The following is a 55,127-nucleotide window of genomic DNA, read 5'->3' as shown; positions in this document are numbered from 1 at the left end:
GCCTCGCGGGCCGCCGCCATCAGTTCGTCCAGCACGTCGGCCAGGCGTTCCGCCTGCTCCAGCGCCGCCTGCGCCTCGCCCGCGATCTCCTCGTCGGGGACCACGGTCAGCTCCTCGATCCGCAGCTGCAGCGACGTCAGCCTGCTCCGCAGCTGGTGGGACACGTCCCCGACCAGCTCCCGTTCCCGCTGCACCAGCTGCGCCAGCGCCGTCGCGGACGCGTCCAGCGCCTCGGCGACGGAGTCCAGCTCGCTCACCCGGTACCGGGTCTTGTCGAGCCGGAAGTCGCCGGCGCCGAGCCGGGCGGCGCGGTCGGCGACGTGCCGCAGCGGGCGGGCCAGCCGGCGCGCGGTGACCGTCGCGACCGCCGCGCCGCCGCCGATCGCCGCGATCACGACCAGCACCACGAGCAGCGTGACCTGCGTCTGCGTGGTGCGCATCGGGCCGGCGTCGATCGACAGGATGACCTTGCCGTGCTGGACGATCGGCACCTCCTCCGACACCGTGTCGCCGGTCAGCTCGTCGCCGAACTCGCGCCGGAAGTTCGTGTCCGGCAGCTCCACCAGCAGGTGCCCGCGCGGCGGCACGAGGAGCTGCACGCCGTTCAGGTCCAGCTCGTTGCCGTTGGTGACCTGGTCGTCGAGGGCCGCCGCGATCTGGCGGGCGCGGCCGCCCAGCTCCTCCCGCGTGAGGCTCTCGACGACGGCCGACGCCGACCACCCGAGCGGGATGCCGAGCGCGACGGCCGTGACCGTGACGGCGAGCAGGATCGCCAGGAGGATGCGTCGGCGCATGGCTACCTAGTCCGTGTTGAACCGGAAGCCCACACCACGGACGGTCGCGATCCGCGCGCCGCCCCGGCCGCCGACCTTGCGGCGCAGCCACGACATGTGCATGTCGAGCGTCTTGCTCGTCCGCAGCTCGGGCCCGCCCCACACCTCGTCGAGGATCTCCTCGCGGGTGACGACCTGGCCCGCGCGCTGGATCAGCACGCGCAGCAGCTCGAACTCCTTGTTCGCGAGCGTGACCTCGTCGCCGTCGACGATCACCTGCCGCGCCGCGAGGTCCATCTTCACGCCGTTGACCTCGATCGTGCCCGGCGCCTGGCGGCGCAGCAGGGCCCGGATGCGGGCGAGGAGCTCGGCCAGCCGGAACGGCTTCGCCACGTAGTCGTCCGCGCCCGCGTCCAGCCCGACGACGAAGTCGACCTCGTCGGCCCGCGCGGTCAGCATGAGCACCGGGATCCCGCGCCCTGCCGCGCGCAGCCTGCGGCACACGTCCAGCCCGTCTATCCCGGGCAGCCCCAGGTCGAGGACGAGCAGGTCGACGCCGCCGCCGTTGGCGGTCTCGAACGCGCGGTGCCCGTCGCTGACGACCTGCACCTCGTAGCCTTCGCGGTTCAAGGCGCGGGACAGCGGGTCGGCGATCGCCGCGTCGTCCTCGGCCAGCAACACCACACTCACGGTGGTCAGCCTATGCCCGATCACCGCCGGGGCACTCATGACAGCATCAGCGCATGCACTCTGACGACCTCGCCGTCGCCCTGCGGCTCGCCGACGCCGCCGACGAGATCACCATGGCCCGGTTCCTGGCCGCCGACCTCGTGGTCGACCGCAAGCCGGACCGCACGCCGGTGACCGACGCCGACACGGCCGTCGAGGACACCGTGCGGGAGATCATCGCCGAGCTGCGGCCGGACGACGAGGTGCTGGGCGAGGAGCGCGGCGGGGCCGTCGGGGACGGGCGGACGTGGGTCGTCGACCCCATCGACGGCACCAAGAACTTCCTGCGGGGCAACCCCGTGTGGGCGACGTTGATCGCGCTGGTGGACGGCGGGACGCCGGTCGTGGGGGTGGTGTCCGCGCCGGCCTTCCCGCGGCGGTGGTGGGCGTCGGCCGGTGGCGGGGCGTGGTGCGGGGAGCGGCGGCTGCGGGTGTCGGCCGTCGCGGCGCTCGAGGACGCGTACCTGTCCACGACGGACGCCCGGCTGTGGGAGCCGCGGGAGTCGTACCAGGCGCTCATGGACGCGTGCTGGGAGACGCGGGCGTTCGGGGACTTCTGGCAGCACGTGCTGGTCGCCGAGGGTGCGCTGGACCTGGCGGCGGAACCGATCGCGAACCCGTGGGACCTGGCCGCGGTGCAGGTGATCGTCACCGAGGCGGGCGGCCGGTTCACCGACCTGCGCGGCGAGCCGCGGTTCGACGGCGGCGACGGGCTCGCGTCGAACGGGCTGCTGCACGACGCGGCGCTCGGGGTGCTTCAGGCGGGGGTCAGCGCACCGCGCACGACCTGAGCCCAGGTGAGGCGGCCGAAGAGGTAGTGGCAGGCCACCTGTTCGTTGGTGAAGCGGGCCCAGTCGTAGCGGTTCCCCTGTTCGCGCCAGAAGACTTCCCAGGAGTGGTTGCCCTCGTCGTCGGGGGTGTCGTCGCGGACGAGGCACCACGCGTTGTCGGCCTCGGCGCCCACGGACACGACCTCGGCGGGCACCCCGACGGCGGCCAGCCATTCGGTGATGGACTCGGCGTTCATGCGATCTCCTCGAGGTAACCCAGCGCGACGAGCTCGATGGCGGAGTGGGTGGTGCGGTAGCGGATCCCGCCGCCCGGCTGCCCGAACCAGGCCGCGGACACCGCCCGCCACACCGGCAGCGGCTTGCGCACCCGGTAGCGGCGGTACCCGGCGTCCTTGTAGGAGGGCGGCAACGACCGCTGCGCGAACGCGGTGCTGTCGGCGGCGAACACCCGCCCGTGCGCCGACCCAAACCGGTCGATGACGGTGTTCTCCGCGAGGGTCTCGGCTTCGCCGGGGGCGCTGCCGCCTTCGGGGTACTGCTCGCTGGTGGGCCAGTTGTACTCGAGCCCTTCGGGGCTGATGCCCTGCGGGGTGACGCTTCCCAGGCGGACGAGGTAGCGGCGGTCCCAGTCCCGCTCGTTGGCGCCGCCGAGCGGATCGTGGTCGTCGAGGAGCGCCTGGACGGCCGGGTGGTCGGCGGTGATGCCCGCGCTCGGGTTGACCGGCCGGAACCGGGGCAGGGTGGCGGCGTCCGGGGAGACGTCGGCGCCGGTCGCGGCTGCCTCGACGGGCTGCGGTGAGGGGCTGGGCGGGTTCGCCGGTGGCTGCGCCGACGAGCCTGCCTGGCCAGGCGCTTCGGCCGGATAGCCCGGCTGGACCGGGTCCGGCGGCGGGTAGCCCGGCTGGCCGAGCACCCCACCGGGCTGCACCGGGCCCGCCGGTGGCTGTGACGACGAGCCAGGCTGCCCCGGCACCTCAGGCGCATAGCCCGGCTGCCCAAGCACCCCACCAGGCTGCGCCGAGCCCGCCGGCGGCTGTGACGACGAGCCCGGCTGCCCCGGCACCTCAGGCGCATAGCCCGGCTGCCCAAGCACCCCACCAGGCTGCGCCGAGCCCGCCGGCGGCTGTGACGACGAGCCCGGCTGCCCCGGCACCTCAGGCGCATAGCCCGGCTGCCCAAGCACCCCACCAGGCTGCGCCGAGCCCGCCGGTGACTGTGACGACGAGCCCGGCTGCCCCGGCACCTCAGGCGGATAGCCCGGCTGGCCAAGCACTCCGCCATGCTGGGTCGGGTCCGGCGGCGGGTAGACGTGCCGGCCGAGGCCCGTGTACGACGACTGCGCCGGGTAGGCCTGAGGCGGGTAGCCGGTCGCCGGTGCCGGGTACTGGTAGGCCGACGGCGGGGCGTAGCTCTGGTAGCCCTGCGGCGTCGACGGCGGCGGCAACGGCGCCGGGGCGCCTTCCTCGGCGGCTTTCGTGGCGGCGCGGTGTGCGATGCCCTCGTGCAGCTCCGCCAGGCGGGGACGGTCGTCGACCAGGTGGTAGTCCGGGTGGTCGGCCGGTTCGAAGCGCAGGCCCGCCGCGTAGTCCAGCTCCGGCGGGGGTGCCGGGACCTGCCGCGCGGGCCGGTACGACGCGACCGGCAGGTGGCCGATCGGGAACATGTGGATCCAGAACGCCGCCAGCACCTCGTTCCGCTCCCCCTTCGCGGGGGGCGGGGCGCCGGGCGGGCCTGCCATGGGCTTGTTGGCACGCGGGGCCGGGTCCGCGGGCGGGGCGTACGCCGCCGGGGCCGACCGCACCGGCGCCGGGGCCACCGGGGCCGCGGGGGCGGGCGCCGCCGGGATCGGCGCTGCCGGACGGCCCGGGGCGGGCACCGGCGCCGCCGGGACACCTCCCACCGGTGCCGCGGGAGCGCCCGCGAGCGGGCCACCGCCGTATGCGGGGGGCGCCGCCGGGTTCGCCAGTGGCGGAGCCGCTGACGCCGCCGGGGGGAGGTTCGGCGGTGGTGCCGCCGCCGGTTCCAGGCCACCCGCGAACCCCGCCTGCACGGTCTGGCCCGTCGGCGGGGTCAGGGTGTCGTCGATGGTGCCGGACGGGACCGGGCCCGTGACGTCCGGATCCGCGGGCAGCACGTCCCCCGGGCGATCGGGCAATACACCCGACCCGTCTCCGGGCAGCACGTCCCCGGGGCGATCGGGCAGGACGTCCCCGGGCACCAGGTGGCCCGGCGTCGGCCGCAGTGCGTCGGCCGTGTCGCCGACGGCACCCGTGACCGGGCGGGCGACGTCCCCGGGAAGCTGGGTGGCGGTGTCCACCGTCTGGTCCACAGTGGAACCCACGGTGTCCGTCACCGTCGACGTCACGTCGGCCACCGTCGTCGTGACGCCCGGCAGCAGGTGGTGGCCGGGATTGGCGTTCACCGGGTTCTGCACGGCCGCCATGTCCACGCCCGAACCCGGCTGCACCGCGCTGACCAGCTGCGACTCGATGTGCGCCACGTTCGCCGCGGTGCCCCGGACCGCCGTGTCCAGCCCGGCGAGCGCGGTCGGGTGGCCTGCCGACGCGGCCGCGTGCGCGGCGTCCGCGTTCTGGGCCAGCGCCACGAGGTTCCGGACGATCTCGACCTTCGCCGTGCCGACCTGGTCGGCCGCGTGCTCCAGGCGGTCGGCCGCCGCGTTCGCGTCGCGGACGACGGAAGTCAGGTGACCTGAATCCGCGTCCACGAAGGTCTTCCACTCCCTGGCCGCGGCGTCACCGGCGTCGCCGGCCACCGCGGTCAGCGCGGCACGGGCCGTCGTGTCGGCGTCCGTGGCCAGCGTCGACATGCTGGTGGCCGTGTCCCGCCAGGCCTGCGCCTGCCTGGCCATGGCCTCCTCGTCGGCCTCCGGCCACACGACACCGGCCTGCGCGGCGACGTCCGCCAGCTCCGGTGGCAGCTCGATGCCCATCTACCGCTCCGCGGACTTGAGGTGGTCGAGCGCCGTGTCCTCGCCCGCGCCGTACGTGGTGGCGGTGTCCGACAGCCGCGTGCCGACCGAGCCGAGCCGCTCGGCCAGCGACGACAGGCGGGCCACGACGTCGTCGGCCGGCTGGGCGTGCACGGACGAGAAGCTCTGGCCCACCGCGTCGGTGCCCCAGCACGCGCCGTCGGCGGTCAGCGCCTCCGTGAGGGAGCGGTGGATGGCGGCGACCCTGGTGCTCAGCGGTTCGAACTGGCTCGCCTGCCCGGCCAGCCGCTCGGCATCGACGTCAAACCCGTCGTGCATGGCGCGTGCCCCCCGACTGCATCCAGGACTTGTCCTCGAACGTCTCGTCCGGCCCCTCCGGGTCGGGCTCCGGCTCCGGGGTCAGCTCCTCGTCCGACAGGTCGGCGGTGCCGCGCAGCAACGCGGCCGGGTCGGTGTCGGCGGGCAGCACGGGCGCGAGCACCTCGCCGGCCTGGCGGGTGGCGCGCGCGGTGGCCTCGGCGGTGGTGCGGACGATCAACGCGGCCAGGTCGGCGGGCCGCAGGGCGCGGTAGGCGTCGTCGTCGATGGCGAGGTCCACGAGCGTGCCGGAGGCGGACACGGTGACGGCCACGCGGCCGTCCTCGCTCGTCACCGTCTCCCGGACGGTCGCAAGCGACCGTTGCACGGCCCCCAGTTGCTCCCGGCTTCGCCGGTAGCCGGCCAGCAGGTCCTCGACCTGAGCTCTGTGGTCAGCCACCACGGCCACCTCCGCTGGGGGACGGCATTGGTCTCGGTCTCGCGTTGGACGCGTGGCGCGCGCCGAGGGTTCCCGTGAATTTTCACAGCCGCGCGCGGATCGCGCTGTGCACCGCGCGGGCGAGCGCGCCACCGACCACCGATCGTGGACCGCCGAACGGTTCGGCGGGTCCGTCGGGCGGGCAGAGCACGACGACGGAGTCGGTCGGGGTGCCGGTTCCCGGTACACCTGACTCGAAAAGCGCCTGTGCCTTGGCCTCCGCGACCGTGGCGACCGCGTTGACCAGCGCAGCCTCGGTGAGCCGGACGGGCAGCAGGCAGATCGCGTTGATCGTGCCGACCGGTTCCGGCACCGCGGCGGGACCGGCCGCCCACGTCGGGTGCGCGCCGATGCCGGTCGTGACCGCGACCCGGACACCACCGTCCTCGCGGTGTACGACCTCATGTACGTCAACGGCGGTCAGCAGCCCGATGCCGTCACCGGTCAGGTCGAGCGCGGCCGCGATCTCGGTGAGGTGGCGGTCGGGGTCGAGCCGCGCGTAGGTGTTGGCGACGGTCGCGTTGACCACCCAGTGCCGCACGCCGATCCCGCCACCGAGCACGGCGGAGGACACCGCGAGCCACGGCGACTCGGCCCGCCACACGTACACCGGCGCGCCGTCGACCTCGGTGATCACGTCAGGTCCTTGCGCACCAGCGCACGCCGGGTGCCCCGCCGTTCAACGAGTTCGAAGCCCGCCGCCAGGAACATGTCGAGCGTGCCGTGGTACAGGTCGCCGGAAGCCCTCTTCTGGCCTTCCGTGTCGACCGGGTGCCCCTCGACCACGCGGGCGCCGCGGTCGCGCGCGAAGTCGACGGCCGCGTCGACCAGCGTGCGGGCGAGACCGCGGCCACGGGCGGAACGGTGGACGAAGAAGCAGGTCACCGACCACGTGTCCGGGCCGGCGTCCGACGCGGTGATCGTCGAGCGGTCCAGCTTCGGGTAGGTGGACCGGGGCGCGACGGCCACCCAGCCGACGGGGCGGTCGTCGTCCAGCGCGAGCACGCCGAGCGGTGCACCGGCCCGCACCAAGCCATGCAGGAACCGCTTGTTGCCCTCGCCCCACTCCTCGCGGACCTCGCGGCGCATGAACCACGTGCAGTAGCAGCCGCCGACCGTCTTGTTGGCGCTGAACAGCTCCTCCAGCGACGGCCAGGTGTCCCGGGTGAGTTCGGCGAGCCGCATGCTCAGCCCCGCAGTGCCCGGACCACGCGCGACGGGCTCGGCCGCCCGAGCCTCGTGGCCATCCACGCGCTGGTGTCGGCGAGCTTGTCCAGGTCGACGCCGGTGTCCACACCGAGGCCGTCAAGGCACCACACGAGGTCCTCGGTGGCGAGGTTGCCGGTGGCGGACTCCGCGTACGGGCAGCCGCCGAGGCCGCCCGCCGAGGAGTCCACAGTGGTCACGCCGTGCCGCAGCGCCTCGACCGTGTTGGCGAGCGCCTGCCCGTAGGTGTCGTGGAAGTGCACGGCCAGCGCGTCGGCGGACGTGCCGGCCTCGGTGAACGCGGTGATCAGCGCGGCGACGTGACCGGCGGTGGCGACACCGATCGTGTCGCCCAGGGAGAGCTGTGAGCAGCCCATGCCGAGCAGCCGCTGACCGACCGAGACGACCGCTGCCGGATCGACCGCGCCCTCCCACGGGTCGCCCCAGCACATGGAGACGTAGCCGCGGACGTCCAGGCCCTCCGCGACGGCCCGGCTCACGACCGGCTCGAACATGTCCATCTGCGAGTCGAGCGTGCGGTTGAGGTTGCGGCTCGCGAACGTCTCCGTGGCGCTCGCGAAGATCGCGATGTGCCGGACGCCGGCGGCCAGCGCGCGGTCGAGCCCGCGCTCGTTCGGCACCAGCACCGGGTACCGCACACCGTCGCGTGGCGTGAACCCCGCCAGCAGCTGTTCGGCGTCCGCCAGCTGCGGCACCCACTTCGGGTGCACGAAGCTGGTGGCTTCGATCGTGGTCAGTCCCGCGTCGGCGAGCCGGTCGAGGAACTCGAGCTTCACCTCGACCGGGACGACCGCGTCCTCGTTCTGCAGCCCGTCCCGCGGCCCGACCTCCCAGATCGTGACGCGTGCCGGCAACCCGGGCGCGGGCACCCGGGTCGGCAGGCCGAGGTCGTGCGCGGTCGTAACCATGTTCGCTCCGCAAGCTCCGCTCAGCGGCGGTACTGGCCGCCCTGCGGCGGGTACTGCTGGGTCTGCCGCGGCTGCTGGATGAAGTCGTCGTGCGGGTTGTCGTTGATCTCGCGGTACAGGAGCGTGTGCACCTTCTCGACCGACGGGATGTCGTCGAACTCGAGCGGCTCCTGGGAGGCGGACTCGATGATCAGCGTGCCGCAGCCGAAGATCCGGTCGACGAGACCGTGCTCGAACCGGACGCTGTTGATGCTGTTCATCGGGATGGTGATGCCGGTCGTCTTGATGACGCCCTCCTTGGCCATCACCCGGTCGGTGGTCACCACGAAGTGCGTGGTGCGCCAGCGGACGAACGGGATGAAGAACAGCCACACCAGCAGGATCAGCGCGACCGCGCCGATCGCGATGTAACCGACCATGCTCCACGACGTGTCCGAGACGAGGATCGCGAGCCAGATGCCCACACCCAGCGTCACGATCAGCACCACATAGGGGAGCAGCAGCATCTTCCAGTGCGAGTGCTTGTGCAGGATGACGCTCTCGCCCTCGCTGAGCAGATCCTCTGGGTAAGCCACGGCGTCCTCCCGAAATAAACCGCGTGTCGCGGTAACCGTACCGAGGTGGACCGACAGTTCGGGGGCTGACCCGCAAAGATGTTCGCTACTCCGCCCGTAGGTGCACGATGTCGCCCGCGGAGATCGCTTTCGGCGTCCCGTCGTCCAGTTTGACCAGCAGCCTGCCGTCGGGATCGACGTCCACGGCCACGCCCGTGACGGTGCCGTCCGGCAGCTCGGCACGCACCCGCTGGCCGATGGTCGCGCAGGCCTCGCGGTAGCCGGTCAGCACGCCGGACCGCTCCAGGTCACCGTCGTTCAGCCGCCACACGGCCTCCATCTCCTGGAACGCGCGCAGGAAGCTCGCCGTGATCTCGGTCCGGTCGGTGACCTTCGCGCCGGCGTCCGCGAACGACCCCGGCCGCAACCCGCCCGGCCCGGGTTCCGCGCCCTCGGGCAGCGCGGTGACGTTGATGCCCACACCCACCACGGCGCCCGGGCCCGCGTCGTCCTGCACCGCCTCGGACAGGATGCCGGCGGCCTTCGCCCGCTCGGCGCCCACGAGGAGGTCGTTCGGCCACTTCAGCACGGCCTCGATCCCGGCGGTCTCCGTCGCCACGTGCATGAGCGCCAGCCCGGCGACCAGGTTCAGCGTGCCGAGCCGCGCCGGGGGCACGGCCGAGGGCCGCACCAGCACCGACAGGTACACCCCGGACCCCGGCGGGGACGCCCACGTGCGGTCCCGGCGGCCGCGGCCGGCCGTCTGCTCGTCCGCGACCAGCACCGTCCGGTCACGCGCGCCGCTCTCGGCGGCGGCCAGCAGGTCGGCGTTGGTCGAGCCGGTGGAATCCACCACGTCCAGGGCCGCGTACGGGCCGTTCGGCGCGACGAGCTGCTCGCGGAGGACCAGGACGTCCAGGTTGTTCTCGGTCACATCAGTGAACTTACCGGGAGTCAACCGCGACTACGCTCCCGAGACATGAGCAGCGCGACCGAACCACTGGGTCAGGTGCCGACCGGCGAGACGGACATCCACACCACGGCGGGCAAGCTGGCCGACCTGTACCGCCGCAGTGACGAGGCGGTGCACGCCGGGTCCGAGCGCGCGGTCGCGAAGCAGCACGCGAAGGGCAAGAAGACCGCCCGCGAGCGCATCGACGCCCTGCTCGACCCCGGTTCGTTCGTGGAGCTCGACGAGCTGGCGCGGCACCGGTCCACCAACTTCGGGCTGGAGAAGAACCGCCCCTACGGCGACGGCGTGGTGACCGGGCACGGCACCATCGACGGGCGTCCCGTGTGCGTGTTCAGCCAGGACGTGACCGTGTTCGGCGGCGCGCTCGGCGAGGTGTACGGCGAGAAGATCGTCAAGGTCATGGACCTGGCGCTCAAGACCGGCAGGCCGATCATCGGCATCAACGAGGGCGGCGGCGCGCGCATCCAGGAGGGCGTGGTCTCGCTCGGCCTCTACGGCGAGATCTTCGTCCGCAACACCCGCGCGTCCGGCGTGGTCCCGCAGATCTCGCTGATCATGGGCGCGAACGCGGGCGGCCACGTCTACTCGCCCGCGCTGACCGACTTCGTGGTGATGGTCGACCAGACCTCCCACATGTTCATCACCGGCCCGGACGTGATCAAGACGGTGACCGGCGAGGACGTCGGGTTCGAGGAGCTGGGCGGCGCGCGCACGCACAACACGAAGTCCGGCAACGCGCACTACATGGGCACCGACGAGGACGACGCGATCGCCTACGTCAAGGAGCTGCTGTCGTTCCTGCCGTCGAACAACATGTCCGACCCGCCCGTGTTCCCCGGGTTCGCCGAGGAGGGCTCGGTCGCGGCGAACGTGTCGGAGACCGACCTCGAGCTGGACACGCTGATCCCGGACTCGCCGAACCAGCCGTACGACATGCACTCGGTGATCGAGCGGGTGCTCGACGACGGCGAGTTCCTCGAGGTCCAGGACATGTTCGCGCCGAACATCCTCGTCGGGTTCGGCCGGGTCGAAGGGCACGCGGTCGGCATCGTCGCGAACCAGCCGACGCAGTTCGCCGGCTGCCTCGACATCGACGCGTCGGAGAAGGCGGCGCGGTTCGTGCGGACGTGCGACGCGTTCAACGTGCCGGTGCTGACGTTCGTCGACGTGCCGGGCTTCCTGCCGGGCACCGACCAGGAGTGGAACGGCATCATCCGCCGCGGCGCGAAGCTGATCTACGCGTACGCGGAGGCCACGGTCCCGCTGGTCACGGTGATCACCCGCAAGGCGTACGGCGGCGCGTACGACGTCATGGGGTCCAAGCACCTCGGCGCGGACGTCAACCTGGCGTGGCCGACCGCCCAGATCGCCGTCATGGGCGCCCAGGGCGCGGCGAACATCGTGCACCGCAAGACGCTGGCCTCGGCCGCGGACTCCGGCGAGGACGTGGACGCGCTGCGGGCACGGCTGCAGCAGGAGTACGAGGACACGCTGTGCAACCCGTACGTGGCGGCCGAGCGCGGGTACGTGGACGCGGTCATCCCGCCGTCGCACACCCGCGGTCACGTGGCCCGCGCGCTGCGCCTGCTGCGCGACAAGCGCGAAACCCTGCCCCCCAAGAAGCACGGGAACATCCCGCTATGAGCGAGCGCCCCCACCTGCGCGTGGTCCGCGGCAACCCGACCGACGAGGAGGTGGCCGCGCTGGTAGCGGTCATCGCCACCCTGAACACCACGCCCGAGGAACCCCCGCCACCCCCACGCTCAGCGTGGTCAGACCGCCGCACCCTGGTACGCCACCCCCTACCCCACGGCCCGAACGCCTGGCGCACGTCCGCCTACCCCCACTGACCCGGCTCTCGAACACCGCGAGTCGCGCTCGCAGGCATACCGAGTTGTCAGTTTCGTGCAGGTGGCGCGCCCGGGCATGTGCACGAAACCGACAACTCGGTGTGCGCGAGAACGCGACTCGCGGTGTTTGGGGGCGTGACTCGCGGTGTGTGGGGGCCGGGGTTAGTCGCGTTCGCGGGTGTTTGCCCAGATGACGCCGGGGAGGATCAGGGCGACGTAGGTCGCCGTGCCGTACAGGACCTCGCGGACGCGTTCCTGTTCGCCCGCCAGCCAGATGCCGCCGCAGATGAGGGCCAGCACCAGGATCGTGCCCACGACGACCTTCGCGAAGAACTTGTACGCGCACCAGCGGGTGCAGCCGCCCGGGATGCGGTGGCGGCACAGCCGGTTCCCGCTGGCGCTGGCGGGCAGCTGCACAGCGCGCTCCGAGTGCCGCCGCATACCCCACATCCTCACCGTCGGCGACGATCCCCGACAAGCCGTCGATCTCGAACTGACACACTGCACCGCATGAGAAGCCCGTGGATCCCGATGTGGGCGCTCTGCGCGTGCTTCTTCATGATCATGCTCGACTCGACGATCGTGACGGTCGCGATCCCCACGATGCTGACCGAACTGGACGCGAACCTGAACGAGGTCGTCTGGGTCAACAGCGTCTACCTCCTCGCGAACACGGTCCCCCTCCTCATCACGGGCCGGCTCGGCGATCGGTTCGGGCCGAAGAACGTCCTGGTGGCCGGGCTCGTCGCGTTCACGGCCGCGTCGGCGTGGAGCGGTCTCGCCACCACCGCGGGCGAGCTGATCGCCGCCCGCGCACTGCAGGGTCTCGGCGCCGCGCTCATGACCCCGCAGACGCTGTCGTTCATCACCCGCCTGTTCCCACCGGAGAAACGCGGTGTGCCGATCTCCGTGTGGGGTGCGGTGGCCGGCGTCGCGACGCTCGCGGGCCCGGTACTGGGCGGCCTGCTCGTCGAGCACGTCGGCTGGCAGTGGATCTTCCTGATCAACATCCCGATCGGCGTCGCGAGCCTGCTGATCGCGCTGGCCGCCCTGCCGAACTGGCAGCCGCGCAGGCGCCTGCGATTCGACCCGCTCGGCACGGCACTGTGCGCCGTCGGGCTCCTCTTCCTGGTCTTCGGCGTGCAGAACGGCCAGCACTACCACTGGAGCACGGTCGCGGGCCCGGTCACGATCGTCCACGTGCTCATCGCGGGCGTCGTGCTGCTCGCCGCGTTCGTGTACCGCCAGGTCACCGTGCGCACCCGCGAGCCGCTGGTGCCGAACGAGCTGTTCCGCGACCACACCTTCACCTACGCCAACCTGGCGCACGCGGCCATGGGCTTCGCGATGACCGGCATGTTCCTCCCGCTGGTCCTGTACCTGCAGACGGTCCTCGGCCTGACCGCGCTCGAGTCCAGCGCGCTGGCGCTGCCCATGGCCGTCACGGCGGCGGCAGCGGCCGGGGTGTCGGGCGCGCTGTGGCACCGCATCGGCGCGCGCAACCTGATCATCAGCGGGTTCGCGATGCTCGCGCTGGCCGTCGGCGCCCTCGTCTACCAGGCACAACCGGAGACGGACCCGGTCACGCTCATCCCCGGCCTCGCGTTCGCCGGGCTCGGCATCGGGTTCGTGTTCTCGCCGCTGACCACCGCCGCGACCGCGGGCATGCCGCCCGAGCTGGTCGGCGCGGCGTCCGGCGTGTACAACACGGCCCGCCAGGTCGGCGGGGTCCTGGGCAGCGCCGCGACCGGTCTCGTGCTGCAGCTGGGGGTGGCGTTCGCCGTGCCGGACGCGGCCGAGCGGTACGCGGAGCGCCTGCCGTTCCGGTACCGCGAGGAGTTCGTCGACCGGATCACCGAGGCCGCGAACACGGCGAGCCAGTTCGACTCGTCCCGCCCGCCCGTGCCGTCCAACCTGGACCCGGACGTCGCCGACATCGTGCGCAGGATCGTCACCGGCGTGTTCCACGAGGGCTTCACGGTGGCCGCGAAGGCGAGCCTCATGCTGCCGATCGCGGTGCTCCTCCTCGGCATCGTCGCGGCGACGGGCATCCGCGTGCGCACGAAGGCGGGCGATCTAGAGTCGCGGGTGTGGAGTTCGTCCTCGCATCACAGTCACCCGCCCGCCTGATGGTCCTGCGTGCCGCGGGCATCGAACCCGTCGTGCACGTGTCCGGCGTCGACGAGGACGCCATCACCGCCGCGCTGCCCGCGGACGCGGCGCACGAGCAGGTGGTCGTCACGCTCGCCGAGGCCAAGGCCCGCGCGGTCGCGTCCGCCCACGCGGACGCGGTGGTCGTCGGCTGCGACTCGATGCTGTCCCACGACGGCGAGCTGGTGGGCAAGCCGGGCACACCGGAACGCGCCCGTGAGCGGTGGAAGCGGATGGCGGGCGGCGTGGGCAGGCTGCTGACCGGCCACGCCGTGCTCCGCGTCCGCGACGGGGTCGTCGATGCGGTCGCCACCGGCACCGTGAGCACCACGATCCGGTTCGGCAACCCCGCCGAGGACGAGGTCGAGGCGTACATCGAGACCGGTGAGCCGCTGTCGGTCGCGGGCGGGTTCACGCTCGACGGGTTCGGCGGCTGGTTCGTCGACGGCGTCGACGGCGACCCGTCCAGCGTGATCGGGATCAGCCTGCCGCTGACCCGCGGGCTGCTCGGCGAGGTCGGCGTGCGGGTGGTCGACCTGTGGGCTAGTCGCAGGGGTTGATCGCGGCCTCGGTCAGGTCCGGGTCGGGCCAGCCGGGCATGGACTCGAGCCGCGCGTAGTCGCGGGTGCAGCCGAGCACCTCGCTGCCCATCGAGTAGATCTGCACGTGGATGTCGGTGTCCGAGCAGTCCGCGGTGGTCGTGCGGTCGCAGCGGTGCTGCGCGACGAGCACCTCCGGCCCGGACTGCTGCCCGGTGACGTCCTGCACCGCGACGAACCCGGCGTCGGACGCGAACGGCTTCTCCAGCGACGCCCACTTCCCGGACCGGCCGACGATGACCTGGCCGAGCACGCCGTCGGCGGCGCTGCCACGCACGACGCACGCCGACAGGGTGCCGCCGACACACTGCAGCGCGTCGGGCCCCAGCACGGCGCCGAGCTTGGTGATGGTCACCTCGATCACGTCGCTCGCGCCGCCCCCGCCGATCTGCAGGCGGCCGGACTTGCCGCCGGCGTCCACGACGAGCTGCACGGTGGTGCCACCGATGGGGATCGGCCCGAGCACGCGGCACGGGTCGGCCAGGCAGCCGTCGGCGCCGGGCCCCGAGGTGGTGGTCGACGGGGTCGTGGTCTCGCCCGGGCGGTTCGCGGCCGTCCGTTCGTGGCGCACGTAGGCAGCCGCGGCCAGGGCGCCGAGCGCGACGAGGGCGCACACGGCCGCGGTGACGACCACGGCCCACGGCCTACCCGATCGTGTCACCCGTCACCCCTCGCCCGTGACCTTGCTCTCGCCCCATGTCAGCACATGGTCCGTAAACTTCCCCACCAGTAACAAGTGTGCCGCCTCGTCGATGAGGGAGTAAGGGCGTGCCCCAGCTCAACAAGATCCTGATCGCCAACCGCGGTGAAATCGCCGTCCGCGTCATCCGTGCGTGCCGGGACGCAGGCCTCCCGAGCGTGGCTGTCTACGCCGACCCCGACCGGGACGCGATGTTCGTCCGGTTGGCGGACGAGGCGTTCGCCCTCGGCGGCTCGACCGCCGCCGAGAGTTACCTGAACATCGAGAAGCTCATCGACGCGGCCACCCGATCGGGGGCGGACGCGGTACACCCCGGTTACGGGTTCTTGTCGGAGAACGCGGAGTTCGCGCAGGCCGTGATCGACGCGGGCCTGACGTGGATCGGCCCGTCGCCGCAGGCCATCCGCGACCTGGGCGACAAGGTGACCGCCCGCCACATCGCGACCCGCGCGGGCGCGCCGCTGGTGCCGGGGACGAAGGAGCCGGTCGGCGGGCCGGAGGAGGTCGTGGCGTTCGCGGAGGAGCACGGCCTGCCGGTGGCGATCAAGGCCGCGTTCGGCGGCGGCGGCCGCGGGCTGAAGGTGGCGCGGACGATCGAGGAGATCCCGGAGCTGTTCGACTCGGCGGTGCGCGAGGCGGTGGCGGCGTTCGGGCGGGGCGAGTGCTTCGTGGAGCGCTACCTGGACAAGCCGCGGCACGTCGAGGCGCAGGTCCTGGCCGACAAGCACGGCAACGTGATCGTGGTCGGCACGCGGGACTGCTCGCTGCAGCGGCGGCACCAGAAGCTCGTGGAGGAGGCCCCGGCGCCGTTCCTGTCGGACGAGCAGCGCGCGGCCATCCACTCCTCGGCGAAGGCGATCTGCAAGGAGGCCGGCTACTCGGGCGCGGGCACGGTCGAGTACCTGGTGGGCCAGGACGGGACGATCTCGTTCCTGGAGGTCAACACGCGGCTGCAGGTGGAGCACCCGGTGTCGGAGGAGACGGCGGGCGTCGACCTGGTGCGCGAGCAGTTCCGCATCGCGGCGGGCGAGAAGCTGCGGTTCACCGAGGACCCCACGCCCCGGGGTCACTCGATCGAGTTCCGCATCAACGGCGAGGACGCGGGGCGCGGCTTCCTGCCCGCGCCGGGCGTGGTGACGAGGTTCGTGCCGCCGGACGGACCCGGCGTGCGCGTGGACACCGGCGTCGAGTCGGGCACGGAGATCGGCGGCCAGTTCGACTCGCTGCTCGCGAAGGTGATAGTCACGGGTGCCACCCGCGAGGAGGCCATCGAACGGTCGCGGCGCGCGCTGGACGAGATGGTCGTCGAGGGCATGGCGACGGTGTTGCCGTTCCACCGCGTGATCGTGCGCGACCCGGCGTTCGCGTCGGAGTTCACCGTGCACACGCGGTGGATCGAGACCGAGTTCGACAACAGGATCGAGCCGTTCACCGCACCCGCCGACGCGTCGCCGTCGCCGTCGTCGTCGGAGGACGAGCGGCAGACCGTCGTCGTGGAGGTCGGCGGACGCCGGCTCGAGGTGTCGCTGCCCGGGGGCCTGGCGACGGCGTCGGCCCCCAGGGCGGCCGCGGCCAAGCCCCGCAAGCGCTCGGGCGGCAAGGCGACGGCGGTCTCGGGCGACGCGGTGGCGGCGCCCATGCAGGGCACGATCGTGAAGATCGCCGTCGAGGACGGGCAGACCGTCGAGGCGGGTGACCTGATCGTGGTGCTGGAGGCCATGAAGATGGAGAACCCCGTCACCGCCCACAAGGCGGGCACGGTCACCGGCCTGAACGTCGGCCAGGGCGAGACGGTCACGCAGGGCACCGTGCTCTGCGAGCTGAAGGACTGAGCGCGGCCCTCGGCCCCCGAAATCCAGCGTACCGGCGACCACCGACAACCCGGCCTGGCAAAACCCGGGTTGTCCACAGCCCACCCGGTTGTCCACAGCCAAGATCGACAACCCCGGGTCTGTCGGTGGGTACCGGTAGACTGGCATGGCGGGTGGCCCCCGGGATCGGGTGGGGGTTGCCATCGCGCGCGCGAGCGGCTTGCCGCGGTTCCCCGGGCGCCGGGCTGAGAAGACCCTCAGGTCACGACAATCGTCACGGTTGATTACCGGATTACAGACGTACGATCGAAGGGTGAGCGAGTACCAGCCGTCGGACATCCGGGTGAGTGACGCCGAGCGGGAAGAGGCCCTCACCAAGCTCGGCGAGCACATGAGCGCGGGCCGGCTGGACATCGACGAGTACGGGGAGCGCTCCGCGCAGGTCGCCACCGCCAAGACGCGCGGTGATCTGCTCCGCCTGTTCGGCGACCTGCCCGAGCCGAAGCCTGCCTTCGGGCAGCCGAAGGGCGCGGTCGCGCCGCGGGAGCGCGGGTTCGTCGAGAAGGTCGCGCCCGTCGCGATCCCGGTCGCCGCGATCCTCGCCATCGGCACGGTCCTGGTCGTGCTCAAGATCGGGTTTTTCGTGCCCCTGCTGTTCTTCTTTCTTTTTGTGAACGGCCGGTGGCACGGCCAGCGCCGCGGTCCTGACCAGCGGCGCAGGTGGCGGCACGAGCGCGGCTACTGACACCCGCCGAAGGTCGCGAGCCGATCGGCGGATTGCCCGCCCTTCACCCGATTGCCAGACTCGGCGAAAAAGATCTCACGAAAACTGGGTGAACCATCGAATCCGATCATCCGTATTGGATATGGTTGATCGACCACAGGGGATCTGGTTGGGAGGGCAACCGAGTGCCAGGTAAGCACGGGGGTGGGGGTACCCAGAACGACATCGTCAGGGTCGATCCGGACGCGGTGCCAGGCCTGCGTTCGGCCTTCGCCGACGCGCTCGCCAGGGTGGACCGCCAACTCGAGCTGGCGGAGGCGGAGCTGCGGATCAACGCGTGGGCCAAGGACCCGGTCAGCCAGGGCGCGACCAAGCTCTTCAACGACCGTTCCGTCGAGGCGGACCGGTCCGCGGTGGACACCCTGCGCGCCTACCGCGCCGAGCTGGACGCCGCGGTCCAGAACCTGGACAAGACCGCGAAGCAGTACTCGAAGACGGACGGCGACAACGTCCACGGCGTCGGTAAGAACGGGGGCTGACCACCATGCCTGACACCCCCACGACGCCGCCCGCCGAGGAGACGCCTGCCGCCGGCGACCCGGCCGAGGGCACGCGCTGGCGCGGCTACACCCACAAAGAGCTGTACCTGATGCTGCACGACGGTCCCGGCGCGGCCGCGGCCGCGTCACCGTCGCGGCGCTGGGCCGAGATCTCCTCGACCCTCACCGAGATCGGCGAGGACCTCAAGAAGGCACTCGACCTGACCGGCTCCGGCTGGCAGGGCCGCGCCGCGGGCGCCGCGTACGACCGGCTGTCGACCACGGTCGCGTGGGCCACCAACGCCGGCGCCAACGCGGGGCTCATGCGCACCGCTGTCGAGGACCAGGCCGACCACATCGCCAAGGCGCGCGCCGACATGCCCGCCCCCGAAGGCGTGCCGCCGGTGCAGCCCGACCCGACGGTCGCGCCCGCCGTGCAGGTGCTCCAGACCCAGGTCGACGCCGAACCCGCCGAGGCGGGCGCGTCGTCCGCGGAGGAGCGGGCCGTCGAGGTGATGGCCGCCTACGAGAACAACACGAAGACGACCACGGCCTCGCTCGCGAACTTCGACATGCCGCAGAAGCTGCTGCCGAACACCGGCATGAGCAACGGCCACGGCGGCGGGCTGCTCGGCATCCTGCCGACCGTCGTGTCCGGGCTCGTCGGTCACGGCGGGCCGTCCCGGCACGACGACCACCCCCGCAACGACTGGCGCGGGCCGCGCAACGACTGGCACGGGCAGTCGACGGGTGGCTCGTCCGCGCAGTGGGAGGAGCGGCGGCCGCTGCCGCCCGCTCCGCAGGCGCCCGGCAAGACGATGGGTGTGTCCAGGGAACCGCTGCTCGCGCCGCGCATCATGATGAGCGGCGGCACGCAGGAGCGGACGGCGAACAACCGCGGCGGCTCCGGCGGCGGGTCCGGCGGTGGTGCCGGCGGCGGTGGCGGTGCCCCGGCCGCGGGTGGCTCGAGCAGCGGGCAGGGCCCGATGCCGCAGAAGACCCCGTCGACGAACGCGGCCCTGCCGCCGGCCGAGCAGTTCCAGCAGGCCGCGGCGGCGAGCCAGGCGGCCGCCACTGCCCACTCGGGTGCGGGCGCGCCGATCGCGCCGGCGACCGGAGCGGTCGGCGGTGGACAGGAGAAGATGGCGCTGCGCCGGTTCGGCATGGACGCCATCGGGTCCAGCCAGTGGTTCGGCGACACGGAGGAGCCCGCGGTCGGCGAAAGCCCGAAGCGGCGGTTCGACCTGCGGGAGTCCGCGGAGGTCACCGAGTCCGTCTCGATCCTGGACGAGGAACACAAGCTGCCGCCCACGGTGATCGGCGAAGGCGGCCGATAATCGCCGTATGACGATCGGCAGCACGATCGGCGGGGTCGGCACCGACCCCGTGGAGATCAGCACGCTCGAGTTCGACGTGCTGTGGGAGCACTACCACGGCGTCGCCCAGATGCCGCTGGTGCTGCGGGTCCCGTCCCCGGGCCACACGGACGAGGAGCGCAAGCGCATCGTCCGCGGCGTGTGGGACGGGCTCGCGGGCCGCGGTCTCGGCTCACCCGTGGACGCCGACCCGCGGCTCACGCACCTGCTGTCGTTGCTGCGCAAACCGGACCGGGAGATCGACGGCCGGTTGTGGCTGGGCCGCGAGGTGCGGCTGCTGACGGCGGCGACCGGTGACGAGGCCGTGCTGGCGGTACTGGCGGACGGCCGGCTGACGCTGCGGCCCGCGGACGCGACGGGCCTGCCGAGGTTCGCGCTGTCGGTGCTGCCGCCCGCGCCCGCGGGCCCCGGCCAGTCGATCACGCTGCCGACCGCCGACTTCGAGGCGGCCGCCAAGGAGGCACGCAAGCAGGAGGAGCTGGCGGTCGCGCTGCGCAACCGCGGCGTGCGCGCGCCGGACGCGCAGACGCTGGCGGAGATGATCGGTGACATCGTCAACCGCGGCCAGTACGGCAGCGCGCATCGCGACCGCTGGGGCCGCCGCGTCCGCACCCCCCGGGTGATCAGCTTCTTCGACACGGAAGCGGGCCGCTACCTGCAGGTCCGCCGCGAGTCCGACGACGCGGAACCCTGGACGACGATCTCCCCAGCCGACCACCGCCGCCTACTGCAACACCTGACAGAACTCCACGAAGAACACCCCTGACCCCGCGAGTCACGCCCAGGAACATCGCGAGTCTCGCTCGGAGGCATACCGAGTTGTCAGTTTCGTGCCGATCTTGTTCCGCGCAGGCCGCACCAAGATCTGCACGAAATCGACAACTCGGTGTGCGCGAGAGCGTGACTCGCGGTGTTTGAGAGCGTGACTCGCGTGGGGGTTAGTCCAGGTCGTCGTGGCGGATCAGGCGGCGGGCCGCTTCGGTGATCGAGCCGGAGAGGCTGGGATAGACCGAGAACGTGTGGGTCAGGTGTTCCACCGTCAGCTGGTTCTGGACGGCCAGTGCGATGGGGAGGATCAGTTCGCTCGCGGTGGGAGCCACCACCACGCCGCCTACCACCACGCCGGTCGCGGGGCGGCAGAAGAGCTTCACGAAGCCCCTGTGCAGGCCTTCCATCTTCGCGCGGGCGTTCGTCGCCAGCGGCAGCATGATCGTGCGCGCCGGGACCTCGCCCGAGTCGATCGACTGCTGCGAGATGCCGACCGTCGCGATCTCCGGGTGGGTGAACACGTTCGCCGCGACCGTCTTGAGCTTGATCGGGGCCACGCCCTCGCCCAGCGCGTGCCACATCGCGATCCGGCCCTGCATCGCCGCCACCGACGCGAGCATCAGCAGGCCCGTGCAGTCACCGGCCGCGTAGACGCCCGGCACCGACGTCCGCGACACCCGGTCCACCGACACGAACCCGCCGGGGCCCGTCGCCAGGCCGACCTTGTCGAGCCCGATGTCCTCGGTGTTCGGGATCGACCCGACGGTCATCAGCGCGTGCGACGCCTCGACCGTGCCGCCGGACTCCAGGTGCACGACGACGCCCTTGGCGGTCCGCTCCACCCGCGACGCACGCGCGTGCTTGACCACCTCGGTGCCCCGCGCCGCGAACACGTCCTCCAGCACGGCGGCCGCGTCGGCGTCCTCGTGGGGCAGCACGCGGTCGCGCGACGAGATCAGCGTGACCCGCACCCCCATCTCGGTGTACGCGGACACGAACTCGGCGCCGGTGACCCCCGACCCGACGACCACGAGGTGTTCCGGCAGTTCGGGCAGGTCGTAGATCTGCCGCCAGTCGAGGATCCGCTCGCCGTCCGGCACGGCGCCGGGCAACACGCGCGGGGTCGCACCGGTCGCGATGAGCACGACGTCGGCGTCCAGGACCTCGGACGTGCCGTCGTGGACCTCCGCCACGACGCGGTGCGCGGCCATGCCCGGCTTGTCGTCGCAGAACCGCGCGACGCCGTGGATGATCCGCACGCCCTCGCGCTGCACCCGGTTGCGCACGTCCGCCGACTGCGCCAGGGCGAGCCCGCGCACGCGGCTGTGCACCGCGGGCAGGTCGACCGGAGGCAGCTGGCTGTCGACACGAATGCCCAGCTCATCGGCGTTGTGGAAGGCGGCACGGGCGCCCGCCGATGCGATGAACGTCTTCGACGGCACGCAGTCGTACAGCACGCACGCGCCGCCGAGCCCGTCCCGTTCGACGATCGTGACGTCGGCGCCGTGCTGGGCGGCGACGAGCGCCGCCTCGTATCCCGCCGGGCCGCCACCCATGATCACGATCCGGGTCACCTGCAGCTCCCCTCTGCTCGTGTGAAGCGTTCCGGGACAAACGGTACGCGGCGTGACGCGGCGCGGTGACAGCGCATGATCCCAGGTATCGCTACGCTGTCGGGCGTGCCGCTCTACGCCGCGTACGGGTCCAACATGGATCCCGCCCAGATGATGGAGCGAGCGCCGCATTCCCCGATGGCGGGTACCGGCTGGCTCGTTGGTTGGCGCCTGACCTTCGGCGGGGAGGACCTCGGCTGGGAGGGCGCGCTCGCGACGATCGTCGAGGACCCCAAGTCGCAGGTGTTCGTGGTGCTCTACGACGTGACACCGGAGGACGAGACGCGTCTCGACCGCTGGGAGGGCTCCGAGCTGGGCCTGCACTCGAAGATCAGACTGCGGGTGCAGACGCTCGAGGGTTCGGTGCTCGCCTGGTTGTACGTCCTGGACGCCTACGAAGGTGGTCTGCCGTCGGCGCGCTACCTCGGCGTGGTGTCCGACGCGGCCGAGGCGGCGGGTGCGCCCGCCGACTACGTGGCCGACCTGCGCACGAGACCGTGCCAGGGCATCGGCCCGTAGCCGGCCCTCACATCTGATTCACAGCCTCGCCGAAGCGGCCGCACAGCCGCCGCCCCGAGGCTCTCCGACGACAGCCCAGGATGCCGTCGAGAGCCGAGGAGCAACGGGTGAGGAAGAGGCTGCTTGTGCTGGCCGGCGTGGTCGTGGTGGCCGCGGGCGGCGGCGCCGCGTGGTGGTTGCTGAGACCGGCTGAGGCCACGAGCTCGCCGGTGGTCGTGCCGGTCACGGTCGGCACGCAGCGGCAGACGGTGTCCGCGTCCGGCACCGTGCAGCCGGCGGCACGCGCGGACCTGAGCTTCGGCGTGACCGGCGAGGTCACCGAGGTGCTCGTCAAGGAAGGCGACACGGTCACCGCGGGCCAGGCGCTCGCGCGGGTCGACGACACGCTGCTCCAGGCCCAGCTGACGGCCGCGCAGGCCCAACTGGACGCGGCGGAGGACAAGGCCGCCGGCGCGGACGACGCGTCCGCGGACGCCGCGGTGGTGTCCGCGGAGAGCGACGTGGCAGCCGCCCAGGAGGCGGTGGCGCAGGCGACGCTGACATCGCCCATGGCGGGCACGGTGGCGGCGGTGGACCTGGCCGTCGGCGACCGCGTGGGAACGTCCCAGCAGAGCAGCGGCGGGGACGCGGAGAGCGCCCAGGTGACCGTGGTGTCCACGGGCACGTTCGTGGTCGAGGCGAACGTCAGCGCTGCCGACGCGGCCCGCGTCAAGCAGGGCCTCGCCGCCGAGATCACCCCGGTCGGCGCGGACGAGCCGGTCGAGGGCACGGTCCGCACGGTCGGCCTGGTCGCGGCGGCCGACAGCGCAGGCGCGGCGACCTTCCCGGTGACCGTGGACGTGACCGGCGCGCGCGACGACCTGTACGCGGGCTCGTCGGCGACGGTCGTGGTCGTGGTGGCGGAACGCGAGAACGTGCTGACCGTGCCCGCCATGGCCCTGCACACCGAGGACGGCACGACGTACGTGAACAAGGTCGTCGACGGCACGCCGGTGCGCACGGCCGTCGAGGTCGGCGAGTCGTACGGCCCACAGACGGAGATCACGGCCGGTCTTGTCGAGGGCGACCAGGTCGAGGTGCGGGCCGACGTCCAGAACCGCACCCCCAGCGGCGGTGGTGGTGGCGGGGACACGGTCTTCCCCGGCGGTGGCGGCGGCCCGATGATGGGCGGACCCATGATCGTGCAGGGCGGCGGCGGCCGGTGAACACCATCATCGAGATGACGGACGTGCGCAAGACGTACGCGACGGGCGCGGTCGAGGTGGAGGCCCTGCGCGGGGTGTCGCTGCGGATCGGGCAGGGCGAGTACGTGGCGGTCGCGGGCCCGTCCGGCTCGGGCAAGTCGACGCTCATGCACATCATCGGCTGCCTGGACGTGCCGACGTCCGGCGAGTACGTGCTGGCGGGCGGCAACGTGACCACGCTGCCGGAGTCGCACCTCGCCGACATCCGCAACCGCCGCATCGGGTTCGTGTTCCAGCAGTTCAACCTGCTGCCGAGCCTGTCGGCGTGCCGGAACGTGGAGCTGCCGCTTGCCTACGCAGGTGTCGCGCCCGCGGAGCGGCGGCGCAGGGCCGAGGAGGCGCTGACCCGCGTCGGCCTCGCGGACCGGCTCACGCACCGGCCGGGTGAGCTGTCCGGCGGGCAGCAGCAGCGGGTGGCGGTGGCGCGGGCGCTGGTCACCGACCCGGCGCTGATCCTCGCGGACGAGCCGACGGGCAACCTGGACTCGGCGGCGTCCGCCGACGTGCTGGCCCTGTTCGACGAGCTGCACGCGGTGGGCCGCACGATCGTGCTGATCACGCACGAGGCGGACGTGGCCCGGCGGGCGCAGCGGTCGGTGCTGATCCGGGACGGGCGGCTCGCGGCATGAACTGGCGGGACACCTTTGCCGGCGGTCTGGAGGCCATCCGGGCGCACCGGCTGCGGTCGGCGCTGACCATGCTGGGCATCGTCATCGGCATCTCGTCGGTGATCCTGACCGTCGGCCTCGGGCTGGGCGCGCAGGACCAGGTGCGGGCGCAGATCGACGCGCTGGGCAGCAACCTGCTGATCGTGTCGCCGGGCAGCAGCACGTCCTCGTCCGGGGTGCGCGGCGGTTTCGGCACGGCGTCGACACTGACCACGTCGGACGCGGCGGCACTCGCCGATCCCGCGGTGGCGCCGGACGTGGCGGCGGTGGCGCCGGTGACCACGTCGCAGGCGGCGCTGGTGGCGGGCACGACCAACTGGACGTCGAGCCTGGTCGGCACGACGGGTTCGTGGCTGTCCGTGCGCAACCGGACGTTGTCGGCGGGCCGGTTCCTGACCGAGGGCGACGCGGACGTGGTCGTGCTGGGCCCGGACACGGCGGGCGAGCTGTTCGGCGGCCGGCCGGCGGTCGGGCAGCGGGTCACGGTGTCGGGCAGGCCGATGACGGTGGTGGGCGTGCTGGCGTCGACGGGCGCGTCGTCGAGTTCGGCGAGCGACGACGACGTGGCCGTGGTCCCGGTGGCGACGGCGCGGGAGCTGGCGGGCACCCCGTCGTCGTCGGTGTCGACGATCTACGTGCAGGCCCGGTCGGAGGACGTGCTGTCGGCCGCGTACCAGGAGGTCGACGCGCTGCTCGCGAACCTGCACGGCGACACCGACTTCTCGATCACGTCGCAGGAGTCGCTGCTGGACACGGCGAACGCGACGAACAGGACCCTGACCATCCTGCTGGCGGGCGTCGCGGCGATCTCGTTGCTGGTGGGCGGGATCGGCGTCATGAACATCATGCTGGTGGCGGTGACGGAGCGGATCCGGGAGATCGGGCTGCGCAAGGCGCTGGGCGCGACCCCGTCGGCGATCCGCCGCCAGTTCCTGGTGGAGGCGGGCGTGCTGGGCGCGTGCGGTGGGCTGCTCGGGGTGGCACTGGGCGTGGCGGGCGCGTTCGTGCTGCCGGAGGTGCTCGACCAGCCGGTGAGCGTGTCGGTGCCCGCGACAGCCGCCGCCATCGGGGTCGCGCTGGCCATCGGGATCGGGTTCGGCGTGTACCCGGCGTCGAGGGCGGCGCGCCTCACCCCCATCGACGCGTTGCGGAGCGAGTGATGAAGCGACTGGTGGTGGCGGCCGTACTGGTGGCCGCGGCAGGTTCGGCAGTGGTGACGTTCGCGGACGCGTCCCCGTCTCCCCGCTACCGACTGTCAACGGTGACGACAGGCGACGTAACCCAGACGGTGACGGTGACGGGCACGGTCGACCACGTGAACCGCGCGGACGTCGCCTTCGGCACGGACGGCACGGTGAAGACGCTGGCGGTGTCGCCGGGCGACGAGGTGACCGCCGGGCAGGAACTGGGCACGCTGGACACGACGGACCTGCAGGCCGCGGTGGATCGCGCGTCGGCGCAGGTGACGGCGGCGGAAGCAGCGCTGGCGGAAGACGAAGCCGCGCAGGAGGAAGCGGCGGGCCGATCGGACGAACTGGCGTCGAACCAGCACAAGGTCCGCACGGCACGAACGACAGCGACGAAAGCACTGACGACTGCGGCGAACGCGCTGGCAGCACAGGAGAAAGCGTGCGCGGCCCCGACATCGCCGACGTGCACGGCAGCGGTGACAACGACGCGGGCAGCGCAGGAAGCGGTGCAACGCGCCCAGACGACGCTGCAGTCGGCGATCGAAGCGCTGGCAGGCTCGGTCCCGACGGAACCGGAGTCGGCGAGCGCCGTCGCGGAGGGCCAGGCGTCGGTGGACGAGGCAACGGCAAAGCTGGTCGAAGCGGAGCAGGCACTGGCGGGCGCGACGCTGCGAGCACCGATCGCGGGCACGGTAGGCGCGGTGACAGCAACAGCCGGGGACAAGGTCGGCGCGGGCACTCCGGTAGTGACGCTGATCGGCAAAGGCGCGGCAACGGTGACGGCGACAGTCCCGTTGGAACAACTGCAAACACTCGCGACCGGCCAGACGGCGAACGTGACCCCAACAGGCACGACGACGGACGTGCCGGGCACGGTGACGGAGGTGGGCACCCTGCCGGACGAGTCGTCGGAAACGGTGACGTACCCGGTGACGATCACGGTCGCGACCCCACCGGCACAGATGGCAACGGGAAGCACGGCCACGGCAACAATCACGGTGGCAACGGCGAAAGACGTGCTGACGGTACCGACATCGGCAGTGCGACAAGGCATGGTGACGGTCCTGTCGGGCGACCAGACAACACCAACACGCGTGACGGTGGGCGCGGTAGGCCCGACAAGAACGGAAATCAAAGAGGGCTTGGCGAAAGGCGACCAGGTGGTCCTGGCAAACCTGGACACCCCCCTACCGACAAACGACCAACACCCCGGCCCAGGCGGCGACTTCCTCGGCGGCGACGGCCCAGTACGCATGATGCGCCCAGAAAACTGACCAGACCGTCCCAAAAGGACAGAACGACGCAGAACGGGCGCAGCCCACACAAGGACTGCCTGCCTGCCATCCCGTCGACCTGGCGAAGCCCGATCACACTGTGTCAAGGGGGCCCGAAGCACGACCCAACCCCCTGCAGAGCCGCCGGGCCCCCTTGACGCGGTGTGATAGCCCTCCGGGAGGTCAACGGGATGGCAGGCAGCCACGGACACCAGTCCTTGCCAACCCAACCCCGTGCCCAACCCCTGCCATCCCGGAGACCAGCCCGTCCGGCGAGGACCCCCCGGAGGGAAAAACCCACAACAAGGCCAACCACCAGGCCCGGGACACACAAACCGCCACAACGGCACTGACCAGCGAAAACCGAAAGAAAACCGCGCCCCCAGTACGTACGGGCAGCCCCCACCACTCCCGGGGGCACCCCGCTGTCCAGTCTACCGGTGACCACCGACAGGGGGACGGATGTCGATCTTGCCTGTGGACAACCATCCCACCTGTGGACAAACCGCCTGCCGCGCCCATGCGCGACAGGCGGTCTGTCGGTGCTGTGCCGTAGCCTGGTGACCGGGGGCCGGAGGCCACCCGTCAGTCCTCCGCCTCCACCCAGTCGAACGTCCTCGTCACCGCCTTCTTCCACTGCCCGAAGGTCTTCTCCCGAGCGGCGTCGTCCATCGACGGCGTCCACTCCTTGTCCTTGGCCCAGTTGTTGCGGATGTCGTCCTCCCCCGCCCAGAACCCGACCGCGAGCCCCGCCGCGTACGCCGCGCCGAGCGCCGTCGTCTCCGCGACCACCGGGCGGATCACCGGCACGCCGAGGATGTCGGCCTGGAACTGCATCAGCAACTCGTTGACCACCATCCCGCCGTCGACCTTCAGCGACTTCAGCGGCACGCCGGAGTCCGCGTTCATCGCGTCGATCACCTCGCGCGACTGGAACGCCGTCGCCTCCAGCACCGCGCGCGCCAAGTGTCCTTTGTTGACATACCGCGTCAACCCGACGATGGCGCCGCGGGCGTCGGACCGCCAGTACGGCGCGAAAAGACCCGAGAACGCGGGCACGAAGTAGCAGCCGCCGTTGTCGTCGACCGCCGACGCCATGTTCTCGATCTCCGGCGCCGACGCGATCATGCCCAGGTTGTCGCGCAGCCACTGCACCAGCGAGCCGGTCACCGCGATCGAACCCTCGAGCGCGTACACCGGATCATTGGCGCCGATCTTGTAGCAGACCGTCGTCAGCAACCCGTTCTGCGACATCACCTTCTCGGTGCCGGTGTTCAGCAGCACGAAGTTGCCGGTGCCGTAGGTGTTCTTCGCCTCGCCCGGCGACAGGCACGCCTGCCCGAACGTCGCCGCCTGCTGGTCGCCGAGGATGCCCGCGATCGGCACCCCGGCCAGCGCGCCGCGTTCGCGGACCTTGCCGTACTCCTCCGACGACGACCTGATCTCCGGCAGCATCGACAGCGGGATCTTCATGTCCGCCGCGATCGACTCGTCCCAGGCCAAAGTGGACAGATCCATGAGCAGCGTGCGGGACGCGTTCGTCGGGTCGGTGACGTGGATGCCGCCCTCGGCGCCGCCGGTCATGTTCCACAGCAGCCACGTGTCCATGTTGCCGAACAGCAGGTCGCCCGCCTCGGCCCGTTCCCGCGCGCCTTCGACGTTGTCGAGGATCCACCGGACCTTCGGGCCGGAGAAGTACGTCGCGAGCGGCAGCCCGGTCTTCTCCTTGTACCGGTCCTGGCCGCCGCCGAGTGCCTCCAGCTCACCGCAGATCCGGTCGGTCCTGGTGTCCTGCCAGACGATCGCGTTGTACACCGGCTTGCCGGTCTTCTTGTCCCACACGACCGCGGTCTCGCGCTGGTTGGTGATGCCGACCGCGGCGATGTCCTTCGCCGACAGGTCCGCCTTCGCCAGCGCGCCCGCCGCCACCTCACGGGTGTTGCGCCAGACCTCCTCCGGGTCGTGCTCGACCCAGCCCGCCTTCGGGAAGATCTGCTCGTGCTCCTTCTGGTCGACCGACACGACTTCACCCGCATGGCTGAAAATCATGCACCGGGTTGACGTCGTGCCCTGGTCGATCGCGGCCACATAGCTCGTCATCGTGCGAATGCCTCTCTACGTCAGGAACTGGCCGGCAGGATCTGGTACAGGAGTCCGGCGAGGACACCACCGACGATCGGGCCGACGACCGGCACCCACGAGTAGTTCCACTCGGGACTCCCCTTGCCCTTGATCGGCAACACGGCGTAGGCGATGCGCGGCCCGAGGTCACGCGCCGGGTTGATGGCGTACCCCGTCGGACCACCGAGCGAGGCGCCGATCGAGATGACGACGAACGCGACGGCCGCGTAGCCGAGGGCCCCGTTGCCGAACACCGGCACGCCGTCGCCGCCCACGGACGCGCCGGGGCTGAGCAGGATCCAGAAGACCAGCACGAAGGTGCCGATGACCTCGGTGACGACGTTCCACGCGTAGTTCGGCACCGTCGGGCCGGTGCAGAAGATGCCGCGGGTGTTCTCCGGCTCGTCGTGGGTGTCGAACTGCAGCTTGTAGGTCAGCCAGGCCAGCACGGCGCCGATGAAGGCACCGACCATCTGACCGAGGAGGTACGCGGGCACGTCCGCCCACTCCGCCTTGCCCGCGGCGACGAGGCCCAGCGTCACCGCCGGGTTCAGGTGCGCGCCGCTCGGGTTGGCGATGCTCGCGCCGACGAACACCGCGAAACCCCAGCCGATGTTGATCAGGAGCCAGCCGCCGCCCGTGCCGAGTGTCTGCTTGAGGACCACGTTCGCGACGACGCCCGCACCGAGCAGAATCAGCCCGGCCGTGCCCAGCATCTCCCAGAGGAATATCTCGCCGAAGTTCAGATCCACGACCACTCCTTCGCGCTGAAGTGGTAGGCGACCGTCGGCCTGAAGGGTGGGGCGCCGGTGCCTACCCTGAGCGAGCCCGACGCTACGGCGCACAAGGTCAACTTGTCCAGATATCGGGACTCCGGTTAGGCCGGTAGCGTGGTTCTCGTCCGGAACGTATAGGACGAGGAGGCGCGGTGACAGCGGATACCACGGGCGGTCAGCTGGGCACAGCCGAGCGTGAGGAGACCTGGCGGCGACTCGGTTCCGAGACGTTCGACCTGGTCGTCATCGGTGGCGGCGTCGTCGGCGCCGGCACGGCACTGGACGCCGCGACCCGTGGCCTGCGGGTCGCGCTGGTCGAGGCGCGTGACCTCGCGTCGGGCACCTCCAGCAGGTCGTCGAAGCTCTTCCACGGCGGATTGCGGTACCTGGAGCAGCTCGAGTTCGGTCTCGTGCGCGAGGCGTTGCGCGAACGCGAGCTGATGCTCACCCGATTGGCACCCCATCTGGTGAAGCCGGTGAGTTTCCTGTACCCACTGACACATCGGGTGTGGGAGCGCCCGTACACGGCGGCCGGTCTGTTCCTGTACGACTCCATGGGCGGCGCGCGGTCCGTGCCCGGCCAGAAGCACCTGACGCGCGCCGGTGCGCTGCGGCTGGTGCCCGCGCTGAAGCGGGCGGCGCTGATCGGTGGCATCCGGTACTACGACGCGCAGGCCGACGACGCCCGCCACACCATGACCGTGGCGCGGACCGCGGCCCACTACGGTGCCGTGATCCGGACGTCCACGCAGGTCACGGGCTTCATCCGGGAGGCGGACCGGGTCTCGGGCGTGCGGGTCCACGACGTGGAGGACGGCCGCACGCAGGAGGTCCAGGCCAACGCGGTGATCAACTGCACGGGGGTGTGGACCGACGAGCTGCAGCGGCTGTCCGGCTCGCGCGGCCGGTTCCGGGTGCGTGCGTCGAAGGGCGTGCACATCGTCGTGCCCCGCGACCGGATCGTGGCCGAGTCGGGCCTGATTCTGCGGACAGAGAAATCGGTGCTTTTCGTCATTCCGTGGAAGAACCACTGGATCGTGGGAACCACCGACACGGACTGGAACCTCGACCTGGCCCACCCCGCGGCGACGAAGCACGACATCGACTACATCCTCGAGCACGTCAACTCGGTGCTGGCGACGCCGCTCAAGCACGACGACATCGAAGGTGTCTACGCGGGCCTGCGGCCGCTGCTGGCCGGGGAGAGCGAGGAGACGTCGAAGCTGTCGCGCGAGCACGCGGTGGCGCGGGTGGCCCCGGGCCTGGTGGCGATCGCGGGCGGCAAGTACACGACGTACCGGGTGATGGCGGCGGACGCGGTGGACGCGGCGGCGGTCGACCTGCCCGGGCGGCTGCAGCCGTCGATCACGGACAAGGTGCCGCTGCTGGGCGCGGACGGGTATCACGCGCTGGTGAACCAGGTGGACCAGCTGGGTGCGCGGCACGGGCTGCACCCGTACCGCGTGCGGCACCTGCTGGACCGGTACGGGTCGCTGGTGCACGAGGTGCTCGCACTCGCGGAGGGCAAGCCGGAGCTGCTGAAACCGCTGACGGCCGCGCCCGACTACCTGCAGGTGGAGATCGTCTACGCGGCCTCGCACGAGGGTGCGCTGCACGTGGAGGACACCCTCGCGCGGCGGACCCGCATCTCGATCGAGTACCCGCACCGGGGCGTGGACTGCGCGGAGCAGGTGGCTTCGCTGATGGCGGACGTGCTCGGCTGGTCGGAGGAGACGAAGAACCGCGAGGTCAAGATCTACAAGGCACGCGTGGAGGCGGAGCGGGACAGCCAAACCCAACCGGACGACCAGGCCGCGGACGCGATCCGCGCCGCCGCGCCGGAGGCCAGGCCGGAGCTGAAGGAACCGGAACCAGCCTGAGCCCGCGCCCCTGCACCCGAACTGTCCACAGCCGGGCGAGTAATCCACAACCGACGGGTAACAAACCACCGTTGTCGGTGGGTACCGGTAGACTGGCATGGCGGGTGGCCCCCGGGATCGGGTGGGGGTTGCCATCGCGCGCGCGAGCGGCGGGAGCCGACCCCGGGATGCCAACCCCGGGATGCCGACCCCGCGTGAGGAACCCCGGGCATGCGGAACCACGGCATGCTGAGCGCTGCGCGCCCAGCCCCGCGAAGCGGGGCGAAGCCCCATCAACCGACTGAGGGGCGCCTGCCATCCCAACCCCGTGCAAGACCCCCTGCCATCCCGGAGACCAGCCCGTCCGGCGAGGACCCCCCGGAGGGAAAACCCCGCGCAAGGCACACCACCAAACCCGGGAACACGCAAAAACGCCCGGCCGGGGATGCCCCGGCCGGGCGTTCCTGACTACGTGCGTGCCCCCGTCGCGGGAGCGGGCCTCAGCTCGTGACCTCGGCCTCGTCGTGCTCGTCGGGGCGCGGCGGGTTCTTCTGGGCCTTGCCGTTGCGGCGCCGCGCGGTCTGCCGCGGCAGGGTGGCCGGCGGCCGCGGCGGCTGCGCGCCGCCGCCCATCATCAGCTCCGCGAACGTGGCCATGGCCTCGTCGAGGTGACCGCCGATGCGGCGCTCCGACTCCTCGTTGCTCTTGCGCACCAGCGACACGACCGAGTCGGTGTCCGGCTGCTTGGCGACCGTGCTCTCGACCTTCGCAACGCTCTCGGCGAGCTGCTTGCCCATCTCGGCGATCTTGCCGGTGAAGCCGTCCTCGACCGCGTCGAGCCTGGTGGTCATGCTGTCCAGGCGGCCGGTCACCTGCTCGAGGCGCACGGCCAGCTCCTCGAGCCGCTCGGTGCCGTCGACCGTGGTCTTCGTGTCGTCGATCGAGTCCTGCAGCGCCTTGCGGGACGCCTCGACCTTCATCGACAGCGACGTCGACTTCTGGTCCACGTTCGCGTGCAGGCCCTCGGCGGTCTCGGCCAGCTTGCTCTGCACGGTCTCCGACGCGTCGTGCACCGACTGGCGGACCGCGTCGCGCGTCGAGTCGAGCTGGCCGCGCACGGCACTGTCGACCTCGTCGACGCGGGCGCGCAGGGTCGACTCGGCGCCCTCGACGCGCTCGCGCAGGTTGTGCTCGGCGGCGTCGATGCGCTCGCGCACCGGGCCGGTCACCGTGCCCGGCAGGGCGTCGAGCTTCGCGTCCTGCTTGTCGAGGTGCTTGTCGATGTTGGCGTCGAGCTCGTCGATGCGGCGGTGGATGTTCGCGAGCTTGTCCTCGAGCCCGTCCATCCGGCCCGCGACGCCCTCGAAGCGGCCTGCCACCCCGTCCAGCCTGCCGTCCAGCTGCGCGAACGGCGTGGCCAGCTTGTCCACGATGCCCTCGACGGCACGGGTCAGCGCCGCCAGCGCGGCGTCCTGGGCCTCGAGCTTCGCCATCGCGTCCTCGACGCGGGACGCCAGCGCGGTCACGTCGGTGCGGTCGGGGACTTCCGACAGGCGCTTGCGCACCGCCCCGATGGACTCCAGGGGCGACAGCCGCGCGTGGATCTCGTCCAGCGTGTCGAAGATCTGCTGCTGTTCGCTCTCACGGATCTCGGCCGCGCGCACCAGCATGTTGCGCATCCGGTCGAAGGAGACCGTCGAGTTGTTGTTCTCGTTCACGGAGGTGACCTTCGTCGTGGGGAGGGGCAGGGCCGACGCCTGCGAGCCTAGCCACTCGCAGAACGCGTCCATACACCACCCGTTAGTACGTTGCAGGCCCAGACACGATCGGTTGGGCCGTTCGGAGGAGGGACGTGACGCGAATGCCACGGCCCGGGATGACCTTACGTGGCGCTTTGGTTACCCGATCGAATGACACCACCCGCCGAGTACCGTTGCACCATGTCGAGCATGAACCCCGTTCCGGTGACCCCGGAGGCCATCAAGACCGCGCCGAAAGTTCTTCTCCATGATCACCTGGATGGTGGTCTCCGGCCCGCCACGGTGATCGAGCTGGCCGACGCGAACGGCTACCGCGACCTGCCCACCAGCGACATCGACGAACTCGGCCGCTGGTTCCGGGACTCGGCCGACTCGGGTTCGCTCGTCCGCTACCTCGAGACGTTCGCCCACACGTGCGGCGTCATGCAGACCACCGACGCGCTCGTCCGGGTCGCCGCGGAGTGCGCGGAGGACCTCGCCGCGGACGGCGTCGTGTACGCCGAGGTGCGTTACGCCCCGGAGCTGTTCTGTGAGAACGGGCTCAATCTCGACACGATCGTGGAAGCGGTGCAGGAAGGCTTCCGGCTGGGCGCCGAACGCGCCCGGGAAGCGGGTCGCCGCATCCGGATCGGCACGCTCCTGTGCGCCATGCGGCAGAACGCGCGGTCCCTCGAGATCGCCGAGCTGGCGGTCCGGCACCGCGACACCGGCGTCGTCGGCTTCGACATCGCGGGCCCGGAGGCCGGCTTCCCGCCCACGCGCAACCTGGACGCGTTCGAGTACCTGCGGCAGCAGAACCACCACTTCACCATCCACGCCGGTGAGGCGTTCGGGCTGCCGTCGATCTGGGAGGCCATCCAGCACTGCGGCGCCGAGCGGCTCGGCCACGGCGTGCGGATCGTGGACGACATCAAGGTCGACGACGACGGGACCGTGCAGCTGGGCAGGCTCGCGAGCTACGTCCGCGACCGCCGCATCCCCCTCGAGATGTGCCCGTCGTCGAACGTGCAGACCGGCGCGGCGCCGTCGATCGCCGAGCACCCGATCGGGTTGCTCACGAAGCTGCGCTTCCGGGTGACCGTCAACACCGACAACCGGCTCATGTCCGGCTGCTCGATGTCGTCGGAGATGTCCGCGCTGGTCGACCAGTTCGGCTATGGCTGGGCTGACCTGCAGTGGTTCACGATCAACGCGATGAAGTCCGCGTTCATCGGGTTCGACGAGCGGCTCGCGATCATCAACGAGGTCATCAAGCCGGGTTACGCCGCGCTGATGGGCTGACACCGAAAGGGCCCCGCCACTCGGGTGACGGGGCCCTTCGCGGGTGTTCAGCTCACTTGATGTCGAGGCGCTCCTCGAAGTCGCTCACCAGCGTGCGCCAGGCCTCGACCTCCGCGTCGAACGGCGCGCTGGGTGCCAGGCGCGTCGGGTCGGGCCGCAGCACGAACGAGACCAGCCAGCCGAGGCTCTCGGACTGGGCCAGCGCCTCGGACACGCTCTTGTCGCCCGCCCAGTCGGCGGCGTCGTTCAGCAGCTCGACCGCGAGGTCCAGCTGGACCGGGTCGACCGCGTCCGGACCCTCCTCGATGTCGTCGGCGAGGCCGTGCAGCACGTAGGTGTTGTCGGTCTCGACCTCGACCTCGAGGCTGCCGTCCGTCGCCTTGGTCGCGACGTCCTCCCAGGTGGACACCTCGGCGAGGTCGTTGTCCTCGGCGCCGGACTGCGCGAGGTACTTGGCCAGCGCGCGGGGCGACTTCGTCACCGCGATCTTGCCCTTCGAGCCGAGGAAGATGGGCTCGTCGTCGAGGTAGCAGCGGAGCGTGTAGTACTCCGCCTCCGCCGTGATGATCTTGATGGGGTCGATGCCCACCTCGGCCCAGAACCCGGCGGGCTCCTCCTCGACGTCCTCGTCCTCCTCGTCGTCGTCCTCGCCGGACTCCTCGTCGACGTCGTCGGCGTCCTCTTTGGACTCCTCGGCGACGACGTCGTCCGCGTCCTCGGCGTCCAGCGCGCTCTCCGCCTCGGCCGACTCGGCCTGGAACGCGGCCAGCTCGTCGGTGGTCTCGTCCAGGGTCGCCTTGTCGACGTCCGGGACCACGACGACCTCGTCGATCGCGTCCAGCACCTCGTCCCAGCGCTCCGCGATGGTCTCGGCGAGCTCGGTCCAGAGCTTCTCGCCCTCACGGCCGGTGAACGGGAACGTGCCCTGCTCGAGCACCGCGAACCCGGCCGCCGAGTTCAGCACCTCGTGCACCTCGTCCAGCTCGCACACGTCGGCGAGCGACCGGACGATCGAGATGATGTCGGCGAGCTCGCCGATCGTCCACGTGTCCGGTTCCTCGGCCGCCAGTTCGGGCACGCCGACGAGGTCGTAGGTGTGCGCCTCGTCCGGCAGCAGCTCCGGCACCGACAGCTCGGGCACGACGTCCCACGCCGGGTGGTCGGCGAGGTCGTGCTCGTCGACGGTGCGGACGAACGCGGCGAGGTGGGCGGCGTCCGGGAACGCGTACAGGTCGTCCTCGTGGCCGAGGAAGGCCTCCCACTCCTCGCCGTCCTCCCGCCAGCGCGGCGCCCACAGCGTGACGACATCGCCCTGGGGCAGGCCGAGCTCGATCGAGACGATGTCCTGGGACATTGCTGGACCTCCAGGTCAGGCAATCCGTGGGGCACTCAGAACGACGGGAAGCCTACGTGGTCGGGGAAACAAGGTGGATCACCGGTCGGACCGTAGCGAGGATGGGTCGAACGAGTCGAGATCATCGGACGAATCCGCCATCGCGACCCGCTTGTCCCGCCGGGCCTGGAACTCCTCCGCCGTGATGCCGCCGTCACCGGGGCGCCGCGCCGGGGCCGCCCGGCCGGACAGCTGCTCCAGGGCGTAGGTCAGGTTGTCGCCGAGGAGCAGGGCGACCTTGTTGTAGCCGGACTGGGTGGCGTCGTCCATCGCGACCGCGGCGACCTTCACGATCAGCTGCGCGAGCCCGTCGGGCCCGTACCGGGCGGCTTCCTGCGCCAGCCACAACCGCTTCAGCTTGCCCCGCCCGTCGACGGTCACCTCGACGGTCCCGTTGCGGTCGTGGGCGGTGCCGGTCACCGTCGCGAGGATCTCGTCCACTTTGGACAGGGCCTCCTGGCGGGCGCGGCCGTCCTCGATCATCTGCCGCGTCGTGCGGTTGACCGGCTCGCGTTCGATCACCGCCTGCCCCCGAGGTGCTTGAGCGGGTCGTCGAAGTCGCCGTCCTCGTCGTCGTCCACCGGCACGTAGCCCAGCGACTCCAGGTGCTTCTCGCCGCGTTCGCCCAGGACGGGCGCCAGGGTCTTGTACATCGTGCTGCCCGCGCGGCGGGTGGCCCGGTCGGCGAGGGAGGTGATGTTGCGCGCCAACGTCTCCATGTCCCCCGACACGGCCGCCGGCGACAGCTTCAGCCCGGTCAGCAGACCGCCCGGCGCCACCTCGACCTCGATCCCGCCGTCGGGTGAGCTGGCCTTGCCCGTGACGCGGCCGACGCGGGCCACCTGCGCCTGCGCCCGTTCGCCGGCCTGCGCCACCTTGCGGTCCAGCGCCGCCAACTCGTGGTCGATGTCGATCTCCACGACCCCTCCTGATCCCCGGTACCGCACAAGTGTGCCCGATAGGTCCGACAAGCGCGCTGGTCTGTGACAAGTCGTGGTCGCCGGAGGTTCGGCCCGGCCTGCCGAATCCGGTGCCAAAGCACAGCGTCGCGGCCCGCGGCCGCGGCTCGCGCGCGCGGTGCCCAACCCCCACCCGATCCCGGGGGCCACCCGCCATGCCAGTCTACCGGTGGACACCGACAAACGTGGGTGTTCCCGTGCTGCCTGTGGATAACCGGGTGGGCTGTGGACAACTCGGTCGGTTCGGGGTCGGCTCGGTGCTCACCGGGTTTCGCGACGGGCGAACCACGCGTCGGGCTCGGGCGGTGGGTGTCAGCGGGGGCCCACGGCGCGCGGAACGGCATTCCGAAGCAGAGTCAGCCGGACTCGACCGGTCCGAACGGACGACGTCACCCTGTCGGGCGGTAGAAGCCCACGAACGGCATGCCCGCGTTGGTGGTGCGCAGTGGTCCGACCTGTACCGGGTCGCCCGCCTCGACGATCTGGCCGTTGCCGATGTACATGGCCACGTGGCCCTCCCAGCAGATCAGGTCGCCGGGGAGGAGCTGGTCGGCCGACGGGACCTCGGCGCCGATGTCCTGTTCGCGGGACGTGCGCGGGATGTCCAGGCCCGCCTCGCCGTACGCGTACTGGGTCAGGCCGCTGCAGTCCAGGCCGACGCCCGGCGCGGTGCCGCCCCACACGTACGGCACGCCGAGCTGGCCCAGCGCCGCCCGGACGGCCTTCGCCGCGGTTTCGTTCGGGGCCATGACCGTGCTGCCGTCGGGGAGGTTCACCGCGACGCCCGTGCCCGGCTGGGGCGGGATCGCGACCGGGAGGCGTTTCTTGGTGACGACACCGCCGCCGCCTCCTCCGCCACCGCCGCCGTCACCACCACCGCCACCTCCTCCGCCGCCGCTGTTGTAGGCGGCGGGCGGGGCGTGGTGCTCGGCGTTGGACGGGGTGGTGGCGCCGCCGCCGTTGAGGCGGTCGACGACCCCCGTCAGCTGCGTCATGACGGCTTCGAGGTTCGTGCTGCTCTCGCCGCTGACCTGCGCGCCGAGGCGGATCAGCTCGGAGATCTTGGCCTGCGCGCCCGCGTGGTCACCTGCCGCGCGCAGGGCGGCGGCGGCCGACAGCAGCTCGGCCGCCTTGTCCATGAAGTTGTCGATGAGCTGCTGGTTCGTGTTCTGGCCGACCTTGAGGATGCCCGCCGCGTCGCGCACCGCGGACTGGACCTGGGCGCTGTACTCGCTGATGTCCTTGGTCGCGGTGCTCATCGTGCGGGCGTCCGCGGCCTGCCGGTCGGCCGAGCCGCCGGTCCAGCCGTACTGCAGCGTCCGGACCTGGGCGCCGGCGTCCGAGTCGTAGGTGTACAGCGCGTTCTGGACGTTGCCGTGCGCCTGGCCGACGCTGTCGATCGCGCCGTCGTCGGTCGCGAGCTGGCGCTGCGCGTCCGCGGCCGGCTGGACCAGCGGGGTGACGAGCGGGACGGTCGTGGGACTCACGCGATCTCACCCGTCGCCCGTCGCATGCGCCGGCCCGACTCGTCCTCGATGTCGACGTAGTTCGTCCACGTCTGGCCGACCGCGTCCGCCATGTCGTTCGTGTTGCCCGCCAGCCGGTTGACCCGGTCCAGCTGGTTGCGCGTGGCGTTGCGGATGGCGTCGGACAGCCCCACCTCGTTGCCCACCCGCGAGAACGCGTTGCCGTCCAGCGACGTGTGCGCGCCCAGGTTGTTGCCCGTCGCGCGGTTCAGGTCGTCGGCCAGCGGGCGGTAGCCCCTGGTGAAGGCCGCGAACGCGTCCTCCTCCGCGTCGTAACCCGGCGGCGGCGGTGGCAGCGGCTCGTCGTGGTTCGTCATCTGTCCCCTCCTGACGGGTCTGACGCACACCAGCCCCCGGTGGCTCCCGTCCCGTGCAAAGAGTAGGTCAACTCCGCCCGTCCGCGCAGGTGAACGGGCAACACGGAGGTACCCACGGGCCGTAACGGACGGCCCGGTCGTTACGACATCCGGGCTACTGGGGTGTCCTGGCTCTCGCGAGCCGGGGCTGTGTTTGTTCTGGGGAGGACAACCGATGAGTGATCGTCGTGCTGACGCGCGCCTGCAGCGCGTCCGGGCAGCGGAGACCGAGTTCGCCCGGGCGGTGCCCGAGCACCGCAACAACGGCGAGGAGGCCGACTACGCGCCCATCGCCAACTACAGCAAGGGCCTGCCGCACAACGAGTTCGGCGAGGCGGACCCGCGGGCGTACCGGCTGTTGCGCCGGGCCGTCGCCACCGGCCGGGAGGAGGACTACGAACGGATCCCGCTCGACGGGGACCGCCCGCTCACCAACCCGCGCGCGGGACTGGGCTTCGACCTCGAAGGCCCGGACGCGCAGGCGCTCGCCATGCCGCCCGCGCCGAGGATCGACCAGCCGAGGAACTCGGCGGAGATGGCCGAGCTGTACTGGATGGCGCTGTGCCGCGATGTGCCGTTCACCCGCTTCGCGGACGACCCGCTGGTCGCCGAGGCGGTCGCCGACCTGTCGACCGCCTACTCCGACCTCCGCGCGCCCCGGCAGGGCGGTGAGGTCACGCCCGGCACGTTGTTCCGCGGTGACACCCGCGGTGACCTCGCGGGCCCGTACCTGTCGCAGTTCCTGCTGAAGGACGTGCCGTACGGAACCCTGCTCGTCCGGCAGCTGCAGGACACGCCGGAGAAGCGGGACTTCCTCACCGACTTCACCGAGTGGCTGAAGGTGCAGAACGGCGCGGACCGCACGCCGACGCGCAACCGCAAGGAGCGCAGGTACATCCAGACGCCGCGCGACATGGCGCACTACGTGCACTTCGACGCGCTCTACGAGGCGTACCTGAACGCGTGCCTGATCCTGCTGGGGATGGACGCGCCCGTCGACGCGGGCAACCCGTACCACTTCTCGGCGAACCAGGCCGGGTTCGGCACGTTCGGCCCGCCGCACGTGCTGTCGCTGGTCACCGAGGTCGCCACCCGGGCGCTCAAGGCCGTGTGGTTCCAGAAGTGGAACGTCCACCGCAGGCTGCGGCCCGAGGAGTTCGGCGGCCGCGTGCACCTGCACCTGTCCGGCAGGCGCGAGTACCCGATGATCGACGAGGAGATCCTGAACTCGCGGGCCGCGAAGACGGTCTTCGAGAAGTGCGGTTCCTTCCTGTTGCCGCAGGCGTTCCCGGAGGGCAGCCCGACGCACCCCGCCTACGGCGCGGGGCACGCCACGGTCGCGGGCGCGTGCGTGACCGTGCTCAAGGCGTGGTTCGACGAGTCGACCCCGCTGCCGGACCCGGTGGTGCCGGACGAATCCGGCACCACGCTGGTCCCGTACACCGGCCGGGACGCCGGGCAGCTGACCGTCGGCGGCGAGCTGAACAAGGTCGCCGCGAACGTCGCGCTCGGCCGGAGCATGGCCGGGGTGCACTGGCGCTCGGACTACTCCGAGTCGGTCCGGCTCGGTGAGGAGATCGCGATCGGCATCCTCCGCGAGCTCAGGTGCACCAGCAACGAGCGGTTCTCGTTCACGCTGAGCCGCTTCGACGGCACCGCCATCACCATCTAGACGCCCATCGGGTGCCAGACGGTCTTGGTCTCGACGAAGGCGCGCAGCCGGGCGATGTCCGGCTGCGCGCTCCAGTCCGGCTCGGTCGCCTTGGCCCGCACCACCCGCTTCACGGTGTCGGCCGCGGCCGCCTCCAGCTCGGTCCGCATCGACTCCGGCGCGCCGGTGAGGTCGAGCGCGTTGATGTCCGCGTGCGACGCGAGCCACGGCGCCAGCTCCGCGGTCCGGCCGGTGACGATGTTGACGACCCCGCCCGGCACGTCGGAGGTGGCGAGCACCTCGGACAGGGTGATCGCGGGCAGCGGCCGGTCCTGGGAGGCGACGACGACCGCGGTGTTGCCCGTGGCGATCACCGGTGCGACCACGCTCACGAGACCCAGTAACGACGACGCCTGCGGCGCGAGCACGCCGACGACGCCGGTCGGTTCCGGCACGGAGAACGAGAAGTACGGTCCGGCGACCGGGTTCGACGCGCCGAGGACGGTCGCGATCTTGTCGGTCCAGCCCGCGTACCAGACCCACCTGTCGATCGCCGCGTCCACAATGGACTGCGCCTTCTTGCCGTTGACGCCCTCACCGGCACCGGCCTCCGCGATGAACTGCTCGCGCCTGCCCTCCAGCAGCTCGGCCACCCGGTACAGGACCTGGCCCCGGTTGTACGCGGTGGCCTTCGCCCAGCCGCCGAACGCCTTGCGCGCGGCCACGACCGCCTCGCGGACGTCCTTGCGGGAGCCCTGCGCCGCGTTGGCGAGGAAGGCGCCCTTGCTGTCGCGCACCTGGTAGGAACGGCCCGACTCGGAACGCGGGAACGCGCCGCCGATGTAGAGCTTGTACGTCTTCGCGACGGACAGACGGTCAGACATCGAGGTATGCCTCCAGTCCCGTGCGGCCGCCCTCGCGGCCGAACCCGGACTCCTGGTAGCCGCCGAACGGCGCGGTCGGGTCGAAGCGGTTGAACGTGTTGGCCCACACCACGCCCGCGCGGAGCTTGTTCGCCATCCAGAGGATGCGCGAGCCCTTCTCCGTCCAGATGCCCGCGGACAGGCCGTAGGGGGTGTTGTTGGCCTTGGCGACGGCCTCGTCGGGCGTGCGGAACGTCAGCACCGACAGCACCGGGCCGAAGATCTCCTCGCGGGCGATGCGCATGGCCTGGCTGACGCCGGAGAACACGGTCGGCGCGAAGAAGAAACCCTTGTCCGGCAACGGACACGGGCTCACCCACTTCTCGGCGCCCTCCTCCTCGCCCGACTCGACCAGCGACGTGATCTTGGTGAGCTGGTCGCGCGAGTTGATGGCGCCGACGTCGGTGTTCTTGTCGAGCGGGTCGCCGATCCGCAGCGTCGAGATCCGCGCGTGCAGCTTCTCGAGCAGCTCGTCGGCGACCGACTCCTGCACCAGCAGCCGGGATCCCGCGCAGCAGACGTGCCCCTGGTTGAAGAAGATGCCGTTGACGATGCCCTCGACGGCCTGGTCGAGCGGGGCGTCGTCGAACACCACGTTCGCGGCCTTGCCGCCGAGTTCCAGCGTGAGCTTCTTGCCCTTGCCCGCGAGCGTGCGCTGGATCAGCTTGCCGACGTCGGTGGAGCCGGTGAACGCGACCTTGTCGACGCCCGCGTGGCTGACGACCTCGGCGCCGACGTCCCCGGCGCCGGGCAGGATGTTGACCACGCCCGGCGGCAGCTCGGCCTGCTGGATGATCTCGGCGAGCACCAGCGCGGTCAACGGCGTGGTCTCGGCGGGCTTGAGCACGACCGTGTTGCCGCAGGCCAGCGCGGGCGCGATCTTCCACGCGGCCATCAGCAGCGGGAAGTTCCACGGGATGACCTGGCCCGCGACCCCCAGCGGCTTCGGGTCCGGTCCGTAGCCCGCGTACTCCAGCTTGTCGGCCCAGCCCGCGTGGTAGAAGAAGTGCGCGGACGCGGTCGGCACGTCGACGTCCCGCGACTCCTTGATCGGCTTGCCGTTGTCGAGGCTCTCCAGGACCGCCAGCTCACGCGCGCGTTCGGCGATCATGCGGGCGATCCGGTAGATGTACTTGGCGCGCTCGGCGCCCGGCATCCTGCCCCACACCCGGTCGTAGGCGCGGCGCGCGGCCTTGACCGCGCGGTCGACGTCGTTCTTGTCGGCCGTGCTGACCTCGGCCAGGACCTCCTCGGTGGCCGGGTTGAGCGTCTTCAGCGGCTCACCGGCGCCGTCGACGAACTCGCCGTCGACGAACATCCGGTAGCTGGGCTTCAGGTTCGCGATGTCCCTGTTCTCGGGAGCCGGCGCGTATTCCCACATGTCAGTCCACCGTCACGTAGTCAGGGCCGCTGTAGTGGCCGTCGAGCTGGGCGCGCCGCTGCATCAGCAGGTCGTTGAGCAGGCTGGACGCGCCGAAGCGGAACAGCTTCGGGGTGAGCCATTCCGGTCCCGCGACCTCGTGCACGGCGACGAGGTAGCGGATGGCGTCCTTCGTGGTGCGGATCCCGCCCGCCGGTTTGACGCCGCGCAGCTCACCGGTGTGCGTGTGCCAGTCGCGGACGGCCTGCAGCATCACGTGCGTGACGGGCAGTGTGGCCGCCGGGCTGACCTTGCCGGTGGAGGTCTTGATGAAGTCGCCGCCGGCCAGCAGCGCGAGCCAGGACGCGCGGCGCACGTTGTCGTAGGTGGCGAGCTCGCCGGTCTCGAGGATGACCTTGAGGTGCGCGGGCCCGCAGGCCTCCTTCACGGCGACGATCTCGTCGAAGACCCGGCCGTACTGCCCGGACAGGAACGCGCCCCGGTCGATGACCATGTCGACCTCGGTGGCGCCGCTCTCGACCGCGAACCGGGTGTCGGCGAGCTTGATCTCCCGCGTCGACCGGCCCGACGGGAAGGCGGTGGCCACGCTCGCGACCTCGATGCCCGTGCCCCGCGTCTCCTTCGCCGCGGTCGCCACCATGTCCGGGTAGACACAGACCGCGGCGACCTTCGGCACGTCCGGGCGCTCCGGGTCGGGACGACGGGCCTTCGCGCACAGCGAGCGGACCTTGCCCACGGTGTCGGCGCCTTCGAGCGTGGTCAGGTCGACCATGCTGATGGCGGTGTCGATGGCCTGCATCTTCGAGGCCTTCTTGATGCTGCGGGTCGCGAGGCCCGCCGCCCGTTGCTCGACACCGACCTGGTCCACGCCGGGTAGCCCGTGGAGGAACCGTCGCAGGGACGTCTCGTCCCGGGTCGCGTCGGCGAGCGCGGGCGGTAACCCGGTGCTCGCCGTTGAGGGTGCTGCCATGTGCCCGAGTCTAGGCGGCGCACCCGACATCGCCCGCCGGGTCGGACCGGGTTGTCCACAGGTCGAGCAGTTGTCCACAGGTCACCGTCGCCGACCACCGATTGTCGGTGGGCACCGGTAGACTGGCAAGGCGGGTGGCCCCCGGGATCGGGTGGGGTTTGCCGTCGGGCGTGTTTGCCGCGCGCGCGGGGTTTTCGCGGGTGTGGGCGTTTGTTGTGCGGTGGGCGCTTGGGGTGCGTCCGCGGTGCGGGGGTCTTCGTGGCGCGAGGAGGGCGTTCGCGGGGCGGGTTCGCTTTTGTGAGTGGATGGTCCCGGCGTGGGACCGGTCTTCTTGGCGCGGGTCGGGTGCTCGCGGGGTGGGTCGTGCGCTCCCGGCGCGAGGTTGGCGCTCGCGGCACGGGACCGGTCTCGGTGGTGCGAGCCGGGCGTTCACGGACCGGGCCGCGCACGCGCGGTGCGGAGTGGTGCTCACGGCACCGGGGCCAGCTTCGTGCGCGGGTCGGGTGCTCGCCGGGCGGGCCGCGGGCTCGCGATGCGGAGCGGTGCTCGCGGCACGGGACCAGCCTTCGTGCGCAAGCCGGGCGTTCACCCACCGGGCCGCGCACGCGCGGTGCGGAGTGGGCGCTCACGGCACATGGCCAGCCTTCGTGACGCGGGTCGAGTGCTCGCCGACCGAGCCGCGGGCTCGCGACGCGGAGCGGTGCTCGCGGCACGGAACCCAGCCTTCGTGTGCATGCCGGGCGTTCACGGAGCGGGCCGCGCACTCGCGGTGCGGAGTGGGCGCTCACAGCACATGGCCAGCCTTCGTGACGCGGGTCGAGTGCTCGCCGACCGAGCCGCGGGCTCGCGACGCGGAGCGGTGCTCGCGGCACGGAACCAGCCTCCGTGCGCATGCTGGGCGTTCACGGAGCGGGCCGCGCTCGCGATGCGAGTGGCGCTCACGGCACGGGACCGGCCTTCGTGGCGCGAGGAGGGCGTTCGCGGGGCGGGTGGCGCGCTCGCCGCGCGAGGTGGGTGCTCGACCGGCCTTCATGGCGCGAGGCCGGTGTGCGTGGTGCGGATCGGGGCGTTCGTCAGTTCGTGGTCAGTGCGGTGGCGCACGTGGACAGGTCCTCGCGCAGGCGGGGCAGGTGCTCCTTCGGCAGGGCGGCCAGCATGCGGCGTTCCACCCCCGCCACGATCTCGCTCGCCCGCGCCAGCATCGCCGCGCCCTCGTCGGTCAGCTGCGTCGGCAGCGCCCGGCCCTGCGGTGCGACCGGCGGGCGGGTCAGCAGACCGCGGTCCTGCAGGCCCTGCAGCACCGTGTGCATCGACTGCCTCGTCACGAACGCGCCCCTGGCCAGCTCCGACGCCGACAACCCCGGCCGCCTGCCCAGCAGTTCCAGGCACGCGTACTGCGGAACGCTCAACCCCAGCGGCCGCAGTGCCGCGTCCATCGCGGTGCGCAGGGCCGCTGCCGCCTGCTTCAGCGCGTAGCCGATCGACGAGTCCAGGTCCACCCGCTCTTGCGTCATGTCAGGAGTCTGACATACGCTGCCCTATGTCAAAGTCCTGACATAAGGAGACGCAGATCATGGCCACCGTGACCGGGCCCGACTTCATCGCCCTCCAGGTTCGTGACGTGGACGCCGCCGCCGCCTTCTACGAGGAGCACCTCGGCCTGCGCCGCACCCCCGCCAGTCCGCCCGGGGCGGTCGTGTTCGCCACCAGCCCGGTGCCCTTCGCGGTGCGCACGCCCCTGCCGGGCGTCGACCTGGACGCCGGGCGGCTCGGGGCCGGCGTCGCCCTCTGGTTGCACGCCGACGACGCGCAGGAACTGCACGACCGGCTCACCGAGGCAGGCGTGCGCATCATCGCCCCGCCCGTCGACGGGCCCTTCGGGCGGACCTTCACGTTCGCCGACCGGGACGGGTACGCGGTCACCGTGCACGACCGCGGCTGATCAGCCAAACCCCAACACCGGCAGCGCCGGTTCAGACGACGGGCGCGTCACTCCTCGATCTGACGCTGGTCCTTCGCGCGCTTCTTGCGCTTGACCTCGACACCGCCCCAGAAACCGAGGCCGTTGATCTTCACGAGCGGTGCGCCGGGCCGCGGCTGGCTCTGGTCCATGACCTTGTTGTCGAAGGCGCCCATGAACCCGACGCCGTTGACCTGCACGACCACGTCCTCGGGCACGAAGATCTCGATGCCGCCCATGAACGCGTACGCCTGGATCGTCGTCTCCGCGTCCTCGAAGCGCGCGTCGGTCAGGTCGATCTGCACGCCGCCCCAGAACGCGAACGAGGTGAACGTCGGCGGGACTGTCCACACGCCCTTGCGCACGGCGCCCGACATGATCGCGACGGCGGCGCTCGACGTGCCCCGCCCGCCGATCCGGTTCGACGCCACCGGAGCGGGCGGGGCGACCGCCGGCACGGGCAGCTGCGGTGCCTGGCCACCCACCGGCAGGTCGCGCACCAGCGGCTCGAGGTCGCGGAACACCTTCGCCGCGTAGACCTTGTCGAGCCGCTCCTCGAGTTCCTCGACCGTCAGCCTGCCCTCGGCCATGGCGTCGTGCAGCACCTGCGCGACGCGCTCGCGATCGGCGTTCGACACCCGCATCTCGCGCGGGTCTGGCACGGCTGGCGGTTCACTCACGCGGGTGAGGTTATCGTGCGCACATGCCCGACGGTGCCCGGCGCGGCCTATTCCACGCCGACGAGATCTCGCCCGCTGACCTCGCGAAGCAGATCTCGACGCTGGACCAGCAGTCCCGGCTGCCGGGCATCCCCCGGCTGCGGGCGTGGACGATCGCGGCGCTCGGCGTGCGGCCCGGCCAGAAGGTGCTCGACATCGGTTCCGGCACCGGCGAACTGGCCCGTCTCCTCGCCGAAACCGTCGGTCCGGACGGCGCCGTGACCGGCGTCGACCCCAACCCCGGCATGCGGGCGGAAGCGCAACGGCGGGCGCCCCGCGCGAGGTTCGCCGACGGCAACGCCTACGCGCTGCCGTTCGCGGACGGGTCGCTGGACGCGGTCACCTGCGAACGCGTGTTCCAGCACCTCGACCACCCGGAGAAGGCGACGGCCGAGATCGCGCGGGTGCTGCGGCCGGGTGGACGCGTGGTGGTCACCGACGTCGACTGGGCGACGGCGATCATCCATCCCGGTGAACCCGACATCGTGCGCGTGATGACGGAGTCGATGCGCGGCGGCGTGGTGAACCCGTTCGCCGCGCGGAAGCTCCCCGGTCAGCTCGCCGGCGCGGGCCTCACCGTGGACGACATCGGCTCGCAGGCGCTCATCCAGTCCCCCGACGCGGCGACCGGGCCGGTGGTGCGGATGCTCGGGCGGATGGCGGTGGACCGCGGCGTGCTCGGCGCCGAGGACTGCGAGCGGTTCCTCGCCGACCTCGCCGCGGGCGCGGAGACCGGGAACTTCCACATGTCGGTCACCATGTTCGCGGTGCTGGCGCACTGGTGAGCACCGTCATCCTGAGCGGCGCGAACCCGGGCGTGCGCCTCACCGACGGCGAGGTGGTCACGGCGTTCGCGTCCGTGTGGACCGTCGACTGGTCGCTCCGCGGCGCGGGCACGGCGCTGGTGCTGTGGCACGACGACCAGGTGCGGGCCGTGGGCGCCGAACCCGGGCTGGCGGAGTGGCTCGCGCAGTACTTCGTGCGCCACTTCCCCGAGGTCGACGGGCTGCCGTGGCCCGCGCCGCTGGTCGAGACGGCACCGGTGGCCATCGACCTGGACCTGGCGACCGGTCTCACCGCACGTGGCGCCGGCATCGAGGTGACCATGTCGGACGTGCTCGGGCGGCGCACGTTCGCCACCGACGACTTCGACCTCGACGGCGTCCCGCACTCGCTGCAGTTGCTGCTGGCACCGGTCGCGGAGGCCGCCGTCACCGTCGACGGGCAGCGGGTGCCTGGACAGGTGCGGGTCGGCGGCACCGAGCACCGGCCGTCGTCGTCGGCTTTTCTCGCCACCGCGGAGGTCTGGTCGGTCTGAACGGCTACCGTGTCGCTCCATGGATGTGCTGACCGTCGATCACCCGCTCGTCAAGTCGCGGTTGACCGTCATGCGGGACGCCCGCACCGACAACGCCGTCTTCCGCGCGGCCCTGCACGAGCTGACCGTCATGCTGATCTACGAGGCGCTGCGCGACGCCCCGGTGCGCACCGAGCGCATCCACACGCCGGTCGCCCGCACCGAGGGCTACTGGCTCGCGAAGCCACCGCTCCTGGTGCCGGTGCTGCGGGCCGGCCTCGGCATGGCCGACCAGGCGCACAAGCTGATCCCCGAGGCGCAGATGGGGTTCGTCGGCCTGGCGCGCAACGAGGAGACGCTCGAACCGACCCCTTACATGGAGTCCCTGCCCGCGGACCTCGCGGGCAGGCCAGTGTTCGTGCTCGACCCGATGCTCGCGACCGGCGGCTCGATGGAGTACACGATCCGGCTGCTCACCGACCGCGGCGCCACCGACGTCACCGCCGTGTGCGCGCTGGCCGCGCCGGAGGGCATCAAGCACCTGTCCGAGGCGAAGCTGCCGGTCCGGCTGGTCACGGCGAGTATTGACGAGCGGCTCAACGACTCCGGCTACATCGTGCCGGGGCTCGGGGACGCCGGTGATCGGCAGTACGGCGCGGTCTAGGAGGATGTGGTATCACGGTGGTACCGTCGAAAGCATGGCGATGACTCTGCGGCTGACGGACGAGGAGAACGCCCACCTCGCCCAGCTGGCCGAAGCCGAAGGGCGGTCGAAGCAGGAGATACTGCGGCTGGCGCTCGCCGACCGCTGGGCTCGCCTGCAGAAGGAACAGCAGCTGGGTGAGGTGCTGAGCCGAGTGCTGCCCCGCTACAAGGGCCTGCTGGAGCGCATCGGAACCACCTAAAATTGTCGGTGGTCTCTGACATGATCCTGGCGTGATCATGTACTTGGACGCCAGTGACCTGCTCGTGCTGGCCGCTGCCGTCACCGGTGGTGATCTGGTCGTGCGCGACCTCGGACTGCTCGACGCCGCCGCGCACCGCCCCCGCGCCACCGTGCTCGGGGTGCAGGCGTACGAGACGCTCTGGCTCAAAGCCGCCGCCCTGCTCGACTCGATCGTGTGCACTCGTCCCCTGGTCGAGGGCAACTGGCGCCTCGGCTGGGTCGCCGCGGTGACCCTCTGCGACATGAACGGCTGGTGGATCGACGCGGACGAGGACGAGGCCCTCGACCTGGTCCGCGAGGTCGGCCGCGGGAACGTCGGCGTGGCGGACATGGCGCAGCGCCTCGAGGAGTGGGCTCACCCGAAGGAGAGTGACCTGTGAACTTGACCTGGAGCGCACTCCAGCTCTTACGGTCGAAGCCGTGACTTATGCGATCGCCGAGGCGGCCCACCGCAGTGGGTTGTCGATCGACACACTCCGTTACTACGAGCGCATCCAGCTGATCGACCCACCCGCCCGTGACTCCGGCGGCCGCCGGGCCTACACCGACGACGACCTGGTGTGGCTGGAGTTCCTGACGAAGCTGCGCATGACCGGGATGCCGATCCGGATGATGCGCGAGTACGCCAAGCTCCGGCACCAGGGCGTGGCCAGTGCAGGCCGGCGCAAGCAGATCCTGATGGAGCAGCGGGCCGAGGTGCTGAGCCGGATCGCCGAGCTGAACTCGTGCCTGGACGTGCTGAACTACAAGATCGCCAACTACGAGCAGTGCGAGCGCTCGATCGTGACCGAGCCGCAGGCGGCCACCGCCTAGTCCGGCGTCTCGATGCCGACCGCACGCAGCCTCGCCGCCGCCGGGCTGTTCGGGTCGAGCGGCTTGGCGGCGGTCATGACGACGCGCGCGCGTTCCGGCGTGACGACCGTCAGTTCGACCGAGTTCCACGGCTTCTCCGCCGGGCCGTCGGTGCAGCCGGGCAGGATCTCCTCGCAGCGCTTGGCGATGTCGTCGAGCTGGCTCAGGACGCAGGCGAAGCTGACGCTCGTCGTGCCCTCGGCCGGTTCGCCCGGGACGAGGAGGACGTCCTGGAAGGCCCACCGCCGCAGGTGGGTCAGCTGCCCCGGGATGGCGAACAGCTCGACGAAGCCGAGGCCGCGGAGCCAGAAGTCCGTGGAGACGGCCAGGTCGGCGGTCGGCAGCGTGACGAACATGGGCATGCCGTAGATGCCGCGGTAGACGTCGGGGGCGACCGCGTCGGGCGCGGGCATCGGCACGGGACTCGTGTACTCGGTCATGGGGCGATCGTCGAGTCTCCAGTTACGTCAGAGTCAAGCCCGCCGCGACGGTGGCGCCGAGTTCCCAGCACGCCCGCAGGTCGTCCTTGCCTGGTTCGCCGGTGACGCTGACGACCGGGGTCGCCTTCTCCCAGCCGAGGCCGGTGGTGATCGACTCGATGCCGCGGACCGCGCCGGTCGTGTCGTTGTTGCCGTGCACGTAGAGGCCGAAGGGGCGGCCGCGGGTGGCGTCGAGGATCGGGTAGTAGGCGAGGTCGAAGAAGACCTTCAGGGCGCCCGACATCATGCCGAGGTTCGCCGGGGTGCCGAGGATGTAGCCGTCGGCCTCGAGCGCGTCGGAGGCGGTGGCCGCGAGGGCCGGTTTGCGGACGACCTCGACGCCCTCGATCTCGTCGGTCGTCGCCCCCGCCACCACGGCCTCGAACATGGCCTGCACCGACGGCGAGGGGGTGTGATGCACGATCAACAACCTGGGCACGCGACGACCTTGCTCGTTCTGGCTCCCGACCGCAACCCGCTGTCAAGCTGCGTCACGCAGAGGTAGCAGGAAACTGCCGCATGATCCGGACCGCTTGATGGCTGCAACATCAGGGTAAGCAGGTGACCGCGATCATGGTCTGTGAGTGCCTCTGGCCGAGGGGCACAACCGAACATGGCTTCCTGGCAACGACTCGATGCGCTCACCGTCGGGCAGTTGATGCCGTGGAGCGTCATGTCGGTGTGGTGGGCAGTCATCGCCGTCGTCGGGTCGGGCCTGATCGGCCTGGCACGCAAGTGGATGACCTCGCGGTTCCTGCAGCGGATCCACGACCGCGGCGGCCGTGAAGACCTCACCGCCGCGGCCGAGGCCCTGCAACGCATTCGAGCACGCAGGGCCATCGACCCCGGCGAACGATGAGTCACCCCTGCAGCAGTGCCGTCACCTCGTCGCGGAGCGTGGCCAGGCGGGTCGTCGCCTGGGTGCGGGCGTCGGACAGGGAGCCCGTCACCGGGACGACGACCTCCAGGTACGCCTTCACCTTGGGCTCCGTGCCCGACGGGCGGACCACCACGCGCAGACCCTCGCCGCGCAGCCGCACGATGTCCGGGGCCGGGCCGTCCTCGTGGACCGGGACGCCGCACAACTGTGCCGGCGGCGCCGAGCGCAGGCCCGCCACCAGCGGGAGCATCGCCGTCACGTCCGCGAACCGCAGCGACACCTGGTCCGTCAGGTGCACGCCGTGCGCCGTGTAGAGGTCGTCGAGGACGTCCAGCAGTGTGCGGCCGGACGCCTTGAGGGTGGCCGCCATGTCGCACGCCACCACCGCCGCCGAGATGCCGTCCTTGTCGCGCACGTGGTCCGGGTCCACCGACAGGCCCAGCGCCTCCTCGTACGCGAACACCAACCCGTCACCGGCGCGCATCAGCCACTTGAAGCCCGTCAGCGTCTCCGCGTGCCGTGCCCCGTGCGCCGCGGCCACGTGGGACAGCATGGACGACGACACGATCGTCGACGCCACCAGCGGGTCCGGGCGGTCCACTGTGGACAGCACGTGCGCGCCGAGCAGCACGCCGGTCTCGTCGCCGCGGAGCATGCGCCAGCCGTCGGTGTCGCGGACGCCCAGGGCGCAGCGGTCGGCGTCCGGGTCCAGTGCGATCGCCAGGTCTGCGTCCACTTCGGACGCGTAGGTCAGCAGCAGGTCCGCGGCGCCCGGCTCTTCCGGGTTGGGGAACGCGACCGTCGGGAAGTCCGGGTCCGGGGCGGCCTGCTGTTCGACGAGCCGGACGTCCGGGAAACCCGCCGCCCGCAACGCTTCCAGCGCGGTCTCGCCGCCCACGCCGTGCATCGGGGTGAGCACCACCCGCAGGTCGCGCGACGCGCCCCGGGGCAGCGTGGCGATCCGGGACACGTAACCCGAGACGTCGGCGAGCGGCACGGCCCCGGACGCGGTCGGCACCGACACCGCCGGGGGTGCCTCGCGGATGCCCGTCTCGATCAGCTTGTCGTCCGGCGGCACGATCTGGGCACCGTCGTCGGTGTAGACCTTGTAGCCGTTGTCGGCGGGCGGGTTGTGCGACGCGGTGATCTGGATGCCCGCGACCGCACCGAGCGCGCGCACGTGGAAGGCCGTCATGGGTGTCGGCAGCGGGCCCGGCATCGTGCGGACGTCGAAGCCCGCCGCCGCGAGCACGGACGCCGCGGCCGCCGCGAAGTCCGCCGAGCCGTGGCGGGCGTCGCGGCCGACGATCACCGTGCGGCCCGCGTGGCCCTTGTGCGTCAGCCACGCCGCGACGCCGTACGTGGCGCGCAGCACGACCGCCCTGTTCATGCCGTTGGAGCCCGCGCGGACCGGGCCGCGCAGGCCAGCGGTGCCGAACGCGAGCGTCCCGTTCATGCGGTCGGCCAGCTCGTCGACGGCCGCCTGGTCACCGCCCATCGCACGGGCCGCGACCTGCTGCAGTTCCGCGCGGGTCGCGGGATCGGGGTCGTCCGCGATCCAGCGGAACGCGCGGTCCCGCAGCTCCGGGGGAAGACTCATGACCGTTCCACGAGCGACTTCAGCAGCGCGCCCATGCGGGTGGCCGACGCGCGGCCCGCCTCCAGGACCTCTTCGTGGTTCAGCGGCTCGCCGGTCACGCCCGCCGCGAGGTTCGTGACCAGCGACAGCCCGAACACCTCGACGCCGGCCGCGCGGGCGGCGATGGCCTCGAGGACGGTCGACATGCCGACCAGGTCCGCGCCCATCGTGCGCAGCATGCGGATCTCGGCTGGCGTCTCGAAGTGCGGGCCCGGCAGGCCCGCGTACACGCCCTCGACCAGCGACGGGTCGATCTCCTTCGCGAGCGCGCGCAGCCGCGGCGAGTACAGGTCGGTCAGGTCCACGAACTGGGCGCCGACCAGCGGCGAGGTCGCCGTCAGGTTCAGGTGGTCGCTGATCAGGACCGGCTGGCCGATCTCGACACCGTCGCGCAGGCAGCCCGCCGCGTTCGTGAGGATGACCGTGCGGCACCCGGCCGCCGCGGCGGTGCGCACGCCGTGCACGACCGGACCGACGCCGCGGCCCTCGTACAGGTGGGTGCGGCCGAGCAGGATCAGCACGCGCTTGTCGCCGACGCGCAGCGACCGGAGCGTGCCGCCGTGGCCGAGCACGGTGGGGGCGGCGAAGCCGGGCAGGTCGCCGATGGAGACCTCGGCGTCGGGGGTGCCGAGCACGTCGGCAGCGGGTCGCCAACCGGAGCCGAGCACGACCGCGACGTCATGGGTGTCGACGCCGGTGAGCTTGGCGAGCGCCGCGGCGGCGTCGGCGGAGTGGTCCTGGATGTCGGTCACCCGGGGAGGATAGGCCACGGTCAGCCGGTGACCGTGAAGTCCTTCGCGATGCGGTCGAACAGCTCGCGGCCGGAGTCCTCCTGCTCGATGGGCACGGTCATCGACACGACCCACAGGTCACCGGCGTAGGGCAGGAGGTGCGCGTACGTGCTGCGGTTGAGGTCTTGGGCGTTCTGGTCGCCGGGCGCCAGTTCCTTGGCGCTGGTGATGGTGCGGTAGTGCAGCTCCTGCGCCATCTCGGGCGTCTTCTGGCCGAGACCGGGGATCTCCTGCATCTCGACCGTCTCGGTGAAGACGTCGGGGGCGCTGTCGACCAGGTGGTCGATGTACTCGCCGATCCGGTGGTCGGGGTAGAAGCCGACGATGCGCTCGACGGTCAGCAGCTCGGCGCCGTTGGGTGACACGTAGTAGAAGCGGGTGCTGCTGGGCAGGTCGTCGGCGCTGACCTCCTCGGTGAACTCGACCCAGTTGCTGGGCACGGGGAGCTGGAAACCGCCGCCCTGTGCGGGGGTGGTGCTGGCCGCGTTGCCGGTGCGGAGCTTGAGCGCGCCCGCGTCGTCCTCGGCGGGGACGGTGACCGGGGCGCTGGTGGTGGTGCGGGTGGGCGGCATGATCGACTCGCCGCCGACGTAGCGGGAGAGCGCGAAGCCGCCGCCCGCCGCGGCGAAGAAGAACAGGACGGAGAAGAACGCGACGAGCGCGGTGGCGACGGCGCCGCGTTCGCGGGGGACGCGTTCGCGGACGGTGACGTCGAAGGGCAGCGGCCCCGGGGCTGGGGCGAGCGAGGGCGCGCCGTCCGCCTCGGCTGCCCCGTCGGCAGCGTCGACGACAGCGTCGACGGCATCGGCCTCGCGCGCGTTGCCCGACCCCCACCCGTTCCCGGGGGCGTCCCGCCTTGCCATCTTATCGGCTGGGGGTGACGAATCCTCGTTGTTACCGGCCGGTTGTGGATTACTCGCCGGTTGTGGATTGTCGGCCGCCTCCCGGAGACGTTCGAGGTCCTCCTCGGTCAGCAGCGGGGTGCTCGGCGGCGGCAGCAGCGGGTGCAGGCGGTTGCGCACCTCCCGCAGGGAGATCCGCTCCTCCGGTTCCTTCACCATCAGCGCGGCCACGATCTCGCCGAGCGGGCCCTCCGCCGACGGGCGCGGGACGTCGCCGTGCACGACCTGGTTCACGGTCTCCAGCACGGCACCGTCCGCGTCGTACGGCGGCCTGCCCTCGATCACCGCGAACAGCGTCGCGCCGAGGCCCCACAGGTCGGCGGCCGGTGTCACCTCGCGGCCCGCGGCGACCTCCGGGGAGATGTACGCGGGCGAGCCGAGCATGATCCCCGTGCTGGTGAGCGTCGCTTCGGAGACGTTGCGGGCGATGCCGAAGTCGGTCAGTTTCACCTGGCCGTCCACCCCGATGAGCACGTTGCCGGGCTTGACGTCACGGTGCGTGATGCCCGCCTGGTGCGCGGCGGCCAGCCCGGCCGCCACCGCGTCGGCGATCGCCGCGGCCTTCTGCTCCGGCAGCGGGCCAAGGACGTTGATCAGCGTGGCGAGGCTGTGCGCGAGCAGGTACTCGGTCACGACGAACGGCTCGCCGCCCTCGCGGGCCACGTCGTGCAGCGTGATGACGTTCGGGTGCGACAGCGCCGCGATCGCACGTGCCTCGCGCAGCGTGCGTTCGCGCAGCTCGGCGGCCTGCTCGTCGGGCACGCCGGGCGGGAGGAGGACCTCCTTCACCGACACGGCGCGGTGGAGGAACTCGTCGTACGCCTCCCACACGGTGCCCATGGCGCCCTGGCCGAGCTGCCGGCGCAACCGGTAGCGCCCGGCGACGACCCGCTCCCCAGTGCTGGACACGCACCACATTGTGCCGGTTATCACCGGCTCCCCGGCGATCAGCCTCACACTCGCACGCCATGGCGCTCAC

At 71.6% G+C, this 55,127-nt stretch carries 58 protein-coding genes (1 of these 58 running past the window's edge); 26 read left to right on the top strand and 32 right to left on the bottom strand.

The window, feature by feature from the left end:
- Both ACYQ77_RS03895 and ACYQ77_RS03890 read right to left on the bottom strand, forming a co-directional pair.
- Positions 1-794, bottom strand: partial view of a sensor histidine kinase gene (locus ACYQ77_RS03895; RefSeq protein WP_459707445.1) — the 5' portion only. It extends 499 nt beyond the left edge of the window; the window shows 794 of its 1,293 coding nt (coding positions 1-794); it begins with the start codon at positions 792-794; its stop codon lies beyond the left edge, outside the window.
- A gap of 6 nt (positions 795-800) precedes the next feature.
- On the bottom strand, positions 801-1,463 hold the full coding sequence (locus tag ACYQ77_RS03890; protein ID WP_459707443.1) for a response regulator transcription factor: 663 nt from the start codon (positions 1,461-1,463) through the stop codon (positions 801-803).
- Positions 1,464-1,516: 53 nt separating this feature from the next.
- Here ACYQ77_RS03890 and hisN point away from each other — a divergent pair, with 53 nt between their 5' ends.
- Entirely contained in the window at positions 1,517-2,293 is a 777-nt protein-coding gene (hisN, locus tag ACYQ77_RS03885) for a histidinol-phosphatase (protein WP_459707442.1), read from the top strand.
- Here hisN and ACYQ77_RS03880 read toward each other — a convergent pair.
- The 9 genes from ACYQ77_RS03880 to ACYQ77_RS03840 all read right to left on the bottom strand — a co-directional run bounded on the left by ACYQ77_RS03880 (position 2,260) and on the right by ACYQ77_RS03840 (position 9,662).
- Entirely contained in the window at positions 2,260-2,529 is a 270-nt protein-coding gene (locus ACYQ77_RS03880) for a hypothetical protein (protein ID WP_459707440.1), read from the bottom strand. The genes hisN and ACYQ77_RS03880 overlap by 34 nt on opposite strands.
- Entirely contained in the window at positions 2,526-5,243 is a 2,718-nt protein-coding gene (locus tag ACYQ77_RS03875) for a TNT domain-containing protein (protein WP_459707439.1), read from the bottom strand. Before ACYQ77_RS03875 ends, ACYQ77_RS03880 begins: the two co-directional genes overlap by 4 nt.
- Positions 5,244-5,561: a hypothetical protein gene (locus ACYQ77_RS03870; RefSeq protein ID WP_459707437.1), complete on the bottom strand. Its 318-nt coding sequence runs from the start codon at positions 5,559-5,561 to the stop codon at positions 5,244-5,246.
- The gene (locus tag ACYQ77_RS03865) at positions 5,545-6,000 is read right to left on the bottom strand and encodes a YbaB/EbfC family nucleoid-associated protein (protein WP_459707435.1); all 456 of its coding nucleotides are present in this window, start codon (positions 5,998-6,000) and stop codon (positions 5,545-5,547) included. The genes ACYQ77_RS03870 and ACYQ77_RS03865 overlap by 17 nt, the downstream gene beginning before the upstream one ends.
- Before the next feature lie 82 nt (positions 6,001-6,082).
- The gene (locus ACYQ77_RS03860) at positions 6,083-6,676 is read right to left on the bottom strand and encodes an adenosylcobinamide amidohydrolase (RefSeq protein WP_459707433.1); all 594 of its coding nucleotides are present in this window, start codon (positions 6,674-6,676) and stop codon (positions 6,083-6,085) included.
- Entirely contained in the window at positions 6,673-7,224 is a 552-nt protein-coding gene (locus ACYQ77_RS03855; protein WP_459707431.1) for a GNAT family N-acetyltransferase, read from the bottom strand. Before ACYQ77_RS03855 ends, ACYQ77_RS03860 begins: the two co-directional genes overlap by 4 nt.
- Positions 7,225-7,226: 2 nt before the next feature.
- A complete protein-coding gene (locus ACYQ77_RS03850; RefSeq protein ID WP_459707430.1) occupies positions 7,227-8,174 on the bottom strand; it encodes a hydroxymethylglutaryl-CoA lyase in 948 nt (315 codons plus the stop codon).
- A 20-nt stretch (positions 8,175-8,194) separates the two neighbouring features.
- Complete coding sequence (locus ACYQ77_RS03845; protein WP_459707428.1) at positions 8,195-8,749, bottom strand: PH domain-containing protein; 555 nt, start codon at positions 8,747-8,749, stop codon at positions 8,195-8,197.
- Positions 8,750-8,834: 85 nt separating this feature from the next.
- Entirely contained in the window at positions 8,835-9,662 is an 828-nt protein-coding gene (locus ACYQ77_RS03840) for a biotin--[acetyl-CoA-carboxylase] ligase (RefSeq protein WP_459707427.1), read from the bottom strand.
- 45 nt (positions 9,663-9,707) lie between these two features.
- On the opposite strand from ACYQ77_RS03840, the gene ACYQ77_RS03835 reads away from it, so the two are divergent.
- Both ACYQ77_RS03835 and ACYQ77_RS03830 read left to right on the top strand, forming a co-directional pair.
- Entirely contained in the window at positions 9,708-11,345 is a 1,638-nt protein-coding gene (locus tag ACYQ77_RS03835) for an acyl-CoA carboxylase subunit beta (RefSeq protein WP_459707425.1), read from the top strand.
- Complete coding sequence (locus tag ACYQ77_RS03830; protein WP_459707423.1) at positions 11,342-11,551, top strand: acyl-CoA carboxylase subunit epsilon; 210 nt, start codon at positions 11,342-11,344, stop codon at positions 11,549-11,551. The genes ACYQ77_RS03835 and ACYQ77_RS03830 overlap by 4 nt, the downstream gene beginning before the upstream one ends.
- Before the next feature lie 162 nt (positions 11,552-11,713).
- On the opposite strand, the gene ACYQ77_RS03825 is transcribed toward ACYQ77_RS03830, so the two are convergent.
- Positions 11,714-11,992, bottom strand: coding sequence for a hypothetical protein (locus ACYQ77_RS03825; protein ID WP_459707422.1), 279 nt, complete (start codon positions 11,990-11,992; stop codon positions 11,714-11,716).
- Positions 11,993-12,061: 69 nt separating this feature from the next.
- On the opposite strand from ACYQ77_RS03825, the gene ACYQ77_RS03820 reads away from it, so the two are divergent.
- Entirely contained in the window at positions 12,062-13,681 is a 1,620-nt protein-coding gene (locus tag ACYQ77_RS03820) for a DHA2 family efflux MFS transporter permease subunit (RefSeq protein WP_459707420.1), read from the top strand.
- Positions 13,642-14,262, top strand: a complete 621-nt coding sequence (locus ACYQ77_RS03815; RefSeq protein WP_459707419.1) for a Maf family protein — start codon at positions 13,642-13,644, stop codon at positions 14,260-14,262. The genes ACYQ77_RS03820 and ACYQ77_RS03815 overlap by 40 nt, the downstream gene beginning before the upstream one ends.
- Here ACYQ77_RS03815 and ACYQ77_RS03810 read toward each other — a convergent pair.
- Positions 14,246-14,962 carry a hypothetical protein gene (locus ACYQ77_RS03810; RefSeq protein WP_459707417.1) on the bottom strand — a complete coding sequence of 239 codons (717 nt, stop codon included), beginning with the start codon at positions 14,960-14,962 and terminating at the stop codon, positions 14,246-14,248. The two genes, ACYQ77_RS03815 and ACYQ77_RS03810, sit on opposite strands and share 17 nt — an antisense overlap.
- Positions 14,963-15,069: 107 nt before the next feature.
- On the opposite strand from ACYQ77_RS03810, the gene ACYQ77_RS03805 reads away from it, so the two are divergent.
- From ACYQ77_RS03805 to ACYQ77_RS03785, 5 genes are all read left to right on the top strand, one after another.
- Positions 15,070-16,833 (top strand): acetyl/propionyl/methylcrotonyl-CoA carboxylase subunit alpha, encoded by a 1,764-nt coding sequence (locus ACYQ77_RS03805; protein ID WP_459707416.1) that lies wholly within the window; start codon positions 15,070-15,072, stop codon positions 16,831-16,833.
- 292 nt (positions 16,834-17,125) lie between these two features.
- The gene (locus ACYQ77_RS03800) at positions 17,126-17,557 is read left to right on the top strand and encodes a DUF1707 SHOCT-like domain-containing protein (RefSeq protein ID WP_459707414.1); all 432 of its coding nucleotides are present in this window, start codon (positions 17,126-17,128) and stop codon (positions 17,555-17,557) included.
- 164 nt (positions 17,558-17,721) lie between these two features.
- Entirely contained in the window at positions 17,722-18,075 is a 354-nt protein-coding gene (locus tag ACYQ77_RS03795; RefSeq protein WP_459707413.1) for a PE domain-containing protein, read from the top strand.
- Positions 18,076-18,080: 5 nt separating this feature from the next.
- Positions 18,081-19,412, top strand: coding sequence for a PPE domain-containing protein (locus tag ACYQ77_RS03790; protein ID WP_459707411.1), 1,332 nt, complete (start codon positions 18,081-18,083; stop codon positions 19,410-19,412).
- A 7-nt stretch (positions 19,413-19,419) separates the two neighbouring features.
- Complete coding sequence (locus ACYQ77_RS03785; protein ID WP_459707409.1) at positions 19,420-20,217, top strand: ESX secretion-associated protein EspG; 798 nt, start codon at positions 19,420-19,422, stop codon at positions 20,215-20,217.
- A 172-nt stretch (positions 20,218-20,389) separates the two neighbouring features.
- Here the strand turns inward: ACYQ77_RS03785 and ACYQ77_RS03780 are convergent, their stop codons facing one another.
- Positions 20,390-21,793 (bottom strand): NAD(P)H-quinone dehydrogenase, encoded by a 1,404-nt coding sequence (locus ACYQ77_RS03780; protein ID WP_459707407.1) that lies wholly within the window; start codon positions 21,791-21,793, stop codon positions 20,390-20,392.
- A 105-nt stretch (positions 21,794-21,898) separates the two neighbouring features.
- On the opposite strand from ACYQ77_RS03780, the gene ACYQ77_RS03775 reads away from it, so the two are divergent.
- The 5 genes from ACYQ77_RS03775 (at position 21,899) to ACYQ77_RS03755 (ending at position 26,727) form a co-directional block, all read left to right on the top strand.
- Complete coding sequence (locus ACYQ77_RS03775) at positions 21,899-22,351, top strand: gamma-glutamylcyclotransferase (protein ID WP_459707405.1); 453 nt, start codon at positions 21,899-21,901, stop codon at positions 22,349-22,351.
- 107 nt (positions 22,352-22,458) lie between these two features.
- Complete coding sequence (locus ACYQ77_RS03770) at positions 22,459-23,556, top strand: efflux RND transporter periplasmic adaptor subunit (protein ID WP_459707404.1); 1,098 nt, start codon at positions 22,459-22,461, stop codon at positions 23,554-23,556.
- 14 nt (positions 23,557-23,570) lie between these two features.
- On the top strand, positions 23,571-24,224 hold the full coding sequence (locus ACYQ77_RS03765; RefSeq protein ID WP_459707402.1) for an ABC transporter ATP-binding protein: 654 nt from the start codon (positions 23,571-23,573) through the stop codon (positions 24,222-24,224).
- A complete protein-coding gene (locus ACYQ77_RS03760; protein ID WP_459707400.1) occupies positions 24,221-25,423 on the top strand; it encodes an ABC transporter permease in 1,203 nt (400 codons plus the stop codon). Before ACYQ77_RS03765 ends, ACYQ77_RS03760 begins: the two co-directional genes overlap by 4 nt.
- Positions 25,423-26,727, top strand: coding sequence for an efflux RND transporter periplasmic adaptor subunit (locus ACYQ77_RS03755; protein ID WP_459707398.1), 1,305 nt, complete (start codon positions 25,423-25,425; stop codon positions 26,725-26,727). Before ACYQ77_RS03760 ends, ACYQ77_RS03755 begins: the two co-directional genes overlap by 1 nt.
- A 585-nt stretch (positions 26,728-27,312) precedes the next feature.
- Here the strand turns inward: ACYQ77_RS03755 and glpK are convergent.
- Both glpK and ACYQ77_RS03745 read right to left on the bottom strand, forming a co-directional pair.
- Positions 27,313-28,827 (bottom strand): glycerol kinase GlpK, encoded by a 1,515-nt coding sequence (gene glpK, locus ACYQ77_RS03750; protein ID WP_459707396.1) that lies wholly within the window; start codon positions 28,825-28,827, stop codon positions 27,313-27,315.
- Between the two features lie 20 nt (positions 28,828-28,847).
- Positions 28,848-29,594, bottom strand: coding sequence for an MIP/aquaporin family protein (locus ACYQ77_RS03745; RefSeq protein ID WP_459708141.1), 747 nt, complete (start codon positions 29,592-29,594; stop codon positions 28,848-28,850).
- Between the two features lie 182 nt (positions 29,595-29,776).
- Between ACYQ77_RS03745 and glpD the strand changes: the two genes are divergently transcribed.
- Positions 29,777-31,504, top strand: coding sequence for a glycerol-3-phosphate dehydrogenase (gene glpD / locus ACYQ77_RS03740; protein ID WP_459707395.1), 1,728 nt, complete (start codon positions 29,777-29,779; stop codon positions 31,502-31,504).
- A gap of 479 nt (positions 31,505-31,983) precedes the next feature.
- On the opposite strand, the gene ACYQ77_RS03735 is transcribed toward glpD, so the two are convergent.
- A complete protein-coding gene (locus ACYQ77_RS03735; protein ID WP_459708139.1) occupies positions 31,984-33,162 on the bottom strand; it encodes a hypothetical protein in 1,179 nt (392 codons plus the stop codon).
- 261 nt (positions 33,163-33,423) lie between these two features.
- On the opposite strand from ACYQ77_RS03735, the gene ACYQ77_RS03730 reads away from it, so the two are divergent.
- Entirely contained in the window at positions 33,424-34,524 is a 1,101-nt protein-coding gene (locus ACYQ77_RS03730) for an adenosine deaminase (RefSeq protein WP_459707394.1), read from the top strand.
- Positions 34,525-34,576: 52 nt separating this feature from the next.
- Here the strand turns inward: ACYQ77_RS03730 and ACYQ77_RS03725 are convergent, their stop codons facing one another.
- The 5 genes from ACYQ77_RS03725 to ACYQ77_RS03705 all read right to left on the bottom strand — a co-directional run bounded on the left by ACYQ77_RS03725 (position 34,577) and on the right by ACYQ77_RS03705 (position 38,719).
- The gene (locus ACYQ77_RS03725; RefSeq protein WP_459707392.1) at positions 34,577-35,878 is read right to left on the bottom strand and encodes a primosomal protein; all 1,302 of its coding nucleotides are present in this window, start codon (positions 35,876-35,878) and stop codon (positions 34,577-34,579) included.
- A gap of 78 nt (positions 35,879-35,956) precedes the next feature.
- The gene (locus tag ACYQ77_RS03720) at positions 35,957-36,439 is read right to left on the bottom strand and encodes a YbaB/EbfC family nucleoid-associated protein (protein ID WP_459707390.1); all 483 of its coding nucleotides are present in this window, start codon (positions 36,437-36,439) and stop codon (positions 35,957-35,959) included.
- The gene (locus ACYQ77_RS03715; protein ID WP_459707389.1) at positions 36,436-36,837 is read right to left on the bottom strand and encodes a YbaB/EbfC family nucleoid-associated protein; all 402 of its coding nucleotides are present in this window, start codon (positions 36,835-36,837) and stop codon (positions 36,436-36,438) included. The genes ACYQ77_RS03720 and ACYQ77_RS03715 overlap by 4 nt, the downstream gene beginning before the upstream one ends.
- 428 nt (positions 36,838-37,265) lie before the next feature.
- Positions 37,266-38,363 carry a C40 family peptidase gene (locus ACYQ77_RS03710; protein ID WP_459707387.1) on the bottom strand — a complete coding sequence of 366 codons (1,098 nt, stop codon included), beginning with the start codon at positions 38,361-38,363 and terminating at the stop codon, positions 37,266-37,268.
- Positions 38,360-38,719: a hypothetical protein gene (locus ACYQ77_RS03705; protein WP_459707385.1), complete on the bottom strand. Its 360-nt coding sequence runs from the start codon at positions 38,717-38,719 to the stop codon at positions 38,360-38,362. Before ACYQ77_RS03705 ends, ACYQ77_RS03710 begins: the two co-directional genes overlap by 4 nt.
- 214 nt (positions 38,720-38,933) lie before the next feature.
- On the opposite strand from ACYQ77_RS03705, the gene ACYQ77_RS03700 reads away from it, so the two are divergent.
- Positions 38,934-40,430 (top strand): vanadium-dependent haloperoxidase, encoded by a 1,497-nt coding sequence (locus ACYQ77_RS03700; RefSeq protein ID WP_459707383.1) that lies wholly within the window; start codon positions 38,934-38,936, stop codon positions 40,428-40,430.
- Here ACYQ77_RS03700 and ACYQ77_RS03695 read toward each other — a convergent pair.
- The 4 genes from ACYQ77_RS03695 to ACYQ77_RS03680 all read right to left on the bottom strand — a co-directional run bounded on the left by ACYQ77_RS03695 (position 40,427) and on the right by ACYQ77_RS03680 (position 45,197).
- Entirely contained in the window at positions 40,427-41,293 is an 867-nt protein-coding gene (locus ACYQ77_RS03695; RefSeq protein ID WP_459707381.1) for an aldehyde dehydrogenase family protein, read from the bottom strand. The two genes, ACYQ77_RS03700 and ACYQ77_RS03695, sit on opposite strands and share 4 nt — an antisense overlap.
- Entirely contained in the window at positions 41,286-42,713 is a 1,428-nt protein-coding gene (locus ACYQ77_RS03690) for an aldehyde dehydrogenase family protein (protein ID WP_459707379.1), read from the bottom strand. The genes ACYQ77_RS03695 and ACYQ77_RS03690 overlap by 8 nt, the downstream gene beginning before the upstream one ends.
- A 1-nt stretch (position 42,714) precedes the next feature.
- Complete coding sequence (deoC, locus tag ACYQ77_RS03685) at positions 42,715-43,683, bottom strand: deoxyribose-phosphate aldolase (RefSeq protein WP_459707378.1); 969 nt, start codon at positions 43,681-43,683, stop codon at positions 42,715-42,717.
- Positions 43,684-44,756: 1,073 nt separating this feature from the next.
- On the bottom strand, positions 44,757-45,197 hold the full coding sequence (locus ACYQ77_RS03680; protein WP_459707376.1) for a MarR family winged helix-turn-helix transcriptional regulator: 441 nt from the start codon (positions 45,195-45,197) through the stop codon (positions 44,757-44,759).
- A gap of 59 nt (positions 45,198-45,256) precedes the next feature.
- Here ACYQ77_RS03680 and ACYQ77_RS03675 point away from each other — a divergent pair, with 59 nt between their 5' ends.
- Positions 45,257-45,625, top strand: a complete 369-nt coding sequence (locus ACYQ77_RS03675) for a VOC family protein (RefSeq protein ID WP_459707375.1) — start codon at positions 45,257-45,259, stop codon at positions 45,623-45,625.
- A 47-nt stretch (positions 45,626-45,672) separates the two neighbouring features.
- Here the strand turns inward: ACYQ77_RS03675 and ACYQ77_RS03670 are convergent, their stop codons facing one another.
- Positions 45,673-46,323, bottom strand: a complete 651-nt coding sequence (locus tag ACYQ77_RS03670; protein ID WP_459707373.1) for a DUF1707 SHOCT-like domain-containing protein — start codon at positions 46,321-46,323, stop codon at positions 45,673-45,675.
- 23 nt (positions 46,324-46,346) lie between these two features.
- Between ACYQ77_RS03670 and ACYQ77_RS03665 the strand changes: the two genes are divergently transcribed.
- Genes ACYQ77_RS03665 through ACYQ77_RS03640 form a run of 6 tightly spaced genes read left to right on the top strand, consistent with a single transcriptional unit; the run spans position 46,347 to position 49,418 of the window.
- Positions 46,347-47,147 (top strand): methyltransferase domain-containing protein, encoded by an 801-nt coding sequence (locus tag ACYQ77_RS03665; RefSeq protein WP_459707371.1) that lies wholly within the window; start codon positions 46,347-46,349, stop codon positions 47,145-47,147.
- Positions 47,144-47,680 carry a hypothetical protein gene (locus ACYQ77_RS03660; RefSeq protein WP_459707370.1) on the top strand — a complete coding sequence of 179 codons (537 nt, stop codon included), beginning with the start codon at positions 47,144-47,146 and terminating at the stop codon, positions 47,678-47,680. The genes ACYQ77_RS03665 and ACYQ77_RS03660 overlap by 4 nt, the downstream gene beginning before the upstream one ends.
- Positions 47,681-47,699: 19 nt before the next feature.
- Positions 47,700-48,323 carry a uracil phosphoribosyltransferase gene (gene upp, locus ACYQ77_RS03655; protein ID WP_459707368.1) on the top strand — a complete coding sequence of 208 codons (624 nt, stop codon included), beginning with the start codon at positions 47,700-47,702 and terminating at the stop codon, positions 48,321-48,323.
- A 34-nt stretch (positions 48,324-48,357) separates the two neighbouring features.
- The gene (locus ACYQ77_RS03650) at positions 48,358-48,564 is read left to right on the top strand and encodes a ribbon-helix-helix protein, CopG family (protein WP_396111426.1); all 207 of its coding nucleotides are present in this window, start codon (positions 48,358-48,360) and stop codon (positions 48,562-48,564) included.
- A gap of 37 nt (positions 48,565-48,601) precedes the next feature.
- Positions 48,602-48,985 (top strand): type II toxin-antitoxin system death-on-curing family toxin, encoded by a 384-nt coding sequence (locus ACYQ77_RS03645; RefSeq protein WP_459708137.1) that lies wholly within the window; start codon positions 48,602-48,604, stop codon positions 48,983-48,985.
- Between the two features lie 40 nt (positions 48,986-49,025).
- Positions 49,026-49,418, top strand: coding sequence for a MerR family transcriptional regulator (locus ACYQ77_RS03640; protein WP_459707366.1), 393 nt, complete (start codon positions 49,026-49,028; stop codon positions 49,416-49,418).
- Here the strand turns inward: ACYQ77_RS03640 and ACYQ77_RS03635 are convergent.
- Entirely contained in the window at positions 49,415-49,897 is a 483-nt protein-coding gene (locus ACYQ77_RS03635; protein WP_459707363.1) for a VOC family protein, read from the bottom strand. The genes ACYQ77_RS03640 and ACYQ77_RS03635 overlap by 4 nt on opposite strands.
- Positions 49,898-49,919: 22 nt before the next feature.
- Positions 49,920-50,375 (bottom strand): flavodoxin family protein, encoded by a 456-nt coding sequence (locus ACYQ77_RS03630; protein WP_459707362.1) that lies wholly within the window; start codon positions 50,373-50,375, stop codon positions 49,920-49,922.
- Between the two features lie 219 nt (positions 50,376-50,594).
- Between ACYQ77_RS03630 and ACYQ77_RS03625 the strand changes: the two genes are divergently transcribed.
- Positions 50,595-50,795, top strand: coding sequence for a hypothetical protein (locus tag ACYQ77_RS03625; RefSeq protein ID WP_459707360.1), 201 nt, complete (start codon positions 50,595-50,597; stop codon positions 50,793-50,795).
- Between the two features lies 1 nt (position 50,796).
- Here ACYQ77_RS03625 and ACYQ77_RS03620 read toward each other — a convergent pair whose 3' ends face one another.
- The 3 genes from ACYQ77_RS03620 to ACYQ77_RS03610 are packed head-to-tail and all read right to left on the bottom strand — an operon-like array spanning position 50,797 to position 55,066.
- Positions 50,797-52,416 (bottom strand): phospho-sugar mutase, encoded by a 1,620-nt coding sequence (locus ACYQ77_RS03620; RefSeq protein ID WP_459707358.1) that lies wholly within the window; start codon positions 52,414-52,416, stop codon positions 50,797-50,799.
- Positions 52,413-53,207, bottom strand: a complete 795-nt coding sequence (locus tag ACYQ77_RS03615) for a purine-nucleoside phosphorylase (RefSeq protein WP_459707356.1) — start codon at positions 53,205-53,207, stop codon at positions 52,413-52,415. The genes ACYQ77_RS03620 and ACYQ77_RS03615 overlap by 4 nt, the downstream gene beginning before the upstream one ends.
- A 20-nt stretch (positions 53,208-53,227) precedes the next feature.
- On the bottom strand, positions 53,228-55,066 hold the full coding sequence (locus tag ACYQ77_RS03610; protein WP_459708136.1) for a serine/threonine-protein kinase: 1,839 nt from the start codon (positions 55,064-55,066) through the stop codon (positions 53,228-53,230).
- Positions 55,067-55,127 lie beyond the last annotated feature (61 nt).

The organism is Actinophytocola sp. KF-1, from assembly GCF_054661535.1.
This window is presented reverse-complemented; position numbering and strand designations above follow the sequence as displayed.

Bases quoted from the DNA above. Each gene is read 5' to 3' on its own strand.
- hisN (WP_459707442.1), top strand. From the start codon at position 1,517: ATGCACTCTGACGACCTCGCCGTCGCCCTGCGGCTCGCCGACGCCGCC.
- ACYQ77_RS03880 (WP_459707440.1), bottom strand. From the start codon at position 2,529: ATGAACGCCGAGTCCATCACCGAATGGCTGGCCGCCGTCGGGGTGCCC.
- ACYQ77_RS03875 (WP_459707439.1), bottom strand. From the start codon at position 5,243: ATGGGCATCGAGCTGCCACCGGAGCTGGCGGACGTCGCCGCGCAGGCC.
- ACYQ77_RS03870 (WP_459707437.1), bottom strand. From the start codon at position 5,561: ATGCACGACGGGTTTGACGTCGATGCCGAGCGGCTGGCCGGGCAGGCG.
- ACYQ77_RS03855 (WP_459707431.1), bottom strand. From the start codon at position 7,224: ATGCGGCTCGCCGAACTCACCCGGGACACCTGGCCGTCGCTGGAGGAG.
- ACYQ77_RS03850 (WP_459707430.1), bottom strand. From the start codon at position 8,174: ATGGTTACGACCGCGCACGACCTCGGCCTGCCGACCCGGGTGCCCGCG.
- ACYQ77_RS03835 (WP_459707425.1), top strand. From the start codon at position 9,708: ATGAGCAGCGCGACCGAACCACTGGGTCAGGTGCCGACCGGCGAGACG.
- ACYQ77_RS03830 (WP_459707423.1), top strand. From the start codon at position 11,342: ATGAGCGAGCGCCCCCACCTGCGCGTGGTCCGCGGCAACCCGACCGAC.
- ACYQ77_RS03825 (WP_459707422.1), bottom strand. From the start codon at position 11,992: ATGCGGCGGCACTCGGAGCGCGCTGTGCAGCTGCCCGCCAGCGCCAGC.
- ACYQ77_RS03820 (WP_459707420.1), top strand. From the start codon at position 12,062: ATGAGAAGCCCGTGGATCCCGATGTGGGCGCTCTGCGCGTGCTTCTTC.
- ACYQ77_RS03790 (WP_459707411.1), top strand. From the start codon at position 18,081: ATGCCTGACACCCCCACGACGCCGCCCGCCGAGGAGACGCCTGCCGCC.
- ACYQ77_RS03785 (WP_459707409.1), top strand. From the start codon at position 19,420: ATGACGATCGGCAGCACGATCGGCGGGGTCGGCACCGACCCCGTGGAG.
- ACYQ77_RS03765 (WP_459707402.1), top strand. From the start codon at position 23,571: ATGACGGACGTGCGCAAGACGTACGCGACGGGCGCGGTCGAGGTGGAG.
- ACYQ77_RS03760 (WP_459707400.1), top strand. From the start codon at position 24,221: ATGAACTGGCGGGACACCTTTGCCGGCGGTCTGGAGGCCATCCGGGCG.
- ACYQ77_RS03755 (WP_459707398.1), top strand. From the start codon at position 25,423: ATGAAGCGACTGGTGGTGGCGGCCGTACTGGTGGCCGCGGCAGGTTCG.
- glpK (WP_459707396.1), bottom strand. From the start codon at position 28,827: ATGACGAGCTATGTGGCCGCGATCGACCAGGGCACGACGTCAACCCGG.
- ACYQ77_RS03735 (WP_459708139.1), bottom strand. From the start codon at position 33,162: ATGCGCAACATGCTGGTGCGCGCGGCCGAGATCCGTGAGAGCGAACAG.
- ACYQ77_RS03730 (WP_459707394.1), top strand. From the start codon at position 33,424: ATGTCGAGCATGAACCCCGTTCCGGTGACCCCGGAGGCCATCAAGACC.
- ACYQ77_RS03725 (WP_459707392.1), bottom strand. From the start codon at position 35,878: ATGTCCCAGGACATCGTCTCGATCGAGCTCGGCCTGCCCCAGGGCGAT.
- ACYQ77_RS03705 (WP_459707385.1), bottom strand. From the start codon at position 38,719: ATGACGAACCACGACGAGCCGCTGCCACCGCCGCCGCCGGGTTACGAC.
- ACYQ77_RS03700 (WP_459707383.1), top strand. From the start codon at position 38,934: ATGAGTGATCGTCGTGCTGACGCGCGCCTGCAGCGCGTCCGGGCAGCG.
- ACYQ77_RS03695 (WP_459707381.1), bottom strand. From the start codon at position 41,293: ATGTCTGACCGTCTGTCCGTCGCGAAGACGTACAAGCTCTACATCGGC.
- ACYQ77_RS03690 (WP_459707379.1), bottom strand. From the start codon at position 42,713: ATGTGGGAATACGCGCCGGCTCCCGAGAACAGGGACATCGCGAACCTG.
- deoC (WP_459707378.1), bottom strand. From the start codon at position 43,683: ATGGCAGCACCCTCAACGGCGAGCACCGGGTTACCGCCCGCGCTCGCC.
- ACYQ77_RS03680 (WP_459707376.1), bottom strand. From the start codon at position 45,197: ATGACGCAAGAGCGGGTGGACCTGGACTCGTCGATCGGCTACGCGCTG.
- ACYQ77_RS03675 (WP_459707375.1), top strand. From the start codon at position 45,257: ATGGCCACCGTGACCGGGCCCGACTTCATCGCCCTCCAGGTTCGTGAC.
- ACYQ77_RS03665 (WP_459707371.1), top strand. From the start codon at position 46,347: ATGCCCGACGGTGCCCGGCGCGGCCTATTCCACGCCGACGAGATCTCG.
- upp (WP_459707368.1), top strand. From the start codon at position 47,700: ATGGATGTGCTGACCGTCGATCACCCGCTCGTCAAGTCGCGGTTGACC.
- ACYQ77_RS03650 (WP_396111426.1), top strand. From the start codon at position 48,358: ATGGCGATGACTCTGCGGCTGACGGACGAGGAGAACGCCCACCTCGCC.
- ACYQ77_RS03645 (WP_459708137.1), top strand. From the start codon at position 48,602: ATGTACTTGGACGCCAGTGACCTGCTCGTGCTGGCCGCTGCCGTCACC.
- ACYQ77_RS03635 (WP_459707363.1), bottom strand. From the start codon at position 49,897: ATGACCGAGTACACGAGTCCCGTGCCGATGCCCGCGCCCGACGCGGTC.
- ACYQ77_RS03625 (WP_459707360.1), top strand. From the start codon at position 50,595: ATGCCGTGGAGCGTCATGTCGGTGTGGTGGGCAGTCATCGCCGTCGTC.
- ACYQ77_RS03620 (WP_459707358.1), bottom strand. From the start codon at position 52,416: ATGAGTCTTCCCCCGGAGCTGCGGGACCGCGCGTTCCGCTGGATCGCG.
- ACYQ77_RS03610 (WP_459708136.1), bottom strand. From the start codon at position 55,066: ATGTGGTGCGTGTCCAGCACTGGGGAGCGGGTCGTCGCCGGGCGCTAC.